The organism is Collinsella sp. 4_8_47FAA (assembly GCF_000763055.1).
Classification (GTDB): Bacteria; Actinomycetota; Coriobacteriia; order Coriobacteriales; family Coriobacteriaceae; genus Collinsella.
On record NZ_KN214136.1, the window covers coordinates 147,315 to 200,033 of the forward strand.

The window sequence follows — 52,719 nt, forward strand, 5'->3', positions numbered from 1 at the left end:
CGATGTCGCCGCCAAGCGCGACCACGTGCTTGACAAGGAGCAGTTCGAGAACGTCTGGCGCGACAAGTCGCCGCTTGCGGGCGAGGGCACCATGGCCGCTCCGCTCGATGAGGAGGCGCTCTAATATGCTGAAGCTTTGGAAGGTTAACGCCAAGGCCGGCGACGCGACGGTCAAGTACCCGTTTGCGCCGTTCCCCACCAACAAGGACATGCGCGGCAAGCCCGAGCACAATGCCGAGCTCTGCATCGCCTGTGGAGCCTGCGGCGTGGCGTGCCCGGCCGATGCCATTCGCATGGACACCGACCTTGCGGCTGATACCATCACCTGGTCGATCGACTACGGTCGCTGCATCTTTTGCGGCCGCTGTGAGGAAGCCTGCCCCATGGAGGCCATCAAGCTCACCGATGAGTTTGAGCTGGCCGTCATGAGCAAGGACGACCTCACCAGCAAGAGCGTCTACACGCTCGAGCACTGCTCGCGCTGCGGCAAGCCGTTCGCCCCGCACAAGGAGATCGACTACGCCAAGCGCCTGCTGCAAAAGGCCGGCGGCATGGAGGCCGAGCAGGCCGCCCGTACCGTCGGTATGTGCCAGGAGTGCAAGCGCGAGCTCGACGCCCTGCGCGCCGCCTCGGCCGTAAAGACCGGCAACGCGCACGGCATGGCTGCCAACGAGACGCTTGCGTCCGGTGAGCCCCAGGGCCCCGGCATGGAGTATCTGGGCGGCCACGGTGTGAACCCGGAGTATATCGACCGCGAGCTCAACCCCGATGCGCCCGAGATTCCCGCCGGTCCGGCGCCGGTCGAGGGCATCATCATGGATTTTGAAACGAAGGAGGAGTAACCATGGCCGAACCCACGCTTTTGCCCGAGCGGCTTCAGTACCGCCCGACCAAGATCGAGCTCGACGAGAGCATCGAGAAGGCCAAGGCGACCCTTCTTAAGAAGATCAAGCGCTCGGTGTACGTCTACCGTGTCGACTGCGGCGGCTGCAACGGCTGCGAGATCGAGATCTTCGGTTCCATCACGCCCGTCTTCGACGTCGAGCGCTTTGGCATCAAGGTCGTGCCCTCGCCCCGTCACGCCGATGTGCTGCTGTACACCGGTGCCGTGACGCGTGCCATGCGCATGCCGGCCCTGCGCGCCTTTGAAGCCGCACCCGATCCCAAGATCGTGGTGTCCTATGGCGCGTGTGGCTGCACCGGCGGCATCTTCTACGACAACTACTGCGTCTGGGGCGGCACGGACAAGATTCTGCCGGTCGATGTCTACATCCCCGGCTGCCCGCCCAGCCCCGCGCAGACCGTCTACGGCTTTGCTATGGCACTCGGTCTGCTGGACCAAAAGCTGCATGCCGAGACCACGGTGGAGGCCGCCGGCGAGCAGGCCGATATCCTGCACCCCGGCGTGCCGTACAAGCTGCGCGTTGCCATCGAGCGCGAGGCTCGTGCCATGAGCGGCTACCGTTACGGTCGCGACCTGGCCAACGAGTTCATGGATACGCTCGAGGGCGCGCCCAAGGGCGATATCCGCGGTGCCATGGCGCTGCTCATCGACAAGCAGGACGATCCGCGCCGCGTCGAGGTGTACTCGGCGCTGCAGGATCTGGTGCTGGCCGGAGGTCGCTAGATGGAGCTCACGGACCGCTCTGGTTACTTTGCGGGCCCCGGCATGCTCGGCGGTTCTTTTGGCGATGCCTCGCGCGCAAGCGACGAGGCCGCCGAGGGCGTCGCCGACCCCTGCCTGGGCCATGCGCCCGACCAGGTGGTCTTCTATGAGCTCACGCGTAAGTTTGTGGAGACCGAGGAAGACGTTCCCCAGGAGGCCTGCGACGTGCTGTACTACACGCTCGCCGTGGGCCACCACACCGGCGTGCTCGATTGCTTTGAGCCGCGCCTGTCGGTGCCGGTGAACGTGTTCTATTCGCTCGTCGACGCGCTGCCGGAGGGGGAGGCCAAAACCAAGTTTGAGGCCATCCGTTCCTTTGGTGAGTGCCAGCTCGACAAGGCTGCTGTGCCGTCGCTCCTCGAGGCCTGCGATACGCTGCTCGACGAGCGCGGTTTTCGCGGTTCGGCCAAGGCTGGCATCTCGGTGTTCGATGCCGACTTTGGCCTGCATGCCCAGCAGGTCGCGTTCTTAATGAAGTTTCGCGATCTGATTGAGCGCGTGCGCGATGTGTCGGGCGTGTATCTGACGGGAAGGTTGCAGTAATGGGTCGCGTTGTGGATGGTCGTGTGAACGGCGCCCCGTTTGCGGGTATCGTGCTCACGGCGGGAAGCGTGCTGCGTGCCGACGATGCCGCCGGCCCCGTGCTCTCCAAAAAGATGGAGGACGCGCCCATTGCCGGTTGGTACACCATCGACGGCGGCCAAACGCCCGAGGACGACATCATCGAGGTCAAGCGCGAGCGTCCGCCGCGTTTGGTTTTGGTCGATGCCGCCGACATGGCGCTGCCCGTCGGTGCCATCCGCCTGCTCGACAAACGTGACGTGGCCCGCAAGTCGATGTTCACCACGCATTCGCTCCCTTTGTCGATTCTGATCGAGGAAATCGAGCAATCGTGCGAAGATATCGTCTTCATAGGGATTCAGCCGGGCGATACGGAGTTTTACAACCCTATGTCCCCGGAGGTCTTTGACGCCGTCGACGCCGTGTACGACGCCGTGGCCGCCAACGACTTTTCCCACTTTGTCCGCTTGGGGCAAGAGCAATAGGAGCGCTTGTCCCTGCTGATTAGGAAAGAAGTGATTGACATGGCAGATTCCAAGGTGGAGTACCCCGCTCCTGATTGCCTGGCACCCGCCGCGATCGAGGCCAAGACCGAGGCCGCCGGCGTGACCAAGGCTAACCTGCCGGTCGCAAAGGCCTTTGTTTTGGCGATGTTCGCCGGCGCGTTCATTGCCTTCGGCGGCCTGTTCTTTACCGTGTTCTTGAGCGATAGCACGCTGGGCTGGGGCGCCCAGCGCGTCGTGGGCGGCCTGTGCTTTTGCCTGGGCCTGGTGCTGGTGCTGGTGTGCGGCGCCGAGCTGTTTACTGGCAATTCGCTTATGGTCTGCGCACTCAAGAGCAAAAAGATCACCCTGGTCCAGACGCTCAAGGCTTGGGTCGTCGTATGGGTCGGTAACTTTGTCGGTGCCCTGTTCATCGTCTTTTTGGTGTACATGGCCGGCATTTACAAGCTCAACGGCGAGGCGGTCGCCAACTCCATGGTGAGCGTCGCCGCCGGCAAGGTGACGGTCGACTGGGTGACGATCTTCTTCCGCGGCATCCTGTGCAACATCTTTGTGTGCCTGGCCGTGTGGATTGGCACTGCGGGCAAGACCGTAGTCGATAAGGTTGTGGGCATTTTGCTGCCCATCGCCGCCTTTGTGGCCTGCGGTTTTGAGCACTGCGTTGCCAACATGTACTTTTTGCCCATGGGTGCCGTGATGCACGCGTGCGGCTATGGTGCCAAGGTTGCCGGGGCCGATGCGCTCAACGTCGCGGGTATTGCGTTTAACCTATCCGCCGCCACGCTGGGCAACATCGTGGGCGGCGCGGTTCTGATCGCGCTCGGCTACTGGTTTGTCTACGCCAAGAAGTCCGAGGCGTAAGGTACCGTCTGTTTGACGTTGGCCTCCCGCGGGGCGTTGCCGTGCGGGAGGCTTTTTGGGTCTGGGCTCGTTGCCGGGCTGTTGGCCTGTTGTGTTTGGCTGATGAAAGGGGTAATCGAGATGGCATCTGCTGTGGAGCGTGACGGTCGCGCCGTGGTGACCACATGCGGGGGATGCTATGCCGATTGCGCCTTTGCGGCCCATGTTGAGGATGGGCGTGTGGTGGCCGAGTTGCCGGTGCCGGGGCATCCGTGCACGGCACGAGCCCTGTGCGCCCGCGGACGGCATCGCCTGGCAATGCCGTTTGACGAGCGCGACCGCATCATGCACCCCATGCGACGCCGCCAGGATGGCTCGGGGTTCGATGCGATTTCCTGGGACGAGGCGTTTGCCCAGATTGCCGAGCGCCTTTTGGGGATTGTTGACGAGCACGGGCCTCGTGCGCTGGGCATGACGCTCGGCGTGCCCTCGTTCGACCGCTACTGGGCGTATCGCTTTATGCATGCGCTGGGCTCGCCCAACGTGTACGGTGCCGATGGCGCCTGCGAGGTAAGCCGTCTCACTGGCTGGGAGCATAGTTTGGGCTATAGTCCCGCCTCCGACCTGGCGCACACCGATTGCATCATGTATTTGGGGCGTTCCATTGTCGATTCGTCGACGATGGGGGCCGTTGATGCGCTCAACGATGCGCGCCGGCGCGGGGCGAAGATCATCGTGGTCGACCCCCGGCGCAGCGGCTCGGCTGCGCTTGCCGACCGCTGGCTGCGCGTACGCCCGGGCTGCGACCTGGCCTTGCTGCTGGGCATTGTGCATGTGCTCATTGCCGAGGGCCTGTACGACCACGAGTTCGTTGCCCGCTATACCACGGGTTTTGACGAGCTGGCGCAGACTGCTGCTGTTTGGACGCCCGAGTGGGCTGAGTCGATGTGCGATGTGCCGGCCGCAGAGATTGTCGCCACGGCGCGCGATCTGGCTGCCGCCGCGCCTGCCGCCGTGGTGGATGCGGGCTTTCACGGTGGCATCGGTATCGCGTATGCCAATAGCACCCAGACCGCGCGCGCTATCTGCTTGGTCGATGCGCTGCTGGGCTGTATCGGGCATGCGGGCGGTGCGCTCAACCCGCCCACGCCGCTTTTGTTGGGCGACCTCGATCCCGCACGTTTTGCGACGCCGCCGGTGCCGCGCGGGCCCAAGCTGGGGTCCGCGCGCTATCCACTGGTCGATCCGGTGCGCGGCCTGTGCACGACCATCGGTCAGTCGATTCTCGCCGGCGATTTGCGTGGGCTCATCGTCTATGCCAGTAACCCTGGTGCGGGCTATGGCAATGCTGAGGCGTGGCTATCGATTCTGGAACAGCTTGACCTGCTCGTGACCGTTGATATTCGATGGTCCGAGACGGCACGCGTGTCAGATTTCGTGCTGCCCGATGTGACGTATCTGGAGGCCGACCGCGGCGTGGGTACGGTCGTGGGCGCCAACGATGCGCGCGTGTTCTACCGCAACGCCGTGCTGCCTGTGCAGCATGACGACACACGTCCCGGTCGGGAGATTTTTGCCGGTCTGGCGCAGGCGTGTGGTGTGGGCGAGTACTTCCAGTTTGCGTCTGACGATCTGACGGCTGCCCAGGTGGCGCCTTTTGGGATCGATCTGGACGAGCTCAAGGAGCGCGGCTGGGCCGACACGGGCGTTGCGCTGCCGTCGCGTACGGGCGAGCCGGTGATTCCGCTTGCCGGCGGCAAGATTGCGCTGGCAAGCGACATATGGGAGCGAGCCGGCATGGGTCGTGTGCCCGACTGGATCGCGCCCATGGTGGAGCCTGGCCCAGGGATGTTTCGCCTCATTAGCGGTAACCGGCCCTTTGAGTCGCATACCTCGCGCAGACTCGCGGCGGCCGGTGCCGCCGAGGTGGGGTCGGACTTGGACGCCGTGCAGATGAACGCCGATGTCGCCGCTCGCATGGGTATCGTCGATGGCGAGGCCGCCGAGCTTGTGAGCGACATGGGCCGCGACCGCGTGCGCGTGGAGACGACGCCCTATCTGCATCCGGCGTGCATCTTTACGTCGGCCGCCCCCGGTGGCCGTTCGTTTGGCGCCGATGCCGGTGGCGCTCAGGCCTTGGGCGTAGGCCCGCTCGACCATACGCCGTTGCGTTGGGACCCGTTGACGGGCGCCGCGCTCACTCAGGAAAACGCCGTTCGCGTGGAAAAGATCACGGAGCACGTGGATAATAACGAGTAATTGACTCAGCTGATGTATTCGACTGATCCACGTTTCTTTTGAAAGGCCGCACATGAGCGATAGCCAGAACATGTCCGATGAGGTGCGCGCCCGCCTGCGCGCCATTCCCTCCGTCAACGAGCTGCTTGCCGAGTGGCCGGTGGTGAAGGCGGCGGGGGAGACCTGCGACGCGGTGGTGCATGCCGCCGTCACGGCCGAGCTCGACGAGGAGCGCGCAGCCATTCGCGCCGGTGCCGCCCCACGCTCTAAGCGTGACTTGGCCTCGGCGATCGAGTGGCGTGCGCATCGCTCCGCACTGCCGAGCCTGCGCCCTGCCGTCAACGCTACGGGCGTGGTCATCCATACCAACTTGGGCCGCGCCCCGCTTGCGGAGTCGGCCGCCAAGGCCGTGGCCGAGGTCGCGCGCGGCTACAGCACGCTCGAGTACAGCGTGGACACCTGCTCGCGCGGATCGCGCAAAGAGCATGCCGCGCAGCTCATCCGCTCGCTTACCGGAGCCGAGGATGCGCTGGTCGTTAATAATAACGCGGCCGCCGTGCTGTTGGTGCTGGCGACCCATGCCGCAGGCAAGGAGGTCATCGTCAGCCGCGGCGAGCTTGTCGAGATCGGCGGCAGCTTCCGTATCCCCGATGTTATGGAGGCCTCGGGTGCCAAGCTCGTTGAGGTCGGGGCCACCAACCGCACGCATTTGAGCGACTACGAGCGCGCCATTACGCCCGATACGGCAATGATCCTCAAGGTCCATCCTTCCAACTATCGCATCGAGGGTTTTCACGAGGAAGTGGGCTCTCGGGAGCTTGCGGCGCTTGCTCACAAGCATGGCCTGCTGTTCTACGAGGACCAGGGCTCGGGCGCGCTGTTGCCCGACGATATCTTGGTGCGCGGCGGCGAAGAAACCACGCCGGCTTCGGTTTCGGCGGGGCTCGATCTGGTGTCGTGCTCGGGCGATAAACTGCTCGGTGCAGCACAGGCGGGCATCATCATGGGCCGTCGTGACCTGGTCCAGGCCTGTGGGTCACATCCGCTTATGCGCGCCCTGCGCCCGGGCAAACTGGCTCTGTCGGCGCTCGAGGCCACGCTGCGTATCTACATGGACGGCGCTGATGTTGCCCATCGCGATATTCCGGTGCTCAGCATGCTTACGCTGCCGCAGGCCCATTTGGAGCGACGTGCCCGTAAGCTGCGCGATCGTATGGTCGCCGGGCTCGATAAGGCTGGTTGCCCGCGCGCCATTCAGGTGGAGATCGTCGAGGAGTCGTCGACTCCTGGCGGCGGCTCGCTGCCTACCGTCGAGCTGCCCACGATGTGCGTGGCCGTCTGCCCGGTCGACGGGCGCCTGTCCCTCGACGCGCTCAAGCGCTCTCTCGTCCAAGACTTCGATACGCCGGTCGTCACGCGCGCCTCGCACGACCGCATTCTGTTTGATGTACGCACGCTCGTGGGCGACCGCGATATCGAGACGGCGGCATCGACGCTCGTCGCGTGCGTTGAGAAGGCGATTGCTCGATGAGTGAGGTTCAAGTGCTGGCGGAGTGTCCCGTTATCGTGGGTACGGCGGGCCATGTCGACCACGGTAAGTCGGCGCTCATCGAGGCGCTGACGGGTAAAAACCCCGACCGTCTGGAGGTTGAGCGCCGCCGCGGCATGACCGTTGAGCTTGGCTTTGGCGAGCTGGCGCTGCCGAGTGGCAAGATCGTTGGCCTGGTCGACGTGCCGGGCCATGCGCATTACCTGCGCGCCATGGTGCAGGGTACCACGGGTATCGACGTGGCCGTGCTGGTGGTCTCTGCCGTTGAGGGCGTAATGCCGCAGACCCGCGAGCACGTGCATGTGCTGGAGCTGCTGGGCGTTACGCATATGGTGGTCGCGCTGACGATGTGCGACCTGGCCGATAGCGAAATGATTGAGCTGGCCGAGCTCGATGTCGATGACTTTTTGTCGGGTACTGTGTTTGCGGGCGCGCCAATTGTGCCCGTGTCGTCTAAGACGGGCGAGGGGATTGACGGGCTGCTTGCGGTGCTCGACGAGCAGGTGGGTGTCTGCTGGGATACCTGTCGCGAGCGTGCCGAGCGAAGCGATGCCGCGCCGCGCCTGCCGATTGACCGCTGCTTTACGATCAAGGGCGCCGGCACCGTCGTGACGGGAACGCTGCACGATGCGCCGGTTGCGGTGGGCGACGAGCTGATGGCTTTGCCGTCGCGTACGGTCTGCCGTGTCCGCGGGATTCAGGTGCATGGCGATACGCCGCGCGCGCTGCCTGGGCAACGCGTGGCGCTCAACCTGGTTGGTGACGGTGTCGCGGCGCTTGACCGTGGCGAGATGCTGGGCGTGGCGGACCGCTTTGGTCAGACGTTGCGCTTTATGATGACGTTCACCTACCTGGGTCGCGAGGGTGCCAAGCCGCGCGTGCTCGAGTCGGGCGCGCGTGTGCACGTGATGGCGGGTACAGCCGAGGTTGTCGGCCGCATCATGCTTTTGGAGGGTGAGGCCCCCATTGCGGTGGGCGAGACCCGTACAGTGCAGGTGCGCTTGGAGGAGCCACTGCCGCTGCGAGCCGGAGACCATGCTGTGGTGCTGTCGTATTCGCCCGTCATGCTCATTGGCGGCGGGCGTGTGCTGCTTTCGCGTTGCCGTCGTTCGCGCGAGCTTACCGAAGGAGAGCGTGCGCTGTATGTTGCGCTTGAGGCCGGCGATACCGCCGCTGGTGTTGAGGCGTGGCTGGCGCTGCAGACGTTGCCGGTCGTGGCTGCCGACGTTGCCGCGGCGCTGGATCTTGTTTCCGGTGGAGTCGATGCCGCGCTGAACGAGTTGGTGGCGCGAGGTGCTGTGTGCGAGCTTGCCGGCTCGGATGGCTCGCTGTATGCAGATTCTTCCGCGCTCGACGCAGCGATGGATGCCCTTGCGGCGACCCTGTCAGCCATGCACGCGGCGGCTCCCAAGGAGACGGGCTTTACGCCCGGCGCCGTTGCCCATGCTGCGTGGCCTGCCGCTGATGAAGGCGTTGCCTCGGCTCTGATTGCCGAGGGCTGCTCGCGCGGCGTGTGCGCCGCCGTGGGCGCCGAGGTATTCGATCCGCATTCGGCCGCCGCGGCGGCACGCGTGGTGCGAGAGGCTTGCGAGCGGATCGTCGCGCTACTTGACGAGGCCGGCCTGGATGCACCGGCGCTTCCCGAGGTGGGCGAACAGCTGCAGCTCGGCCGCGACACCATGACGCGTGCCCTGCGCGAGCTTTCGCTCAACCGCTCGATCGTTAAGGTCGAGCGCGACGTTGCCCTGTCCGCTGCCGCCGAGGCCCATGCGCGCGAGCTTGTTGCCGCTGCCATTGAGACAGCCGGTGGCGCTGCGACCACGAGCGTGCTGCGCGAGGCCCTGGGTGTGTCGCGCAAACGTGCCATCAGCATCTTGGAGCACCTAGATGCCGTGCGCTTTACGGTGCTCGACAAGGATGCCGGTGGCCTGAGGTCCCTACGCTAGCCTACCCTTATCAGTTGCGGTGAAATAGTTCCTGTTTTCCGGTTTAGATGCCTCTTCCCGGAACTATTCCACCGCAACTTCTTGCTTGTCTTTTTGGGATGGGGCCTGCTCGGTTTGGTAAAATACCTCCGCACTTGGGAACGGATGGGCTCCGGTGGGCTCCGCGGTCCTCAAAACCGTTGCGAGGCGTGCAAAACGTCTTGGATGTGTTCGATTCACATACGTTCCCGCCATACGCTACCAGCGCTTTTGTGCTCGCGGTCTTGCTGCGTGCCGCAAAGGCGCTGTTTTGTTTTTGCACGAGCTTTTCGTAGCGCCGCTATTTCGGCGGCTGTATTTAGCTTCGTGCATCGGGTTTCGAGCATGCCGATGGAGGTGTTTTGCCGTATGACTACCGTAAGACGGGTCGATCTTTCTTGCGTCGTCCAAGCGGGCGGGCTGTCCTCACGCATGGGCCGCGATAAGGCGCGCATGACGTTTTGCGGCGAACCGCTCATCGAGCGCGTGCTGGGTCGGCTGGCGACAGTTGCCGGCGAGTTGGTCGTGACGACTTCGCGCCCCAGCGAGCTTGCCTATCTTGAGGAGCGCACGTTTGGCGGTCTGGTGCCGCGAATAGTGTCGGACCTTGAGGGGCCGGCGGGTGCCATGCGCGGCATCGCGAGCTCGTTGGCCGCGGCGCGATTGCCGTTCGTGGCGATCGTCGCCTGCGATATGCCGTTTGTCTCGCCGGAACTCATCGGCGCGCTCGCCGATCGTGTTGAGGCCGAGGCGCTCGACGTGTGCGTGCCGTGCGAGGAGCGGGGGATTGAGCCGCTTTGCGCCGTCTGGCGTCGTGACGCGTGTGCGCCGGCCGCCCATGAGCTGCTCGCCTGCGACCGCCAGCGCATTCGCTGCCTGATCAATCGCGTTCAGGCTGGTTATATGGATGAACCGCAGATCGTTAAGGTCGCGGGCTCGACGCTCTGCTTCGAGAACGTCAATACGCCCGAGGAGTTTTCGGCGGCCGAGTTACTCGCCTAGACGATTGGAGTTGCCATGTCTCACGATATTTGTCCCGACACGGGAGAGCCTTGCACTTGCGACGGGTCCGAACACTGTACCTGCGGTTGCGGTGGCTGTGGACATACCACGGAAGAGGAGGCGGCCGCCGCGGCGTATCGCGAGGCACACCTCGAAGGCCCGTCCGGTGATGCCCTCGACCACGAGCGCAAGATTATCGTGTCGTTTGACAGCACCTTCGATGTGATGGAATGCGAGCAGCTGTGCCTTGCCGCCGGTGTGCCCGGGCGCATCATGCCGCTGCCCGGCTCCATCACCGCCGGCTGCGGGCTGTGCTGGGCCATGCCGTTCTCGGGCGATGCACTCGCCGCCTTCCGCGCTGCCACCGAAGGCCGCATAACCCCCGCCGACTACCATCAGCTCGTCCTCTAACCGCCAACATCACCACAAAGGTGCCTGTCCCCAATGTGGTGGTTTGGAACACGTGGACGAAACAGGTTTGAAACACGGGTTTTGCACGTCAGGCTCTCAAAAACGCTTCTACCTGCATCGTAATCAAAACGAAACATCTGCCCGTCGGCTTATGCGAAACTTTGCTGCAACAGTGCGATATTATCCATACTCGATAAAGTTCACGGCGCATAGGGTGCCGCGACCAACATTTTTCGTTTCCCATCATTGGAGGAAGCATGAGCTACACGCAGAAAGTTCTCGAAGAGCTCAAGGCCCGCTATCCCGAGCAGCCTGAGTTCATCCAGGCCGCGACCGAGATCCTCGGCACCATCCAGCCGGCGCTCGACGCCCACCCCGAGTACGAGGAGGCCGCCCTGCTGGAGCGCCTCGTCGAGCCCGAGCGTATCGTCATGTTCCGTGTTCCCTGGGTCGACGACCAGGGCAAGGTTCAGGTCAATCGCGGTTACCGTGTCGAGTTCAACTCTGCCATTGGACCCTACAAGGGCGGCCTGCGCTTTAACCCGACGGTCACCCTGGGCATGCTCAAGTTCCTGGGCCTGGAGCAGATCCTCAAGAACAGCCTGACCACCCTTCCCATGGGCGGCGGCAAGGGCGGTTCCGACTTTGACCCCAAGGGCAAGTCCAACAACGAGATCATGCACTTCTGCCAGTCCTTCATGACCGAGCTCTATCGCCACATTGGCCCCAACACCGACGTTCCCGCCGGCGACCTGGGCGTTGGCGGCCGCGAGGTTGCCTACCTGTTCGGTCAGTACAAGCGCCTGACCAACGAGTGGACCGGCGTCCTCACTGGCAAGGGCCTCTCCTTTGGCGGTTCGCTCGCCCGTACCGAGGCCACCGGCTACGGCCTGGTCTACTTTGTGGACGAGTACCTCAAGAGCCGCGGTGACTCCTTCGAGGGCAAGAACGTCGTCGTTCACGGTTCCGGTAACGTCGCCATCTACGCCGTCCAGAAGGTCGCCCAGCTCGGCGGCAAGGTGCTCGCCTGCTCCGATACCCACGGCTGGGTCGAGGATCCCGACGGCATCGACTACACCGTGCTCGAGCATGTCTACAACAAGAAGCGCTCCGGCCACGACAAGGGCGTCACGCTCGCTATGTACGTCGACGAGAAACCCAATGCCACGTGGCACGAGGGTGACGGCCGTGGCGTGTGGCGGCTGCCTTGCGACATCGCGCTGCCCTGTGCTCGTGAGAACACGCTGCTGCTCGAGGACGCCCAGGCACTCGTCGCCAACGGCTGCAAGGTGGTCGGCGAGGGCGCAAACATGCCCACGACCATCGAGGCCACGACCTACTTCCAGGAGAACGGCGTCGCCTTTATGCCCGGTAAGGCTGCCAACGCCGGCGGTGTTCTCGTGTCCGGCCTGGAGATGAGCCAGAACGCCGAGCACCTGTCCTGGACCTTCGAGGAGGTCGACGGCAAGCTCGAGCAGCTCATGCGTGGCATGTTCCACAACGTGGACGACACCGCCAAGGAGTACGGCCAGGAGGGCAACTTCGTCATGGGCGCCAACATCGCCGGCTTCCTGAAGGTCGCCGACGCTATGCTCGCCCAGGGCGTCTGCTAAATCTTCGCTCGACATAGCATGTGATGAGGCTCCCAGCCATTCCGGCTGGGAGCCTTTTCTATCCCGGAGGACTCCTCATAACTTGCGGTGAAATACGGACTGTTTTGCGTTCCAGAACGGCTAATCAGTCTGTATATCACCGCAAGTTATGGATGGGTGGGTGGATTTTGTCCTAAAACGGTGTGCGGCCCCTCGTTTGGTACACTTAAAGGTACTGGACAAGTGAAGAGATGGGGGAGAACGTGCTCAAGTTCGGTACCTACGTCCGTGTTGGAAACGCGGCCGAAGCCTATGAGCTCTTACAGAAGAACCGCAACAACAAGATTGTGGGCGGCGGCATCTGGATGCGCCTGGGTTCGCGTCGTGTGGCGACGGCGATTGACCTTTCGGCCTGCGGACTCGATCAGATCGAGGAGACCGAGACCGAGTTTCGCATCGGTGCCATGTGTACCCTGCGCCAGCTCGAGCGTCATGCCGGGCTCAACGCGCTTGTCAACCATGTCTTTGAGTTTGCCGTCCACGATATCGTGGGCGTGCAGCTGCGCAATACCGCCACGGTTGGCGGAAGCATCTACGGCCGCTTTGGCTTCTCGGACGTTCTCTCCGCCTTTCTCGCGCTCGATTCCTATGTTGAGCTGACGGGCGCCGGCCGCGTGCCGCTCGCGGAGTTCGTGGACATGGGCTATGTGCGCGACGTGATCGAGCATGTCGTGGTCGTCAAGCACGATTACCGCGCGAGCTACGAGGCCGTGCGCAAGGCCGCGACCGATTTCCCCTCCTTAAACGTCACCGCTGCCTGGTGGGACAACAGCTGGCATGTCACCGTGGGTGCCCGTCCGCTGCGCGCGACCTTGCTGCAGGGCGAGGCGTGTGGCCTTTCCGGCGAGCAGCCTTCCGAGGACGAGCTGCGCGCCCTGGCCGCATCAGTGCGCGCGCTGAGCTACGGCACCAACCTGTGGGGCTCGGCCGACTACCGCCGCCGCATCTCGGCCCCGCTGGCGATTCAGGCCGTGCGTCGCGCTGCCGGCATCGAGCTTTCGGCCGCGCTTGCCCGCGAGCTCGAGACCGTGCAGATCCCTAAGTTCGCCACGGACGAGTATTCCTGCCGCCGCGTGCCCGGCGTCGATTCTAGCGAGGTGCGCTAATGGCTGCCAAACTCATCGATCTTTCCTTTACGCTCAACGGTCGCAAGGTCAAGGTTCAGATTGCCCCCGATACCATGCTCTTTTCGCTTTTGCGTGAGCAGGGTTGCGCGTCGGTGCGCTGTGCCTGCGAAACCACCAACTGCGGTCTGTGCACGGTGTGGCTCGATGGCGACCCGGTGCTGAGCTGCTCGGTTCCCGCCGCCCGTGTTGAGGGCCGCTCCATCACCACGCTCGAGGGCCTCAAGGCCGAGTCCGAGGCACTGGCCCGTGCGATGGCTGCCGAAGGCGCCGAGCAGTGCGGTTTTTGCGCCCCCGGCCTTATCATGAACGTGCTGGCGCTTGCCCGCGCCGCCAAGGAGGACCCGAGCCTCGTCGCCACTCGCGAGGAGCTCTCGCGCCAGCTCGCCGGCAACCTCTGCCGTTGCAGCGGCTACGAGAGCCAGCTGCGCGCCATCGTCCGCTTCCTTAACGAGTCCGGCGTGCGGGTGGGCTTTGAGATGCCCGAACTGCCGGTCAACGATACCAGCTGCGACGGCGTCACCTACAAGCAGATTACCCACAAGCTGCCCAAGAAGGACTCGAAGGCGCTGCTCGAGGGGCGTCCCGTCTACACGGGCGACCTGGTGCCCGCCGGCGCCCTGATCGTCAAGCTCAAGCGCAGCCCGTATGCCCGCGCCAAGATCCGCTCCATCGATACGTCGCGCGCCCTGAAGGTGCCCGGCGTGGTGGGCGTCTACACTTACGAGGACGTGCCCAAGCGCCGCTTTACCATCGCCGGCCAGAGCTACCCACAGCCTTCGCCCTACGACCGCCTGATCCTCGAGAACCTCGTGCGCTACCAAAACGAGGAGGTGGCGATCGTCGCCGCCGAGACCGAGGAGGCCGCCGACAGGGCGCTCAAGCTCATCAAGGTCGACTACGAGGTGCTCGAGCCGCTGCTCGACTTTACCCAGGCACTCGATAACGACATCGTGGTTCACCCCGAGGGCGACGTGACCTTTATGTTCCCGCAGGGCGGGGATGTCTCGCGCAACCTGGTGTGCAGCGGTACCAGCGACTTTGGCGATTTGGACGAGGCCTTCGCCCAGAGCGACATCGTCTTCACCCGCACCTACACCAGCCAGGCCACCCAGACCGCGCCCATGGAGACCTTCCGTGCCTTCGCGACGACCGACGCCTTCGGCCGCATCTCGGTGACCACCTCGACGCAGGTGCCCTTCCACGTGCGCCGCATGGTCGCGCAGTCGCTCGATATTCCGCAGTCGCAGGTGCAGGTCATTAAGCCGCGCATCGGCGGCGGCTTTGGCTCCAAGCAGACGGGCTGCTGCGAGATCTTCGTGGCGTTCGTTACCCAGCAGACCGGCCGTCCGAGCTACTGCTGCTACACCCGCGAGGAGACCATCACCGCGGGCAATTCGCGCCATCAGATGCAGATGACCGTTAAGCTGGGCGCCATGAACGACGGCACCATCACGGCCATCGATCTGCACACGCTGTCCAACGCCGGCGCGTACGGCGAGCACGCTACCACGACGATCGGCCTTTCGGGCCACAAGAGCCTGCCTATCTACAACCATGTGAAGGCGAGCCGCTTTAGCTGGGACGCCGTCTACACCAATACCAACCGCGGCGGCGCGTATCGTGGCTACGGTGCCACCCAGGGCCAGTTTGCCGTGGAGAGTGCCGTCAACGAGCTCGCCGACATGCTGCACATGGACCCCGCCGACCTGCGCCTTAAGAACATTGTGCGCGAGGGCGAAATCATGCCGCAGTACTACAACGAGAAGCTCAACGCCTGCGCGCTCGACCGCTGCCTGCTGCGTGCGATGGACATGATCGGTTGGCGCGACAAGCCGCTGGCTGTGGACCTGGGCGACCGCGTGCGCGCTCTGGGCTGCGCGCTCACCATGCAGGGCTCGGGCATCTCCAACGTGGACATTGCCGGCATCGACATGCGTCTGGAGGAGGACGGCTTCATTACCATCGGCACCGGCGCCACCGATAACGGCATGGGCGTCGACACGATCCTGGCGCAGATTGCCGCCGAGGAGCTGGGCGTGGAGAGTTCGATGATCGTGGTGCGCGGCGTGGACACCGATGTGTCGCCGTTTGACGCCGGCTCGTACGCGAGCTCGGGTACGTACGTGACGGGCCTGGCCGCCAAGAACGCCGCGACCGAGCTGCGCGAGAAGATCTGCGCCAAGGCCGCCCAGATGTGGGACGTGGACGCCGCCGATGTGGTCTTCGATGGCCAGTACGTGCGTCTGTCCGACGAGCGTGCCGCCCGCGAGCAGAACCGCTACCTCACGCTGCGCGACTTTGCCAACCTGTGCGTCAAGAACATCGCGGGCGGCGACGCGCTCACCTCGCATGCCTCTGCCTGCCTGCCCGTTTCGCCTCCGCCGTTTATGGCCGGTATTGCCGAGGTCGAGGTCGACAAGGCCACCGGCAAGGTGACTGTGGTGGACTACGCGGCGGCTGTGGACTGCGGCACCGTGATCAACGAGGCGCTCGCACGCGTCCAGGCCGAGGGCGGCATTGCCCAGGGCATCGGTCACGCGCTCTACGAGATCGTCGAGCACGATGACCGCGGCCGCCTGCGTACCGGCAACTTTATGAGCTACAAGCTGCCCACACGTCTGGATATCGGCAGCATTCGCGTGGCCTTTGAGCCGAGCTACGAGCCGACGGGTCCGTTTGGCGCCAAGTCGATCGGCGAGGTCGTCATCAACACGCCGCTCGCCGCCGTGGCCTCGGCCGTGGCACACGCCACCGGACATCAGGTTCGCTCGCTGCCCATCACGCCCGAGAAAGCCCTGCTGGGGGAGTAGCGGGGCAGCGAACAGTCGTAATGGGCGGGGCGGGGCAACTCGCCCCGCCTTTTGCACTCGTGGTGAGGTCGTGAGCCTGTAAAACGTGTGCGTGCGCTTGACGTTCGTATCTGCTATCATTCCTAGTCTGTGCGCTCATGCGGGCGTGGCGGAATTGGTAGACGCGCCAGATTTAGGTTCTGGTGGGATTCCCGTGAAGGTTCGAGTCCTTTCGCCCGCACCATCGCACCTGCGTCGGCCCTGGCCGTCGCGACACTTTGTTGCATAAAGGTACCAGCACCTCAGATAAGCTGGGCAGTATGAGGAGGAACTGTTGAACATCACCGCTTCTGACGTCAAGGACGCCAAGCTCACCGCTACGGTCACCATCCCGGCCGCCGACGTCGACGCCGCGATCAAGAAGGCCTACAAGGACACCGCCAAGAAGTACCGCTTCCCGGGCTTCCGCGCCGGTAAGGCTCCCCGTCCGGTCATCGACTCTGCTCTTGGCGCCGAGGCTACCCTCGCTCAGGCCACCAACGACCTGATCGCCGCCAACGAGCCCGCCGTCCTCAACGAGCTGGACATCGTCCCCACCAAGAATGGTGACTACAAGGACCTCGACCTCGCCAAGGATCACGAGGACTACACCTACACGGTCGAGTTCTCCCTGCGTCCCGCCGCTGAGCTCTCCTCCTTCGACGCCGTCGAGATCGAGATGCCCCCTGCGGAGGTCACCGAGTCCGAGATCAACAACCAGGTCGAGATGCTCCTCAACTACCGCGCCACCTTCGAGGACGTCGAGGGTCGCGCCGTTGAGGCAGACGACTATGTGACCGTCGACCTCAAGGCCGTTGAGAACGCCGACAACTTCGCCGCCGAGGGCCGCATGCTCATCGCCGGTAGCGACAGCAACCCCAAGGAGTTCAACGAGGCCCTGATCGGCGCTAACGTTGACGATGTCAAGACCGTCACCTGGACCGACGAGGTCGAGGAGGGCGAGGAGGCCGAGACCCACACCGTCGAGGTCACCGTCAAGGGCATCAAGGTCCGCAACACCCCCGAGCTCACCGACGAGCTCGTCAAGTCCGACTTTGGCTTCGACAGCATCGAGGCCATGCGCGACGCCATCAAGATCGAGATCGAGCAGGACAAGGCTTCCCGCCTCCCGGCCGAGAAGGAGAACCGTTGCGTCTCCGCTCTCGCCGAGCGCCTGCAGCTCGACGAGATGGATGCCGACTACGAGCAGTCCGTCTTTGAGGAGCTTGGCCAGAACTTCCTGTCCAACCTCGCTGCCCGCGGCATGACCCTGGACACCTGGCTGCCCGCTTCCGGTCTGACCATGGAGCAGTTCATCGGCGACCTGCACAAGCAGGCCAACGACGTTGCCCGTGAGTCCCTGGCTCTGGACGCCCTCGCCCGCGAGCTCAAGATCGAGGTCACCGAGGACGACATCAACGCCGAGTTCGAGAAGGCCGGCGTCAAGGACGTCGAGGCTTCCAAGGCCGAGTTCATCGCCGATGGCCGCATGCCTGCCGTCCGCGAGTCCATCCGTCGCTCCAAGGCCGTCGACCACCTGGTCGAGAACGCCAAGGTGACCGAGGTCGACGAGACCGCCAAGGACGCCGAGTAATTCTCGCCACCTTGCCCGCGAGCGCATGCGTGCGCCCGTGATGGGGTAAAGTTATACACCGGTTATCCGGTTGCTTCGTACGGTGCCAGCCAATGCATAGCATGCGGGCACCGTACGTTTATCTAGAACCAATTTGGTCCGCAAGAGAGAAATGGAGATGCGTATGATCGCCAAGTTCGATTCCGCCCTCGTGCCATACGTTATCGAGCAGACGCCGCGCGGCGAGCGCAGCTACGATATCTATTCGCGCCTGCTCAACGACCGTATCATCTTCTTGGGCGAGGAGATCAACTCCGTCAGCGCCAACCTGGTCGTTGCCCAGCTGCTGCATCTTGAGAGCCAGGATGCCGAGAAGGATATTTCGCTCTACATCAATTCGCCCGGCGGCGAGGTCTACTCCGGCCTGGCGATTCTGGACACCATGAACTTTATTAAGCCGCAGGTCTCCACCATCTGCGTCGGCATGGCCGCGTCCATGGCCGCCGTGCTGCTTTCGGCCGGCGCCAAGGGCAAGCGCTTCTGCCTGCCGCACTCCAAGGTCATGATTCACCAGCCCAGCGGCGGTGCCCAGGGCCAGCAGACCGAGATTGAGATTGTGGCCGAGGAGATCAAGAAGACCCGTCGCGAGCTCAACCAGATCCTGTCCGACGCCTCGGGCCAGCCTATCGAGAAGGTCCAGGCCGACACCGAGCGCGACAACTACCTGACCGCTGCCGAGGCCCTCGACTACGGCCTGATCGACCGTATCGTCACCTCGCGCGACCTCGCCGCGAAGGACGCCTAGGATGGCAGGTAACATGCAGGACAACTTTGACGAGAACGGCAACCCCATTCGCTGCTCCTTCTGCGGTAAAGAGCAGGGCCAGGTCCGTCGTCTCGTAAAGGGCCCGACCAACATCTTTATCTGCGACGAGTGCGTCGCCGCCTGCTCCGAGATCCTTGAGGAGTCGCTGGCTTCGGACTTTATGGACGCTGCCCGCAACGGCAATCTCCCGGGTTTCCTCAACGACCACGGCCAGGCTGCGTCCCAGCCCGCCGTTGACCCCGAGGCCGAGGGCTTTGAGCTTGAGGACGACCGTCAGGTCATCACGCACGTGCCGACGCCGCACGAGATCTATGACGAGCTTTCGGCCTATGTTATGGGGCAGGAGGACGCCAAGCGCGCCATGTCGGTTGCCGTGTACAACCACTACCGTCGCGTGATCGAGGGCGGTGCCGCGGTGTCCGCCTTTGATGACGACATGGGCTCGCAGTTCGACGACGATATGGACGAGGTAGAGCTCGCCAAGTCCAACATCTTGCTGCTCGGTCCCACCGGTACCGGTAAGACCCTGCTCGCCCAGACGCTCGCGCGCATCCTCGAGGTGCCGTTTGCCATCGCCGACGCTACCGCGCTTACCGAGGCCGGCTACGTGGGCGAGGATGTGGAGAACATCCTGCTCAAGCTCATCAACGCCGCCGATGGCGATATCGAGCGCGCGCAGGTCGGCATTATCTACGTGGATGAGATCGACAAGATCGCCCGCAAGGCTGAGAACCTCTCCATTACCCGCGATGTTTCGGGCGAGGGCGTTCAGCAGGCGCTGCTTAAGATTCTTGAGGGCACGGTGGCCAGCGTTCCGCCCACCGGCGGCCGCAAGCATCCCCAGCAGGAGCTGCTGCAGATCGATACGACCAACATCCTGTTCATCTGCGGCGGTGCCTTTGTGGGTCTGGATAAGATCATCGCCGATCGCGTGGGCAACAAGGGCGTGGGCTTTAACTCCGAGATCGCCGGCCCCACCTCGGTCGACGAGAACGACCTGCTGCGTCAGGTGCTCCCGCAGGACCTCAACGCCTTTGGCATGATTCCCGAGTTCGTGGGACGTACGCCCGTCGTCACCCAGACGCAGGCGCTCGACGAGGACGACCTGGTGTCGATCCTGACCGAGCCCAAGAACGCTGTGGTGCGTCAGTACCGCAAGATGTTCCAGCTCGAGGACGTTGAGCTTGAGTTTGAGGACGCCGCCCTGCACGAGATCGCCCGCATGGCGCTTGCCCGCAAGACCGGCGCCCGCGGCCTGCGTTCCATCTGCGAGGACGTGCTTCAGCAGACGATGTTCGACCTCCCCAGCGAGGAGGGCGTTTCCAAGGTCATCGTGACCGAAGCCTCCGTAAAGGGCGAAGAACAGCCCCAACGCATCTACGGGTAAACCAGCCAAAAACGTGTTTGCTAATAGCCTCCGACCACCCGCGGTCGGAGGCTATTTTATATATGCGCAATAACCCCAACTACCTGTGCTATTCTGTGTGTTTGTTTAAGCCTCGGCGAAGTCATATCAGACTGAAGTAATCGATACCTAAGGGGAGGAATGCAGGCCCTGGCGGGCCTACATTCCTCCCCGGCGGGACAGGGAGAGATATATGGAAGAAATGCCCAAGAACTACGATCCGTCGACAAACGAGCCGGCGATCCTGCAGAAGTGGCTCGACGGCGGCTACTACAAGCGCCGCGAGGGCGTGGGCGACTGCACCGTCACCATTCCGCCTCCCAACGTGACCGGCAAGCTCCACATGGGTCACGCCACCGACGACTCCATCCAGGACGCCATCATCCGTATGGCTCGCATGCGCGGCAAGTCTACGCGCTGGGTGCTCGGTACCGATCACGCCGGTATCGCCACGCAGACCAAGGTCGACAAGAAGCTGAAGAGCGAGGGCATCAGCCGCCTGGAGATCGGTCGCGACAAGTTTGTCGACGCCTGCTGGGACTGGACCCACGAGTATGGCGGCATCATCGTCGAGCAGATCAAGCGCATGGGCTGCTCCGTCGACTTCGACAACGAGCGCTTTACCATGGACGAGGACTACGCGCAGGCCGTGCGCAAGGTCTTCTGCGATTGGTACCACGACGGCCTGATCTACCGTGGCAAGCGTATCGTTAACTGGTGCCCCAACTGCACCACCGCCATCTCGGACGACGAGGCCGAATATAAGGACGAGAAGGGCCACCTGTGGCACCTGCGCTACCCGCTGACCGAGCCGGTCAACGGCCAGGACTACATCGTCGTCGCCACCACGCGCCCCGAGACCATGCTCGGCGACACGGGCGTCGCCGTCTCCCCGAAGGATCCCGAGAAGGCCGCCTTCGTGGGTAAGACCGTCAAGCTTCCCATCGTTGACCGCGAGATCCCCATCTTTGAGGATTGGCACGTCGATGCCAACTTTGGTTCCGGCTTCGTTAAGGTCACCCCGGCCCACGACCCCAACGACTACGCCATGGGCCAGGCCCACGACCTGCCGCAGATCAACATCTTCGACGAGCACGCGGTGGTCGTCGAGGGCTACGGCGAGTTCACCGGCTTGAATCGCGACGAGTGCCGCGAGGCCGTCATCAAGTGGTTTGAGGAGCATGACCTGCTCGACCACGTCGAGGACCTCGATCACTCCGTCATGCACTGCTACCGTTGCGACGCCGCGCTGGAGCCGTGGCTGTCCGAGCAGTGGTTCGTCGCCGTCGATAAGCTCAAGGGGCCGGCGCTCGACGCCGTCAACTCTGGCAAGGTCACCTTCCACCCCGCGCGCTGGACGCAGACCTACACCACCTGGATGGAGAACCTCAAGGACTGGTGCATCTCGCGCCAGCTTTGGTGGGGCCACCGTATCCCCGTGTTCTACTGCGAGGATTGCGGCTGGGAGGACGCCCTTACCGAGGACACCGACGTGTGCCCCAAGTGCGGCGGTCATCACGTGCATCAGGACGAGAACGTGTTGGACACCTGGTTCAGCTCTCAGCTGTGGACTTTCGCCACGCAGGGCTGGCCGCAAAAGCCGGAGCTGCTCGAGGGACATCACCCCACGACGGCGCTCGTCACCGCGCGCGACATCATCGCGCTGTGGGTTGCTCGCATGGTCATGAGCTCGCTGTACTTCCTGGACGAGGTGCCGTTTAAGGACGTCGTCATCTACCCGACGATCCTGGCCAAGGACGGCAGCCGCATGTCCAAGTCCAAGGGCAACGGCGTTGACCCCATGGACCTCATCGGTATGTACGGCGCCGACGCCATGCGCTTCAACCTGCTCACGCTGTGCACCAACAACCAGGATGTTAAGTTCGATGCGAACATCGATAAGAAGACTAAGAAGCTTATCAACAGCCCGCGTACCGACCAGGCTAAGTCGTTTGTGACCAAGATCTGGAACGCAAGTCGCTTCCTGCTTATGAACATGGAGGGCTACACGCCCGGCGAGCCCGTCGTGGAGACGCCGGCCGACGCCTGGATGTTCAGCCGCCTGGCAAAGGCCGTGAAGATGGTCACCGAGGGTATTGAGAACTACACCTTTGGCGATATGGCCCGCGGCGTGCAGCAGTTCTTCTGGAACGAGGTCTGCGACTGGTACGTCGAGGTCACTAAGGCTCGTCTGAAGGGCGAGGGCCGTCTGCAGGCTCAGCGCAACCTGATCTTTGTGCTCGACACCTCTATTCGCCTGATGCACCCGCTCATGCCGTTCGTCACCGAGGAGATCTGGGACAACATGCCGGCGAGCGTGCTCGACCTGGACGCCGAGGGCAACGTGGATCGCGCCGAGGCGCTCATGATCGCCAAGTGGCCCGAGCCCGCCGACTACGCCAAGTATGTCGATGAGCCTGCCGAGCGCGCGTTTGAGCTGTGCCGCGCCGTCGTTTCCGTCGCCCGCGCCACGCGTTCGCGTTATCGCTTGAGCCCCAAGGCCGAGCTCGACGTGGTCGTGCGCGCCGGTGCCGAGGACATCGAGAAGCTCGAGAGCCTGCGTTCGACCATTGAGCCGCTGGCGAACACCGCTTCGCTGGTCATGGGTACCGATGTCGAGAAGCCGGCCGCGAGCATCGCCGTGGTCGACAGCGGCGTCGAGGCCTTTGTGGTGCTCGAGGGCAAGGTTGACCTTTCGGCCGAGAAGGCACGTCTTGAGAAGGAGATCGCCGCGGCTCAGAAGGAGCTTGCCGGCTGCGAGAAGACGCTCGCGAACGAGGGCTTTGTGGCCAAGGCCGCGCCCGCGGTGGTGCAGAAGAAGAGGGACCGTGCAGCTGAGCTCAAGGAGATCCTGGCGGCGCTGACTGCTCAGGTTGCTGACTTCTCGTAGTTCTTACTGAGGGGCGCGTCCCGACGCTTTACTCGCTACTGCGGACAGTCCTGCGCAAGACGGACAGCACATTAAGTGCTGTCCTTTGCGTGCGGAACTTGTATCGAGCAAAGCGTCGGGCCGCTCCTAGTGCGGTTACGTGGTTGTTTGCAACTGGTAGGTTAGGGCCACTGGGTTGTGGCCTTGATTTCGCTGCAATCGGGTAAAGGCTGATATTGTCAACGCGAGGGGCTCATTCTTTTTGGTGGGCCTCTTTTTCTGTTATGGGGGACTTTGGGTTATGGCTAAGCGTTCTGGGTCGTATGTCGTTCCTTTCTCGTTTGAGTTGCTTTCGTTTGATGAGGCTGTTACTTTGGCTGCTGATACGGGGCGGATTTCTGGGGATGCTGGGCCTCTGCTCGAGACGGTTGTCGATATGCTCGATGAGCTGGGGCGTCCGGACGAGTATTTCGATTGCATTCAGGTCGCCGGCACCAATGGCAAGACTTCGACTACGCGTTTTTCGGCCGCCATCCTTCGCGGCGAGGGGTTCAAGACCGCGCTGTATACGTCGCCGCAGCTGGTGCGTTATCCCGAGCGCATGGAGGTTGACGGGCGCGTTGTGAGCGACGAGGCCTTTGCCCGTGGCGTTTCGGCGGCTGTCGAGGCGGGGCGTCGCGTGAATGCGCACCGTGTGGCGGCGGGGGAGCGCGCCTATTCCATCACGCCGTTTGACCTGCTGACGGCTGCTGCGCTTGTAGTGTTTGCCGAGGCTGCGGTGGATGTTGCCGTGCTCGAGGTTGGCATGGGCGGTCGTTGGGACGCCACGAGTGCGACCGATCCCGTCGCCGTGGCCATTACGGGCATTGGGCTCGATCACACACGTATTTTGGGCGATACGCTCGAGGCCATTGCGGGGGAGAAGGCTGCGGTCATTAAGCCCGGACGCCTGGTTGTGCTGGGCGAGGGCACGCATGAGGCGAGCGTTCAGCGCGTGATGGATGCCCGTTGTCGAGAGTGCGGCATTGTGCCGCTCGTGGTGAGTCATGCCACGACTAAGGTGCCGGTGCATGTGGGCGACACGGTTGAGTTTAGCTGCACCACGCCACGTGCGATCTATACGTCGAGCATGGTCAAGCCGGCCTATCAGCCGCAGAATGCCGCGTGCGCGATTATGCTTTGCGAGGGGTATCTGGGTCGCGAACTCGACCACGATGCGCTGGATGCATCGCTTATGGGTTGCCCCACACCGGGTCGCTTTGATGTGCTGGGAACCGATCCGCTCAAGCTGATCGACGCCTGCCATAACCCCCAGAGCTGCGAGAACTTTGTGAGCGCACTGGACGAGATCGATCCGTGTGTTGAAAATCGCCCCACGCTGCTGTGCGCCGCGCTGGCAGACAAGGACGTGGCGGGTATCGTTGACGTGCTGATCCCGGCTTTCCCGCGCGTGGTCGTGACGCAGACCGATTCCGATCGCGCCCTGCCGGCAGAGGAGCTCGCCGCCCTTGTTGATGCCGATAAGCTCGCGGGTGTATACCCCAGCGTTTCCGAGGCCCTCGCAGCTTTCAAGGCTGCGGGCGAGCCCTTCGTAGCAGCCGGCACCATCACCCTAGCCGGCGAAGTAGCCGGCCTGCTCCGCTAACCCATCCCCTCAGCAGTTGCGGTGAAATACGGACTGTTTTACAAGCCTGAAGCCTCAAACAGTCCGTATATCACCGCAACTCAAAAGCAGTCTATTTGAGACGGGGCTTTTTTAGCTGCCCTGTGCCCAGAGTTGACTCGCTTGCCACGAAATGGGGCTATCTACTACGTTTTGGCGACTACCCTCGACCACACGGAAAATCGTGAAATCAAAACCGCAGGTAGACGGCTTGCTGATTTTCAAAAAAGACCCGCATGGTCGACCCATGCGGGTTAAACGTAGTAGATAGGCCGTTTTCGTGGCGTAGTGTAATCGGAATGCGACAAAGGGACCGCCCCGTTGTCACATAGATACGTTGCCTGATTTCTCCCGTTTACGAAACCATTTATGCCGCTTAACCTGTGGCATATTGCAAACCTCCATTGGCGAAGGATACGCTCAAATTAACTTGCCAATCGGACCAGTGCTGTTTGGTCCGTTGAGCGTGTCGGGAGGAAACATGAACAGAAGGCATGTCAACGCGGCCATTACCGCGGGTCTGGCTCTGACGATGACGGTCGGCTCGGTGCCGCCGCAGGCATTCGCCGAGATGATGCAGGGTGATACCACCCAAGTCGTTGCCGAGCAAAGCGATGCGATGGGTGCGTCTGCCGCGTCTGCGGACACCGGCCAGGCAACCTCGGAAGACCAGAGTGAAGATAAGATTGCCTCTTTTGCCAGCCTGAACGAGCTGCATGTTGCCGAGGGATCCGACGCCACGCTGCCCCAAACTGTAACGGCAACCTACGAGAGCGGTACCACCAAGCAGGAAAACGTCACCTGGAAGCTGAACGGCGCCGATGCTCCGGCAACCTTGGCGCAGCTGCCTGCCGGTTCGTATGAGTTTGAGGGCGTTGTCGCTGGCACCACGCAGATAGTCAAGCAGCGCGTGGTCGTCGAAGCTGCTGCGGCAGACCCGGCAGTGGTAGATCCGGCGGCAGTAAACGCCCCCGATGCCACAGAGACGAGCAATGAAAGCGGCATTACCGTTGAGTCGATCGACGCTAACCCAATTCTAGAAAAATACGTCGGCTCCGATTACTACAGCCAATCTTCGAGCGTTAAGGTAAAGCTGTCGGATGGCACCGAGACCTCGGCGTATGTTGATTGGGACGAAAAGTCGCAGACGGCATTTGATACGGCGACGGAGGAATCCGAAATCCCCATCACCGGACAGATTACCGGCGTTAGCGTGAACAACAACTGGATCACGCTCGCGGAGCCGTACGAAGTGAGCGGTGTACTTAAGGTGTACGTTCCCCGTTCAACCAGTAATGGCTCATGGGTATGGACTGCAGCTGGTATTGCTCCCGCGCTTCCGTCCAGCATTTCGGTCAATTATTCAAATGGTCAATCTTATACATGCCCTGTTGAGTGAAATGAGATCTCGGCTGATCAGTACCAAAAGGAAGGAACCTTTGTTGTCGAGGGACATTTGAAGAGCTATCCCTCTATGCTCGCACAGTGCACGGTCGCAGTCCGCTCTGTTAAGAGCGTCCAGACCGAGTTGACGTGTACGACCCTAACTGGTGAGGTCCCGTCTCTGCCGTATTCTGCTTCGGTTGTCTTTGATAGCGGGGCCACCGAGCAGATCCCGGTGTCTTGGGATTCTTTCGATGCGTCGCTTTACTCTAAGGTGGGCTCGTTTACGGTTAAAGGTAAGCTAAACGGTTTTGATTACCGTGAGGTTACCTGCACCGTTACCGTCAAAGATCCTAAGGACGTACTCGATCTTAATTCTCTGAGGTTCGAGCGCGTGGTCGGCGACATTTCTCCTCTTAGCACGTATGTCTATTTCCCGTTTACGCAGTCAAATAACACTACATACACCCAAGGTTATCAGGTTAACTGGGACAACGCCGACGTGTCTCAATTCCAAAAGGCAGGCACCTATACGGTCACGGGCACGCTTGTGACATATAACGAATCTTCAGCCGCTAATGGCCTAAAGGTAACTGCTCAGGTCGAGGTCAAAGAAGTTGCCTCAATCGACGCTCTTGCTCCCGTTAACACGCCCGTCGGCGTACGTCCTACAACGGGCGGCGGTCTTCCCTACAGCGTTGAGGTTGCATTCACCGACGGTACAAAGAAGCAGTGCAACATTGCGTGGGACCCTATTTTGGACACGCAGGTGGCAAGTGAGGGGTCGTTTAAGCTTTCCGGTTCGCTGTCGTATTGGACCAATACCTCATCTTCATCGTCTACTCAGGTGGAGCTGGGTGACAGCAACCGAGTCACGGCGACCATCTCCGTCCGCGCCCTGCAGATGCCTTCCTCGACATCGACAAGCACGCTTATCGGTTGCCAGCCCAATATGCCGGGTTCAATCGAGGCCACGATGTGGAATGGCTCGCGAGGCAATTTCCCCGTTCAGTGGTCGACGATTAGTCAGGACGCCCTAAAGAACCTTGGCCAGATTACGGTTAGCGGATACTTTACCGGCTCTAACATTCCGGCTACGGCGACGGTCAACGTCTGCGATCTCGAGGACAGCAACATCGGCAAGATTGCTTATGTTCCCGGCGCCGGACTTCTGGCTCCGCGCTACACATCCACGCTGTATTTGTCGGATGGCAGCTCGTTCTATCCCCAGTATTCGTCGGGGCAGCCTTATAGCTGGGATGAGTTTCCTCAAGAACTGCTGGACGGCAAGCCTGGCGAGTACGAAATTACCGGTACTATCACTGGCTCGTTGGCAAAGATCCATGCGACAGCGGCGTGCGGCGAGGTCAAGGGCGTTAACAACTATAGCGATAACGGTGTGACGCTTGGGCAGTCGTACGAGGACTGGCGCGTTATCTACCCCGGTGAGGAAGTCAATCTGGACTACTTCTACGTGTCCGGCGTATTGCAGGATGGAACGACTTTTGACAGTCTCGGCGTCAACTGGGATACCTACGATAGGTGCCCCCAGAAGGACTGCACGATTACCGGAACGGTAGCCGGAACGAATATCCCCGTGAAGGTCCACGTCATCGTGACTAAAAACTGGGAGGCTCAGCCGCAAACCCTTACGGTGCTCAAGGGCAGCGACGGTACCGCTATGCTTCCCAGCTATGTCGATCTTGTCAGTCCTGATGCGGCAGAACATCCGGACTATTCGCACAAATACGCCGAGATCAAGTGGAACACGAAGGGTTTTGATTGGACTCAGGGCGGCGTGGTCCGCGGCACTGCAACAATTAGCTTTAGCACGGGGAACGGTATGCAGACGGTCGACGTTCCGATTACTGCCACCGTTAAGATCGCGAGCAAGGCGACCTCGGTTCAGGGCGGAACCATATGGACCATTCCCGGCACCAAGCCGATGCTGCCGGAATACCTTGAGGTTCGATACGATAACAATGTATCCTCTGAGCCCCAGCGCGAAAAGGTCACATGGGATCGTGTCGCCGCCGACGCTTATGACAAGGACGGTTCGTTCAAGGTGAAGGGCAAGCTCCAAGGTGGTGCCGAGGCGACGATCACTGTGGACGTATGCTCTGTCACCTCTATTGCCGTTCCTGAGCGCATTACCACGGCCAATGGCGTCGTTCCCGAGCTGCCGTGGAACGTCTCAGTTGTCACGAGTGACGGCAAAACTCATAATGCCCAGGTTCAATGGGATTACGTTCGTCCCTCGGTTTATACCGGAGAGCCGGGTCAGGTTACGACAGTGTCTGGCACGCTGTTTGCAAGCGGCCTCGACGGATACGGCGACGGCACCAACACCGGCCTCACTGTTCAGACCAAGATCGTTATCCAGGGCGTGGAGAAGGCGATCGATAATGGCGAGACCGCAGTGACCACCAAGGCGGGCACTGCGCCTGCTATGCCTTCCAAGATGGCGGTCGAGTTGAGTGACGGCTCCGTTTCGACGGCGGCTATTGATTGGGATCCGATCGCGCCTGAGAAGTACGAGCAGCCCGGCACGTTCTATGCGACGGGTCATGTGGTCGGCTTCGATGCCGCTGCCGTTATGGCGCTTGTGGACGACGAGGGCCAGAAGGTCGGCGTGGATGAGAACGGCAACGTGACCGCCAAGGTGACGGTTGCCGACAAGAAGGCGAAGAAGGTCGCGTTGCAGCCCGAGGCCGTCGTGGTCAACACCACGGTCGGATCGATGCTGGAGCTGCCAGATGCCGTGTCTGTATATTTCTCGGATGGCTCAGCGCGGGATACTCGGGGCAGTTTAGGCGGCATCGAGATCGAAAAGTGGACTGACACCGATGGCCTCGATTTTTCCAAGCCAGTCGCCAAGAAGGGTACGTACAGGCTCGTTGGCAAGCTCAAGGATGTCGACAACGTCAACGCCATCGTGTACGTCAACGTCTCCGAGGCGCCGCGAACCATCACCAAGCTGGAGGCCAAGTCGTTTAGCGTTGCCAAGGGCACGTCCAAGCAGGATCTGTACGCCCAGATGCCCAAGCAGGTTGTGGCGACTTACTCCGATGGGTCGACCGATTTGCTCGACATTGACGTGTGGGATCTTTCTAACGTCACGGACGAGCTGCTCAACGGAACCGGCACCGTGAAGATCACGGGTACGGTTAAGCTCAACGGCGCCAAGGTGACCTGCAATGTGACCGTGGTGGATCAGGATGCCCAGACGCCCGACCACGTCGAGCCGATCGATGTAATTGAGATTGCGGACAATGCCAAGGTCAGCGACCTTATGGAAAAACTGCCGTCCAAGGTGACGGTTGTCATGAAGGACGGCAAGACCAAGAACGAGACGCTCGTTAAGTGGTCTCAGGTCGACAGCCTGGGCCGTGCCGGTACCGAGTTTGAGGTCACGGGTCTAACGGACAACGGCATGACCGTAAAGGCTCAGGTCAAGGTAACCGCGCATATTGTCGACATCGATGTCGCTGAAGACATTGTGGTCGTGCGCGGCACCAAGGCGGACGACGTTTTGGCCAAGCTGCCCGCCACGGTCACGGCGATTTACTCGGATGATACCGAGTCCGATGTCGACGTGAAGTGGGACACCAAGGGTCTCTCCGACAAGGACTTTGCCAAGGAGGGCGAGGTCACGGTCAAGGGCAAGGTTGCCGGTACCGATCAAAGGGCAGAGTGCACGATTACGGTCGTGAAGAGCGATGCCGAGATTCCGGCGTCTGTTGAGCCTGTCGCGGGCGTTAGCGTTCCCGAGGGCGCATCGGCCGACGCCGTGCGTGATGCGCTCAAGGGCGTGAAGGCGACCGTTCGCATGAAGGACGGCAAGACGACGGCGGAGTCCGAGATCACATGGACTGAGGTTCCTGCCGCGGCCGACACGTACGGCAACAGCGTCGTTGCCAAGGGCGTGACGGTGAACGGCAACCTGCCCGTCGAGGTCATTGTTACCTCCACGACGACGATCAACAAGGTTGCCGAGGTGCCGCAGATCAAAGTTGAGCGCGATGCCAAGGCCGACACTGTGACGGGGCAGCTGCCCAAGAAGGTTGCCGTGACGTACTCCGATGGCCACACGGACGAGGCCGCGGTCACGTGGAATACGGATGGCCTGGACAAGCATCTTGCCACCGTTGGCGAGTACACGATCGAGGGCTCCGTCGAGGGCACGACGCTCAAAGCGACCTGCAAGCTTGTCGTCGAGACGCCGGCAAGCGAGATTCCCGTGAGGCCTGCGACGTTCGCTCCCGTTGAGGTGTTCGAGGCAAGCTCTGCCGCCGATGTGCTGAAGGCGCTGCCCAAGAAGGTCTCCGTGATGATGAAAGACGACAGCCAGGAAGACTACGATGTCGATTGGGAGAATGTCCCCGCACTGGATTGGGGTGCCGATGATGTGACCGTGGACGGTAAGGTTCGCGGTACGGATCTGACGGTCAGCTGCATGGTACGCGTTAAGCCGCGCCCGGCAGCCAAGGGGCTCGTTATCGTTGACCAAAACGGTAGGGCAACGACTTCCGAGACCGTGCTCAAGGTCGAGCGCGGCAAGGAAATTGACCTTGCTGCCGCGGCGAGCAATGCGGCCGATGGCGCGCTGCTGCGTGGTAACGTGACGTGGACCTCGTCCGACCCGACGATCGCTACGGTCGAGAACGGTAAGGTCAAGGCCCTAAAGAACGGTACCGTCGTCGTTACCGCGACGATGCCCGTTGACGGTGACGCCGCGGCGATTGCGACGCTTGCCGAGGATGACGCTGCGGAGACGCCGGCGCCTCAGCAGCTCACTGCTTTGGTGACCGTCGAGGTTGTTGAGCCTGTTGTTGTACAGGAACCGACAGGCGGCAAGGATAACGGTGCCAAGCCCGATGCCAAGGATCCTTCGGGCAAGAAGAATGGCAAGAAGGCCGCTAAGGGAAGCCTGGCCGAGACGGGCGATAACACTGCCGTGACCGTCGCAGCGCTTGGCGGAACCGGCCTGCTGGCGCTGATTGCCGCAGCGATTGAAAAGCTGCGCCATCGCGCGGAGTAAGGCTGCGAGCTTAGAGCCTTAGGGCTCTAGGACATAAGAAGGCCTCCCGGTTCTCGTCGGGGAATCGGGAGGCCTTTCGTTTGACTGCAGGGCAGCTAATTTGGGACGGGGCTTTTTGACTACCCTGGTCCCCTTGGCAGTTGCGGTGAAATAGGGACTATTTTATGGGCTAGAAGCCTTAAGCAGTCCGTATTTCACCGCAACTTAGTTTGGGGGGTTGGGGAACAGGCTAGTTTAGGCGGAGCGGATCGTGGGGGTAGGCGTTGAGAATCTCGACGCCGTTCTCGGTCACCAGGGCCAGGTCCTCGATGCGGACACCGGTGCGGCCGGGGAGGTAGATGCCCGGCTCGATGGAGAACGTCATGCCAGGCTCTACGACTTGCTCGTTGACAAGCGAGACGTCGCCCGGCTCGTGGTCCTGCAGACCGATCGAGTGTCCCAGGCGGTGCGTAAAGTACTGCCCATAGCCCGCATCCTCAATCACGTCGCGCGCGGCGCGGTCCAGGTCGCACATGCGCACACCCGGTGCGATGAGTGCCTCGGCGGCCTCGTTGGCACGGCGCACGATGTCGTAGATACGCGCCGTCCCCTCGTCCGGCTCGCCCCAAAAGAACGTGCGCGTCATGTCCGAGCAGTAGTTGCGACGACGCCCGCCAATGTCGAACAGCACCACGTCGCCGCGCTTGAGCAGGGTGTCGTCGGGCTCGTGGTGCGGGTCGCCGGCATTAGCGCCAAAGCTCACGATGGGCGGAAAGCTAAAGCCCTCGCAGCCGTGCTTGCGATACAGGCCGAGCGTCTGGTCGGCAATCTCGCGCTCCGTCACGCCTTCGTGGACGAGCTTGATAACATCGGCCATCACGGCATCGTTAGCGGTCGAGGACGCGCGCATAAGCTCCTGCTCGGCGGCATCCTTGTAGGTGCGTGCGGCGGTGACGGCAAAGTCACCCAGGAAAAACTCGCTGGCTGCGTGGCGCTCCATGAGCGGCATCAAAAAGCCAGAGCGCATGACGGTGTCGATGCCGAGTGGTTTGGTCGGATCGACTTCGCGAGCGATGGCATCGGCCACGACATCGTTGTCGGTGTGATAGGCGATGCGGGCATTGTCATACTCGGGCAGCTGATGCAGCGCGTTGACCAAGATCACGGGCTCGCTGCCGCGTGCGAGCAGCACGCCACAAAAACGCTCGAACATATCGGCATAAAAGCCGGTCAGGTAATAAATCGACCACGGGTCGTTTACGAGCAGCTGTGCGCCGGGGTGCTGAGCCTCGAGCGCATCGAGCACGCGCGCCACACGCTGTTCATCGACATGTGCCATACATCGTCCTTTCGTTAGGGTGCCACCATGGTATCCCAAGCCCGGCACATAGGGACGCTCCTTTTATGTCGGCACTTCGGGACACTCCTTGGCATGGCCAGCCTGGCAAGTGTGCAGGAAAAAGGAGTCATAAGAGGCCCGTTCCAAATGGGCTGGTTTCAAAAGTATGGCGGATTACGGGGCTGGACCTGTATTACTTGACCATGGGAAAAATCGCGAAATTAAAACTGCAGGTAGATGGCTTGTCAAAAATTGAAAATGGCCGGTATGGATGGGGGGTCTCCGAATCAGCCCCGTAATCCGGCATAGTTTTGAAATGGCACTAAAGTAGGCACAAGCTAAATACCGATTCCAAGGATAGTTGCGGTGGAATAGTTCCTGGATGCTGGGGTTTTGGCGGAAATCAGGAACTATTTCACCGCAACTGAGGAGGGCGGGGTGGATGGTGGAGTAGCTAAAAGTGCCCCGTCCCAAATTAGCTAGGCTGGGTCGATGTCCATGCTGGCGATTAGGTTGATGTTGGTGTTTAGGAGGTTCTCTAGCACGGCGTCGCCCATGCGGATGGGGGCTTTGACCACTAGTCCGCGGATGAGGGCCATGGCTTGGGCGTGGAGCGCCAGCGGGATGGCTTCGGCCGTGCGCACGGGCAGCAACGCCTCGTCGCCGCCGGAGACGGCAACGGTGGTGGTGAGCACGCGCATGGAGCAGGTGAGTTCCTGATGTGCGAACCTATTACCGCGCGGGCAACTGTTGCCGGTCACGGAGCGCACCTCTGCCACGGCGCCGTCTGCGTCGCGCTCCACCTCCACTGTCAAGAGGCACTCGGATGGGCAGGTGGTGCAGTTGAACTGCAGCGTCTCGGTTGCATTCGTGCTCATGAGCTATTCCTCTTCAACGGGATCGACGGACAGGACAATTTCGCTAGCACCTAGGTCGAGTGCGCGCTGAATCACCTTTGGCGGCAGCGGGAAGCTCTCCATGACGCTCGGTTTAAACGGGCGGACCTTGCCTGTAAGCAGTTCCTCGTCGCCCGCCAGAATGCGCACGCGGGCGGCGTTGACCGGTCGGCGGACGCGGAAGTTGAGTTTGGTGAGTGCCACAGCTGTAATGCGTCCCGGCAGCGCGTAGCCCGCGATGCCGGCAGGGGAGACCGAGAGCTCGCAGTCCGGAACGGCGCCCGCGCCGGTCCCCAGCGCGTACGCCGCCGCAGCCGCGCCGGCGCGCTCAGACTCGGCCGTCACGTTGTCGGCCAGGTCGTGCACGTGCAGTACGTTGCCGCAGGCAAAGATGCCCGGTACGCCCGTCTGCAGGCACTGGTCCACTACGGCGCCGCGCGTGCGCGGGTCAAGCTCCACGCCTGCGGCAACCGAAAGCTCGTTCTCGGGAATCAAGCCCACCGAAAGCAGTAGCGTGTCGCACGGAACAATGCGCTCGGTCCCCGGAATGGGCGCCAGGCGCTCGTCGACTTGACTCACCTCGACGGCCTCCACGCGATCGTGCCCAATCACGCGCGTAACCGTGGTGGACAGATGCAGCGGAATGCCAAAATCGTCCAGGCAATTCTTCACATTGCGGCGCAGGCCGTTGGCGTACGGCATGAGTTCGTACACGCCCTCGACCGAAATCCCCTCGAGCGTGCAGCGACGTGCCATGATCAGCCCGATATCGCCCGAACCCAAAATGACGGCGCGCGAGCCGGGTTTGAGGTTCTCGATATTGATGTATCGCTGCGCCAGACCCGCCGTAAACACGCCGGCGGGTCGGCTGCCGGGGATCTTGATCTCGCTGCGCGTGCGCTCGCGGCAACCCATGGCAAGGACGACCGCGCGCCCGGTGAGCTGCAGCATACCGGAGGGATTCATAAGCGTGACGGTATGGACTGCGGCGGTTCCCGCACCTTCGTCCACGCTCGACGCGCCCGTGTCCTCGCCCGAATCAATCCCAATCACCATGCTGTCCAGGAACAGCGCAATGTCGGTCGCGCGCACCTGGTCGATAAAGCGCTGTGCGTACTCGGGGCCGGTGAGCTCCTGCTTAAAGTGCGATAGGCCAAAGCCGGGGTGGATGCACTGGCGGAGGATTCCGCCCAGGTGCTGCTCGCGCTCCACGATGGCCACGCGCGCTCCGGCCTTATGAGCGGCCAGCGCGGCCGCCATGCCGGCAGGTCCGCCGCCGATAACGACCACGTCGAAGGCTTGCGTTTGAACGGCTTCGACGACGTTGCAATCAATCGCGCTCGATTTGAATTCCGCCATTCTAGCGCACCCCCTTCAGCGGTCCCTCAACCAACCAAGATCCGGCATCTTCCAGCAGCACCTCGCTGGGGTCGCAGCCCAGCTCGCGCGCCAGGATCGCAACCACGCGGCTCTGGCAAAAGCCGCTTTGGCACCGACCCATGCCGGCGCGGCAGCGTCGCTTGACGCCCTCGACCGAAACTGCGCCCGGCTGGCGCCGAATCGCGGCCACAATCTCGGCCTCGGGCACCGTCTCGCAGCGGCAGACGATCTGCCCCCATGCAGGGTCGGACTCGATGAGCTCTTCTTTGCGCGTAAGCGGCGCGCGGTCAAAGTCGTCCGGCGCGCGGCGAATTGGGTTCCAGTCCGCCCGCTCGTGCAGCTCCACGCCCGTCTCGCGCATCACAAGCTCCATGCGCTCGGCAATTGCCGGCGCGCTCGCCACGCCCGGCGACTGAATGCCCGCTGCCTGGAACAGCCCTGGCACCACGGCCGACTGTCCAATAAAGAAGTCGTTCGTTCCCTGAATGACCGGGCGCCCGCCGGCAAATGCGCGCACCACGTGGCGCGTGTCCAGATCGGGCACCAGTTTGCGCGCGCCGGTCAGCAGCGCGTTCACATCGCTCGCATAGGTCTGCGTGTCGCCCGGCTCGCGCACGGCAGCCGTGGCGGTGATCACGGTGTTGCCATGCACGGTGCCCGTGACGATAACGCCTTTCGACACCGGCGTCGGCACGGGGTAGAGCGGCATGAGCGTGCGCGGCTCCTTGTCCAGCACCACGATGTTGCCCTGACGCCAGACCATCTGGAACTCCTCGGCGCCCGCCATATGCGAGATGTCCGCGGCGCCGTTGCCCGCGGCATTGATCAGGTAGCGGCAGCGCACATCGCCGACGGGCGTCGCCAGCGTAAAGCGCGCGTCGTCGCCCGAGCCCGCGACTTCAATCGCTTCCACCGGCGCGGACCGCATGAACCTCACCCCGTTGTCCACGGCGTTCTCCAGCGCGGCGATGGCAACCTCAAACGGGTCAACGTAACCGGTCGAAGGGCACCATAGCGCGCACGCGGCCTGGGCGCTTGCGCGCGGTTCCAGCTCGTGGATGCGCTCGGGGCCAATGATCGCCAGCTGGGGAACGCCGTTCGCCAGGCCATTCTGGCGCAGCTTCTCCAGGTGTGCGCGGTCCTCGTCGTTAAACCCCAGCACCATCGACCCGGTTCGGCAGAACAGAAAGCCCAGCTCTTGGGCCCAGGTACCATACAGCTCACAGCCACGGGCATTGACCTGTGCCTTTACGGTTCCCGGCGCCGGATCGTAACCGGCATGCACTAGGCCGCCGTTGGCCTTCGACGCGCCCAGCGCGATGTCGTTGGCCGCCTCGACCACGCAAATGGACAGGTCAAACCGCGCGAGCTGCCGCGCGATGGCGCATCCGGTGATGCCCGCGCCGACAATCGCGATATCAAACGTTTCTGTCACAGTGCCTCCCAGACGAGTTGACAGGCCGTCAATAAGACTATCCTACGGTCCGCACACCCCCAGTGCGGCGGCAATGCGGCGAACAGCCCCGCAACACCCGCCAACGGCAGACGAGGGGAGACCCGGCAACGTCGACAACCTCGTCTGCCGGCTACTACGGCAACCGTTCGTCTCGATCTGTAACAGTTAGACGAGGATTTGGGTCCCAGATGTTACAGATTGAGACATTTGCCATGCGGGTCCTCCGTTTGTCTCGTTCTGTAACATCTAGACCCGTATTCCGCTCCCACCTGTTACAGATTGAGATGTTTGTGTCCGCGCCAGCCCCGTACCCAGCCGTAGTCCCATATAAACAAACCCCGTGGTAAACTTGACCATACTGTAAATATTCCGAAAGGTACCCGTAATGTCCAAGTACATCTCCGAGCTCATGTCGCCGCAGCTTATGGGCGTCGTCTATGCCTTCGTTGGCTTTATTATCGCCCTGTATGTGCTGTCGGTCGTCTATGTGTTCATCGACGCTCGCCGCCGCGGCGCCAGCGCCTACGTGGCATGGGGCATCATCGCCCTCATCCCGTTTGTGGGCCTCATCGCCTACCTGGTCCTGCGCCCGCATTCCTACGCGGCCGACCGCGAGGAGCAGGAGCTGGACATGGCCCTGCGCGAGCGCCAGCTTGCCCAGTACGGCACCTGCCCGCAGTGCGGCGCTCCCATCGAGAAGGACTTCGTTGTCTGCCCGGTGTGCGATACCCAGGTTCGCAACGTGTGCCCCAGCTGCCATCGCCCGCTCGATGCGCACTGGAAGGTCTGTCCCTACTGCCGAACTCGCATCCAGTAACGCATCCATCGCCGGGCCGGCCGCAAGCCGCGGGCGCCGCGCGTCCCGCGCAAGCCACACGTGCAACCCGCCCCACACGATGAAGCATGCGTAGAAAATCGCCCGCCGTGCCATTAAGGTGCGGCGGGCGCTTGTATACCAAGGCAACCTGCCTATAATGATGCAAGTCAAAAACGCCGAGCGCATCGCACGCACTTGCATCAGGCATCCGAGAGGAGAAAACATACCCATGAAGGCACTCTACAATGACGGTTCGGTGGCCGAGCTCCCGCAGGACGAGGTCACGCACGTCATCCGCCACTCTGCCGCGCACATCATGGCGCAGGCCATCAAGCGCCTGTACCCCCAGGCCGACTTTGCCTACGGCCCCGCGACCGACAACGGCTTCTACTACGACGTCGACCTGCCCGAGGGCGTCAAGATCAGCGAGGACGACTTCCCCGCGATCGAGGCCGAGATGAAAAAGATCGTCAAGGAGAATCTCAAGTTCACCGTGTACGAGAAGCCCCGCGCCGAGGCCATCGCCCTTATGGAGGAGCGTGGCGAGAAGTACAAGGTCGAGCACATCGGCGACTTGGACGACGACGCCCGCATCACCTTCTACCAGCAGGGCGACTACATCGACATGTGTGTCGGCCCCCACATCTGCTACACCAAGGCCCTCAAGGCCTTTAAGCTCACTGGCGTCTCGGGCGCTTACTGGAAGGGCGACAAGGACAACAAGATGCTCACCCGCATCAACGGCGTCGCCTTTGCCACCAAGGAAGAGCTCGACGAGCACATGCACATGCTGGAGGAGGCCAAGAAGCGCGACCACCGCAAGATCGGCCGCGAGATGGACCTCTTTATGATGCGCGACGAAGCCCCCGGCTTCCCGTTCTTCCTGCCCAACGGCATGATCCTTAAGAACACGCTACTGGACTACTGGCGTGAGATCCATCACAAAGCCGGCTACGTGGAGATCTCCACGCCGCTCATCATGAACAAGCAGCTGTGGAAGACCTCGGGCCACTGGGACCACTACAAGGACAACATGTACTCCACCGTCATCGACGACGAAGAGTACTGCATTAAGCCCATGAACTGCCCGGGCGGCGTGCTGGTGTACGCCTCCAAGCCGCACTCCTATCGCGAGCTGCCCATTCGCGCCGGCGAGATTGGCCTGGTGCACCGCCACGAGCTGCGCGGCGCCCTGCACGGTCTGTTCCGCGTGCGCTGCTTTAACCAGGACGACGCCCACCTGTTTGTGCGTCCCGACCAGCTGACCGACGAGATCGTGGGCGTGGTCAACCTCATCGACTCCGTGTACCAGAAGTTTGGCTTTAAGTACCACGTTGAGCTTTCCACCCGCCCCGAGGACTCCATGGGTTCGGACGAGGACTGGGCTCGCGCCGAGGAGGGCCTGCGCACCGCTCTGGAGCAGCTGCACATGGACTACGAGGTCAACGAGGGCGACGGCGCCTTCTACGGCCCTAAGATCGACTTCCACCTGGAGGACTCGCTCGGCCGTACCTGGCAGTGCGGTACTGTCCAGCTCGATTTCCAGATGCCGCTCAACTTTGATCTGGAGTACGTGGACGCCGACGGCACCAAGAAGCGCCCCATCATGCTGCATCGCGTGTGCTTTGGCTCCATCGAGCGCTTCATCGGTATTCTGATTGAGCACTTTGCGGGCAAGTTCCCCACTTGGCTTGCCCCCGTGCAGGTCAAGGCGCTTCCCGTCTCTGAGAAGAGCCGCGACTACGCCCACGAGGTGTGCGCCAAGCTGGAGGAAGCTGGCATTCGCGTGGTCTGCGACGACCGCGACGAGAAGATCGGCTACAAGATCCGCGAGGCCCGCAGCATCGACCGCGTGCCCTACATGCTCATCCTGGGCGAGAAGGAGGTCGAGGCCGGCAACATCTCCGTCCGCGATCGCTCTAACGAGACCGTTCAGATGAGCGTTGACGAGTTTGTTGCCAAGGTGACCGAGGAGATCAAAACTCGCGCCTAGCACAAACAATACAAGAATTAACAAAGGCGATCGTCCTATAGGGCGGTCGCCTTTTTTGTTGTCTATAGAAGAAAAGCCGCTGGTTAGAGCGGCTTTTTTGTTGTGCAAAAAGGTACAGGTTTTTGTATCTTTCGACGAAGCTCATTATACGAGCAAACTGCTCGCGTTTTCCCAGATTGCACAAAATGCGCCGCGAATAGGCGCATCTCCATACGCCTCTACAAAAACCTGTACTTTTGCGACTGCGCCTAGCTGCGAGCGAGAAGCCTGTTCTTAACGCCCCTGCATCCGCGTGCGTCGCGGATTCAAGTTAAGGGGGCGAGAGATGGAACAGACAATGCGGCGCCAAGAGCAGCTGCCCGGTGCCTTTAGTGGCACTACTACCAACAGCCAGCACGGCCGCGTCCGCTGGTATCTGGTCCACACCCCCAATGGTAAAGAGCGCGAGACCTGCGAAAAGGTCCGCCGCATTATCCCGTACGAGCTGATGCAGGACGCTTTTGTGATGCAAAAGGAGTTCTGGTTTAAGCGGGACGGCGCCTGGTCACTCCAAACCAAACCCATGTACAAGGAATACTTCTTCGTCGCCACGCGCGATGCCGCCCTGCTAGATAAGGCTTTGGCCCAGTTGAGCTTTGGCTGCCGCATTGCCGGCAGCAGGGAGCGGGCCTATGCGCCCATGCCGGACGATGCGCAGGACTGGTACCGCAGCGTGCTCGACGACGACGGCGTGGTGCGCAACAGCGTAGCCCGCATAGAAGACGGCGTGCTGCACATAGAGCAGGGGCCCTTGGTGGGGCAAGAGGCCCGTGTAAAGAAGATCGACCGTCATAAGCGCTGGTGCCTGGTAGACGTGGGTGAAGGCGACTCCGCTTTTAGGGAGCTTCTTCCGTTGGACGTGCCCAGTAAGACGTAAGGGGACGTCGCACTGGCAATTCATTTGCAATTTGAATTCATCGATTGGGGGACCCCTGGGGACAGGGACGTGGATTTGAACTTGACTACCAAAGAAGTGACAGGGCAAAACGCGCCGGTAGGGGCCGCGCTTGTTGCCCAGGCCATGAGCGGCAGCGATGCGAGCATGCGCTGCAAGGCCATGCAGGCCGTGAAGGACTGGGACCGCACGCGCCTGGCCTACCGCACCGTCAAGCGCGCGTTCGACATCGTGTTCAGCGGCTGCGTGCTGGCCGTCATCGCCGTGCCCAGCCTGGTGCTGGCCGCGGCCATTCGCCTGGAGAGCGAGGGCAACCCGTTCTACAGCCAGATCCGCGTGGGCCAGACCCATCGCGACGGCAGCCTGTCCACCTTTCGCATGTGGAAGTTCCGCAGCATGTACAAAAACGCCGACGAGCGCCTCGCTGAGCTCAAAGAGCAGAACGAGATCGCCGGCGCCATGTTCAAGATGAGGGACGACCCCCGCGTCACCAAGATTGGCAAGTTCATCCGCAAGCACTCTATCGACGAGTTCCCGCAGTTCCTGAACGTGTTCCTGGGCCAGATGTCCGTCGTGGGGCCAAGGCCGCCGCTACCGAACGAGGTGGCGGAGTACACCGAGTACGACCTGCAGCGCCTGGCAGTGAAGCCTGGCATCACCGGCTGGTGGCAGGTGACGGATCGAAATTCAACGGGTTTCGACGGAATGGTCCAGCGCGACCTGGAGTACATCGCCAGGCGCGGCGTCATCACGGATCTCAAGATCGTTCTACTCACAGTCGTCGAGGTAATTACGGGAAGCGGGGCGTGCTAGTGTCAGCCGGCAATCGTTATCCAATTCTGAACACGTATGTAAACGCCATCTCGCTTGACGAGACGGTGGATGAAATCGAGAAGATCATCGCGAGTGGCGTACCGACCCAGCATGTCGTCATCAACGCGTCCAAGGTCAACCTGATGGAGGCGGATCCCGAACTCGCGTCCATCGTTAACGAGTGTCCGCTGATCAACGCCGACGGCGCCTCGATAGTCTGGGCGGCGAAGAAGCTGGGGGTTCCTCTCGGGGAACGCGTCACGGGTATCGACCTGTTCCAGAGGCTTGTCGGGCTGGCGTCCGAGAAGGGCTACCGCATCTACCTCTTCGGAGCGAAGGAGGAGGTGGTGACCAAGGTCAAGGCGATTTTCGAGGAGAGGTATCCGGGCATTCGGATCGTCGGCTACCGTAACGGCTACTTCAACGAGGCGGACGAGCCCCAGATCGTATCCGATATGGCCGCCTCGGGAGCCGACATGATGTTCGTCGCTTTCTCCTCTCCCAAGAAAGAGTACTGGGTCCACAAGTACATCGACCAGATCGGAATCCCCTTCGTCATGGGCGTCGGCGGCAGCTTCGATGTTGTTGCTGGCGTAACCGACCGAGCTCCGACGTGGATGCAGGAGCACGGCCTGGAGTGGTTCTACCGCTTCATCCAGGAGCCCGGAAGACTGTGGAAACGCTACATCATCGGCAACCTCAAATTCGTCGCCCTCACGTATAAATACAAGTTCGCTAAGAAAGGTGAATAGCAATGGTTAACGTTATCGGTCTCGGCTACATCGGCCTGCCCACCGCGCTCATGATGGCATCCCACGGCGTGGAGGTCGTGGGCACGGACTACAACGAGGAGCTCGTCGCCACGCTCAACGCCGGCAAGACTACCTTCAAGGAGGAGGGCCTGGACGAGCTGTTCGCCGACGCCCTGAAGTCCGGAATCAAGTTCTCCACCGACTACCAGGTCTGCGACACCTACATCGTCTCGGTCCCCACGCCCTACGACAAGCTAGACAAGAAGATCGACCCCTGCTACGTCGTGGCGGCCTGCAAGACCGTCCTCGAGGTCGCGCCCGAGGACGCCGTGCTCGTAGTCGAGTCCACCGTCTCGCCCAACACCATCGACCGTTTTGTGCGCCCGCTGCTCACAGAGGCCGGCCGCGAGGACGTCAGGCTCGTCCACGCCCCCGAGCGCATCATCCCGGGCAACATGGTCTACGAGCTGCTGCACAACAACCGCACCATCGGTGCCGACGATCCCGAGGTGGGCGAGGCCGTGGCGAAGGTCTACGCGAGCTTCTGCCAGGGAGAGATCTCCGTCACCGACATCCGCACCGCCGAGATGACCAAGGTCGTCGAGAACACCTTCCGCGCGGTGAACATCGCCTTTTCTAACGAGCTCGCCAAGATCTGCCGCATCGGCGGCATGGACGTCGCCGAGGTCATCCGCATCGCCAACAAGCACCCGCGCGTGAACATCCTCAACCCCGGCCCGGGTGTCGGCGGCCACTGCATCCCGGTCGACCCGTGGTTCCTGGTCGGCGACTACCCCGAGACGGCCAACTTCATCCGCCTCGCCCTTCAGACCAACGCCTCCATGCCCGAGTACGTCATGTACCGGGCCCACGAGGTCATGGCGGAGCGCGGCATCACCGATGCCTCGAAGGTTGGCATCTACGGACTCACCTACAAGGAGAACGTAGACGATATTCGCGAGTCCCCGACGCTGCAGATGCTCGAGTCCATGTCCGAGCACCTCTGCGCCGGCTCCGTCAAGGTCTACGACCCGTGGGTCGAGCGTGACGAGGTCCCCGGCCAGGTCCACTCCATGGAGGAGTTCCTGGACGGTCTGGAGATGGTGATCGTGATGGTCGGTCACTCCCAGGTCAAGGATAACCCCGGCATCTTCGGCGACCGCGTCCTGATCGACCCGCGTAACGTCTGCGGCGACGGCGAGAACGTCTATAAGCTGTAAGACCATGTGACTCTTCAGGGGGAATCCGTTTTGAAGAAGGTAATGCTCGTCTTCGGCACCCGCCCGGAGGCCATCAAGATGTGCCCGCTCGCCAACGAGCTGAAGTCGCGAAAGGATGAGTTCGAGACCGTCGTGACCGTGACGGGCCAGCACCGCGAGATGCTCGACCAGGTGCTGCGCGTCTTCGACGTGGCTCCCGACCACGACCTGGCCATTATGAAGCCGGGCCAGACGCTGTTCGACGTGACGTGCGACGTGCTGCTCAAGCTCAAGGCGGTCCTCGAGGACGAGAGGCCCGACGTTGTCCTGGTCCATGGCGACACCACGACCAGCTTCGCTGCTGCGCTCGCGTGCTTCTACCTGCAGATCCCGGTGGGCCACGTCGAGGCCGGCCTGCGCACGCACGACATCTACAGCCCCTGGCCGGAGGAGTTCAACCGCCAGGCCGTGGACATCGTCAGCGAGTACTACTTCGCCCCGACGGAGGCCAGCAAGGAGAACCTGCTCGGCGAGGGCAAGCCCGAGTCCAAGATCTGGGTCACCGGAAACACCGGCATCGACGCCCTGCGCACAACCGTGCGCGAGGGCTACTCCCACCCCGAGCTCGAGTGGGCGGAGGGCTCCCGCCTCATCCTCATCACGGCGCACCGCCGCGAGAACCTGGGCGAGCCCATGCACCGCATGTTCCGCGCCATCCGCCGCGTGATGGAGGAGCATCCCGACACCAAGGCGATCTACCCCATCCACATGAACCCGCTCGTCCGCAAGGCCGCCCACGAGGAGCTCGACGGCTTCGACCGCCTGCACATCATCGACCCGCTCGAGGTGCTCGACTTCCACAACTTCATGGCCGCGAGCCACCTCATCCTCACCGACTCGGGCGGCATCCAGGAGGAGGCCCCGAGCCTGGGCAAGCCGGTACTCGTCATGCGCGACACCACCGAGCGCCCCGAGGGAGTCGCCGCCGGCACGCTGAAGCTCGTCGGCACCGAGGAGGACGTCATCTATTGCGAGTTCAGCCGACTGCTCTCCGATCAGGCCGAGTACGAGGCCATGAGCCATGCGTCGAATCCTTACGGTGACGGACATGCGAGTGAGCGAATTGCGGACGTTATTGGAGGTAAATAGTGAAGCTAAAAAAGAGGTTCACTCTTTCTCTTAAAAACAACTTGCGCTTCATTCCTGATGAGGCATATATGCGTCTCTACTTCAAAGCTAAACTTCATTACGAGCCTGACTTCGAGTGTCCTAAGACATTCAATGAGAAGTTGCAGTGGTACAAGCTTAACTACCATAATCCAGTTTTGACTCAGCTTGCAGATAAATATGGCGTGCGCTCTTTCGTCGAACAACGTATTGGGTCCGAGTATCTTGTGCCGCTTTTCGGTGTTTTCAATGCAGCTGAAGAGATCGATCTCGATAAATTGCCGGAGAAGTTTGTGCTTAAATGTACTCACGACTCGCAGAGCACATTTGTTTGCACGGATAAGTCGAATTTTGATTTCGTTGAGGCCAAGAAACGTCTGAATGTTGCCTTGCATAGAAACTGGTATTGGCAGGGCAGGGAGTGGGCTTATCTCGGTATCACGCCTCGCATTGTGGCGGAAGCATTTCTTGATGAACCGGGAAGAGCGACTCCGACTGATTATAAATTCTATTGTTTTGACGGTAAGGCAGCTCTTGTTCAGACGGACGCCGATCGTTTCACCAATCATGAAATGCAGTATTTTTCTACTGAATGGGAGCAGCGTGGCGATATCGACCATGAGGTATCTGAGCATAAGCCTACTGTAAAGCCCGAGAACTACGAACTTATGCTTGAGCTTTCCGAGAAACTCTCTGATGGTTTCCCCCACGTGCGAGTTGACTGGTACAACATTAGCGGTAAACCTTACTTTGGCGAGATGACTTTCTATACCGGAGGCGGATACGATCCCTTCTATGCACAAGAGGAACAACCCGATAGACTTGACCGAGAGCTTGGCGATTTGTTTGTTTTGCCAACTGTTTCCGATTTAGAAAAGTACTGCGATTGGTCTTGCACTTCTTCTAAAAGATCTTTAGGTGCTGATAATGCCTAAAGTGTTGATGATTGGCCCGAGTCTTGATGCTATGGGTGGCATCTCCACGGTTGAAAACAACATTATGAAGTGGTCGAATCGTAACGAAGGTTCAATAGAATTCATTTCGACAACTGCTGAGGGCGGGAAGTTCAAGAAGCTCTCCATTGCCCTCGTGGCTTATATGAAATATATAAGTAGGCTCAACGCGTGCGATCTCGTACATGTGCATATGGCCTCTCGTGGCAGCTATCGCCGAAAAAAGATCTTCATGAGGGCGGCCTTCTTTCGAAACAAACCTGTTCTTCTCCATCTGCATGGTAGCGAGTTCGGTGTTTGGTTTGACGAAGAATGTGGCGAGGCTGAGAGACGCGATATCTCGCATTCCTTTGAATGTTGCTCAAAAGTGGTCGTTCTGTCGGAGGAGTGGAAGGAATTCCTTCTAAAAAGGCATATCTGTTCTTTGGATCGTATCGTGGTGGTGCATAATGCCGTTGACGTTCCTGAGGTTAACGCTATTGATTATTCGTGCAATACGGTTTTGTTTATGGGGCGTCTTGATGCGCGCAAGAGTCCGGATTTACTTTTGCGTGCCGCTAAGCACGTTCTTAAGACTCATCCCGATGCGCGTTTTGTCTTTGGCGGAGATGGGGATGTGCCAGCATATGAACAACTGGCGGATGAACTTGGAATTGGTGACCGGTGCAGCTTTATAGGCTGGGCTAAAGGTGAGAAAAAAGATGAAGCCTTTCGCAACAGTAGCATGTTCTGCCTTCCTTCAAAGAATGAGGGCATGCCTATGAGTGTGCTTGAGGCAATGTCGTACGGACTTGCTACCATTGCGACTCCTGTCGGGGGTATTCCACAGGTCATTACCGACGGCGTAGACGGAATTATTTTTCCAGTTGATGATGTTGATGCGTTGGCCACTAAGCTCGAGAATCTCATGAGCGATACCTCTTTCAAGGAAATGATTGGAATTCAGGGACGAGCTCGCATAAAAGATGCCTTTTCCCTTACGGCGTTTATGAACCGGCTTGGCATGGTTTACGAAGATATTTGCCGGTGAGACTCGCTTTCTTGGGCGCTATTGGAGACCCGTCAGACTCCGTTTCTTATTTTCAAGTTGCACATTTAGGAGCGTGACGATGGATAAGACTATTCATTACTGCTGGTTCGGAGGCAATCCGCTCTCTGAGACTGCTGTGAGGTCCTTGGCTTCGTGGGAGAAGTTTGCGCTTGGGTTTGAGGTCAAGCAGTGGAATGAGGATAACTTCGACTTCGCATCGTGCTCTTGGTCAAGGGATGCGTATGCGGCGGGCCTCTGGGCATTTGTGTCGGACTACGCTCGCTTTAAGGTCTTGTATGAGTACGGCGGCATCTATATGGATGTTGGTAGCGAACTCATACGAGACATATCGCCTCTCATGGAAAGCGTTCCTTTCACTGCAATCGAAGAATCATCGTTAACTGCCACTACTGGTTTGATTGTTGCTGTTGAGCCTCATGACCCTGTAATTCGCGCATGTGTAGAACGATATGAGTCGATGAAGTTCTCTAGCGACCCTGATTTTCTTGATAAGACCACTGTGAATGAAGTGTTTACCGCTGAGCTTCAGAAAATTGGCTTTGAACGCGTGAACAAAGAGCAGCATTTTAGTGGCTGGCTTGCCTTGGACTCCAAAGCGTTCAACCCCGTTTACGGTTTCGGCGGTTATCACATCAAGCGTGAAACCTACAGCATTCATCGCTCTTCGGGAAGCTGGGTTGAGCCGAAATATCTCATCAAGAGGAAGGTCGTGCGTAAGTATTCCCCGTTCATTGGGCGAAGGCTTTCGCAGATTTTGGGTCGAATTCTCATGGAGCTTAGTGACGGCGGCTTGGTTGTAGGAACTAAGAGAATCTTTGACTTTGTTCGCGAAAAGATTGCTAAAGGAGAGAAAAGTTAGAGTGGGCGTATTCGCTAAAGATTCTTTTCACTATTTCGGTTCGGAAGGTGTAAAGCTCGGTCGGCTATTAGGTGATTTTGGCTACCGCTATGTTTTCTATCTAAGGATGTGTCAAGCAGGGGGATTGCGAAAACTCCTCTTCACGCTTCCGAGGAAACATCTTTCCAGGAAGTGTGGACTCGAGATTTCGCCATCAACTCAAATTGGTGAAGGCTTCTACATTGGTCACCCTTACAGCATTACTGTTAACGCCGGCGCGAAGTTGGGCCGTAACGTGAACATCCATAAGGGATGCACCATCGGCCAAGAAAACCGTGGCCATAGAAAGGGCGTCCCTACGATTGGCGACCGTGTTTATCTTGGAATTAACTCGACGGTCGCAGGTAAGGTGAGCATTGGAAACGATGTCTTTATTGCTTCCAATACCTTTGTTAACCAAGATATTCCCGACCATTCGATAGTCATAGGTAACCCGTGCAAGGTTATCAAAACCGTTAACGCTACTGAAGGTTACATCATTAATTTGGTTTAACAAGCTCTCGATTAGATAGGCGGAAAGATATTGAAACGCATAGGTATCCTCACATTTTCGAATACCGTAAACTTTGGTGCCTCGCTACAGGCATGTGCGCTGCGCAAGACCGTGATGTCGTTGGGTTGTGACTGCGAAGTGCTCAATTACAGCAATAAGGAACTCGATGATCGAGAGTTGGGTACGCGCTTTTCATTCAATCCTTCAGATGCTATTCGTTTTATCCTTCGTAGGGGTTTTGAACGCCAAAGACTAAAAGCGTTCGCTCACTTTGCCAAGTGCAATCTAAGCCTAACGGACAAGCTTGATAGACAAGCTCTTATTGATAGGGCCAAGAGTCTCGACTGCGTTTTCATTGGCAGCGACCAGGTTTTTAATCCTCGAGTTAATGGCCATGATCCGGTCTTTTTGGGTGAAGGCATCGCTGAAGTTACAAAGGTCGCCTCTTATGCTGCCAGCTTGGGAGATGCGACAGTGGAATCTATTGAGACGTGTGATGGGGGTGCGGCCAGTAGGCTGATGGGTTTCACTGGTCTTTCCGTTAGGGAGCCGAGCTCTATGGAAGTCCTTGGCGATATGGGACTCAAATCTGTTTTTATGCCTGATCCGACCCTGCTTCTTACAGGGGACGACTGGTCCGAATTTGCCTCCGATGACGAATTGGGTGCGATGCCTCAATCCTACGTACTGCTATATACGCTTAACTCTGAGCAAAAACTCGTGGATCGAGCTAAGGGGATTGCCGATGAACTCGGTGTTCCTGTCGTTTGCATTCATTACAACACTAAGAAATTCCCCGGCATGATCAACTTGAGGGGTATCGGCCCAGCTGCTTTCTTGAAGCTCTTGAGCGGGGCGACATTTGTTTGCACAGACTCCTTCCACGGTGCCTGCTTTTCCATGAATTTCAATAAGCCGTTTATCGTTAAAACGTCGGATTCCGCCGTTCAGAGTAACGTTAGGATTACCGACCTTCTCGCACGTTATGAAATAGAGGACTGCCTGTATCGCGATGAGGTCGTTACTTCGACTGTCGACTTTGGTCATGCCAACCAGACCCTCTCGCATGACCGAGAGGCGGCGCGCGCCTTTATCGCTCATTGCATTGGATTGTAGGTGTCGTTTCTAGCTTATGTTTGCAAAGAACACTTTCTGGAACTTGGTCTACCAGCTGACCGCTATCGTTGCCGGCTTTCTCGTCCCAAGGGCGATTATCGGCGTGTACGGATCCGAGGTTAACGGTCTGGTGACCTCTCTAACTCAGTTCATTGGCTATTTCGCGCTTGTTGAGGCGGGCATTTCTGGTGCAGCAACCTTCGCTCTATATAAGCCCATTGCCAAGGGCGACTGGGACGGTATTAACGTTGTGGCTTCGGCTTCAAAGGTCTTTTATCAGAAGTCGGGTATGTTGTTTCTCGTCTTGCTGGTTGGCCTTTCGGTTGTTTACCCGGTGTTTGTCTCGGTAGGCTCGCTTGCGCCTTGGGAGATCATGGTGCTCACCTTCCTGTTGGGCGCGAAAATCGTAGTGGACTTCTTTTCTCTTGCTAAGTACCAGGTCTTCTTAACAGCCGACCAAAAGAACTGGCTTATTCAGCTTGCATCGACGGTCTTTACGCTGGTTAACACGGCTGTCATTTTCTTGTTTGCCTATCTTCATGCTCCTGTTGTTGCTGTCTACGCGCTGGCTCTGACTGCGGTTTTTGCACGTAGCTTGATTCTTGCTCTGTACACACGCCGTCATTATCCGAAGCTTAACTGCAAGGTTGATTACGGTGACTATCGGCTACCCCAAAGGTGGGACGCGCTGTTTCTTCAGATCTTGAGAGCCGTTCAGTCGGGCGCGCCTGTTATTTTGGCGACCTTCCTCTGCGGAAGCATGAGCGAAGTCAGCGTTCTTGCTGTTTACATGCTCGTATCTACGGGCCTACAGATGATTCCGAATGTGCTCGGCACAGGACTTCAGGCGCTCTTTGGCCGGCAAATTGCAGAAGGAGACTATGTAGGTCTTCGATCTTCGTATAAGCCATATCGAGCACTTGTGTACGCAGTCTCTGCTGTGGCGTGCGGATGTGCTTTTTCACTGATTTTGCCGTTTGTGGATCTGTATGCGGGTGAGTTTCATGATGCAAATTACCACAATGCCCTCCTGGGTTTTCTCGTTGTTCTAAACGTGTTTCTCTATCATGGTAAGTCGTCTCAGGGTCTCCTTGTAATCGCCGCTGGTATGTACCGCGAAACTAGGGCGCAGACCTGCCTGCAAGCTGCAATCATCATTGTCTTGGGTATCCCTCTCACGATTCGCTTTGGGGTTGTAGGTACAATTGCCGCTTCCTGCGTGTCCAATCTTTACCGCGTGATCGATCTTTTGTTTTATGAGCCCCTTAAAATCTCGAAGGACTCTCTCTCAAGCTCATTTCGGTCGTTTGGCATCTATGTTTTGCAGACCGCTCTTGTTGTCTTGCCCGGTTATTTACTTTCTTGTTTCGCAGACAGTTGGACTGGATGGATAGCGGTTGCCATTTGCCTTGTCGTTTGGGGTGCTGTTGCTGCATGTGCATCGCTCTATTTCTTTGATAAGCCTAGCTATTGTTCGATAATTGGTCGTTTTATAAGGATTAAATAGCATGAATCATTTCTGCGTGTCTAAGCTTGGTGTAAAGTCCAGCCCCGAGTTAGACCGACGGTTTTCCCTAAGCGATGGCTCGATGGTATTCATCCCACTGCTCTTTTATGCCTTTTTCTGCCAATCGCTCGCTGCTTCTGCGCTTGCACTTGATGTCTGTCTCCTGCTATCTGCTGCGGCGCTTCTCCTACATTTTGTGACTAACAGAAGATTTGCTTGCAAGAGATTTGGCCTTGAGCTGGCTTGGGTGCCTTTCTTTGTGCTGTTCTTTATTCATAGTTTTATATACGGTGTGGCTAATTTGACCCTGCTCTTAGTCTATACGCTTTTATTTCTGTGCATGTATGTTGCGACAGGCGAGCGATCCTGGGTCACTTCATGTCTTAGGGTTCTTGTCGCCTTTGCAGCATTTCATGCGTTCTGCACTATCGTCTTCTGGCTAGTCCCCGCACTTTATCCGCCGGTTAAATCTGTCTTCTTTTCAGGTAGCTATATGGCTAGGGACTATCGCTCTGGCTTCACGGCGCACTACAGCACTAATTCGATTTATTTGAGTTTGGGTCTCGTCTCTTGGGCTTGTGGTCTTGCTGGTGGCAGGGAAAAGGTTCGGATTAAAGATTTGATGCTGAGCCTGATGCTCTTGCTTGCGCTTTTCCTGACTACTAAGCGGGGTCCTTTGGTTGCATCCGTTGCTGCTATCGTCATCTCGTATCTGTTCGTAAACAGAAAGAAGCTTACCGGGACGATGCTCAAGACCTTGGTTGTTGCTGCAATCGCTGTAATAGCTGTCGGCGTTCTTGCTACGTTTGTTCCTGCTGTTCAGGCGACTCTTGAGAGGTTTATTGAACTGTCAGAGGATGACACTGGCAACGGTAGAAGCTATTTGTACGATTGCGCTTGGAGGATGTTTTATGCAAAACCCTTATTTGGTTGTGGTTGGGGGACTTATTCCAAGTATGTTGCCACTACCTCCCTTGGTGCAATGTACAGCAATCTTGGCTATTCGTCGATGAGTGCTCACAACGTATATCTACAGTTGCTTGCCGAGACGGGTGTGATTGGCCTTGCGGCTTTTGTTTTGCCTGCGTTTCTCTCCATCTTTGCAGCTGTGCATCAATCTGAGTCTCATTTAGAGGAGGGTCCTTATGGGGACTCCTTTTGCTTGTGGGCCTGTTTGGGTGTGCAGATTTTCTTTCTACTTTATTGCTTTTCAGGCAACCCTTTATACGATCCGCAGTGCTACATACCGTATTTCATTTCATGTGTGGCGGTGTTTGCTATTTGCGGCTCAGGCAAGATGATTCTTAACGATTGGGAGGGATTCCATGGATATCTGCAAAGATAGCCAACGCTGCACCGGGTGCTCTGCGTGTCTGTCTGTGTGTCCTCGATCGGCGATTCAGATAGTAGAAGACTCTCATGGGTTTTACCGTCCGAAGATTGACGAATCAAAATGTGTTGAGTGCGGTTTGTGCCAGAGGGTATGTCCGGCTAATGGTTTGACGAGCAACGATCTGAAGATGAGCCCTCGTCGGGTATTGGCTTATCAGGCTGATGACGCCGAACGCGCAAAAAGTTCCTCGGGTGCCGCGTTTTGGACCTTGGCTACTCATGTTCTAAATAATGGCGGCGTCGTTTACGGCGCTTGCTTCGATGAGGATTTTCGGGTCGTTCAGAGGCGTTGTGCTTCTGTGGAGGACGCGCTAGCTTGTCGAGGCTCTAAATACTCACAGGGTTTCGTTGGCTTTTCATTTGGTGAGGCATATAACGACTTGAAACAAGGTCTTGACGTGCTCTACACCGGTACTCCGTGTCAAATTGCGGGCCTTAGGAGTTATCTATCTAAAAAAAGCTATTCCGGTAAGCTGGTTACTTGTGATCTAATCTGCCACGGCACACCTAGTAACCGCATGTTCCGCGATTATATTTCCTTTTTGGAAGAAAAGTCTGGAAAGAAGGTCATCAAATATTTTCATCGCCCCAAGGACAGAGGTTGGGGAGTCCATGTCGAGAAGGCTCTCTTGGACGACGGCACTGCTCTCTATGACACGATTGAATCTAATACTTGGCGAGATGTGTTCTATAGCAATAACGCTTTAAATTCCAGCTGTTATAACTGCGCCTATACCGACGTCAACAGGGTGTCCGACTTCACTCTTGCTGATTTTCTTGGCGTCGATCGAGTTCGCAAAGGTTTTAATGATCATAAGGGACTTTCTGTTGTTATGGTTAATAGTGAGCTAGCCGAGCGTATTGTCGCATCTGGTGTATTTGAGCCCGGCGTAACAGATATATCTCTTGAAGAGGTGCTGCCCGGTAATCCGATGCTGGAGAGGTCGTCCTCTCCGCAGGGTGACGTTGATGGTTTCTGGAAGGCTTATGAGCATAAGGGGTTCGAGGGCACTGCTCGGTTTGTTGGTGTTAGCGCCGGAATAATTTAGCCAAATATAGTCGGCCGAGATTGACCAATCCCGGCCGACCCATTTTAGCCAACACGCCCGCATCTATGACTTTCCTATCGCATTCCTACATCCCCTCGGGCTGGATCCCCCTCACCTTCACCGCCTGGGGGACGGCCTCCACCGAGTAGGTGTCAAGCTCCCTGCCGCGGTAGCTCGGGCCCCGCATCACGAACACCGACGCCTTGTCGAACAGCCTGTCGAGGGCGCAGAGGAGCGTGTCGTCGCCCGTGAAGAACTCATCCCACCCGCTCGGGGCGATGTTGCTCGTGAGGACCATCGCGTTCGGCCCCTCCTTCTCGTAGCGCCTGTCGACGACATCGAAGAACAGGTCGGTGCACGGCCTGTCGTAGACGCATCTCCCCACCTCGTCAATGATGAGGCACGACGGCTTGACGAGCGAGGAGACGACCCGC

41 protein-coding genes and 2 tRNA genes (1 of these 43 cut by a window edge) are annotated in these 52,719 nt (G+C 59.8%); 38 read left to right on the forward strand and 5 right to left on the reverse strand.

Features of this window, described 5'->3' with window-relative positions; genetic code table 11:
• The 23 genes from HMPREF9463_RS07025 to HMPREF9463_RS07130 form a co-directional block, all read left to right on the forward strand.
• Nucleotides 1–124, forward strand: partial view of a hydrogenase large subunit gene (locus HMPREF9463_RS07025; RefSeq protein ID WP_035138048.1) — the final stretch only. The gene continues 1,649 nt to the left of window position 1, outside the view; 124 of the gene's 1,773 nt are visible here — the last part of the coding sequence; the start codon falls outside the window, past its left edge; the stop codon is at nucleotides 122–124.
• A gap of 1 nt (nucleotide 125) precedes the next feature.
• Nucleotides 126–842, forward strand: a complete 717-nt coding sequence (locus HMPREF9463_RS07030; protein WP_084591825.1) for a formate hydrogenlyase complex iron-sulfur subunit — start codon at nucleotides 126–128, stop codon at nucleotides 840–842.
• A gap of 2 nt (nucleotides 843–844) precedes the next feature.
• On the forward strand, nucleotides 845–1,627 hold the full coding sequence (locus tag HMPREF9463_RS07035) for an NADH-quinone oxidoreductase subunit B family protein (RefSeq protein WP_006234107.1): 783 nt from the start codon (nucleotides 845–847) through the stop codon (nucleotides 1,625–1,627).
• Entirely contained in the window at nucleotides 1,628–2,209 is a 582-nt protein-coding gene (locus HMPREF9463_RS10480) for a formate hydrogenlyase maturation HycH family protein (RefSeq protein ID WP_052044133.1), read from the forward strand.
• On the forward strand, nucleotides 2,209–2,712 hold the full coding sequence (hycI, locus tag HMPREF9463_RS07045; RefSeq protein WP_052044134.1) for a hydrogenase maturation peptidase HycI: 504 nt from the start codon (nucleotides 2,209–2,211) through the stop codon (nucleotides 2,710–2,712). The genes HMPREF9463_RS10480 and hycI overlap by 1 nt, the downstream gene beginning before the upstream one ends.
• Nucleotides 2,713–2,751: 39 nt before the next feature.
• Nucleotides 2,752–3,591 (forward strand): formate/nitrite transporter family protein, encoded by an 840-nt coding sequence (locus tag HMPREF9463_RS07050; protein WP_035138049.1) that lies wholly within the window; start codon nucleotides 2,752–2,754, stop codon nucleotides 3,589–3,591.
• A gap of 120 nt (nucleotides 3,592–3,711) precedes the next feature.
• Nucleotides 3,712–5,829, forward strand: coding sequence for a molybdopterin-containing oxidoreductase family protein (locus tag HMPREF9463_RS07055; protein WP_052044135.1), 2,118 nt, complete (start codon nucleotides 3,712–3,714; stop codon nucleotides 5,827–5,829).
• A 52-nt stretch (nucleotides 5,830–5,881) separates the two neighbouring features.
• A complete protein-coding gene (selA, locus tag HMPREF9463_RS07060) occupies nucleotides 5,882–7,339 on the forward strand; it encodes an L-seryl-tRNA(Sec) selenium transferase (protein ID WP_052044136.1) in 1,458 nt (485 codons plus the stop codon).
• The gene (gene selB / locus HMPREF9463_RS07065) at nucleotides 7,336–9,303 is read left to right on the forward strand and encodes a selenocysteine-specific translation elongation factor (protein WP_052044137.1); all 1,968 of its coding nucleotides are present in this window, start codon (nucleotides 7,336–7,338) and stop codon (nucleotides 9,301–9,303) included. Before selA ends, selB begins: the two co-directional genes overlap by 4 nt.
• Before the next feature lie 136 nt (nucleotides 9,304–9,439).
• Nucleotides 9,440–9,536, forward strand: a tRNA-Sec gene (locus tag HMPREF9463_RS10930).
• Between the two features lie 154 nt (nucleotides 9,537–9,690).
• A complete protein-coding gene (locus HMPREF9463_RS07070; protein WP_198019951.1) occupies nucleotides 9,691–10,323 on the forward strand; it encodes a molybdenum cofactor guanylyltransferase in 633 nt (210 codons plus the stop codon).
• 15 nt (nucleotides 10,324–10,338) lie between these two features.
• Nucleotides 10,339–10,734 carry a putative Se/S carrier protein gene (locus HMPREF9463_RS10485; RefSeq protein ID WP_052044139.1) on the forward strand — a complete coding sequence of 132 codons (396 nt, stop codon included), beginning with the start codon at nucleotides 10,339–10,341 and terminating at the stop codon, nucleotides 10,732–10,734.
• 257 nt (nucleotides 10,735–10,991) lie between these two features.
• Nucleotides 10,992–12,347, forward strand: coding sequence for an NADP-specific glutamate dehydrogenase (gdhA, locus tag HMPREF9463_RS07080; protein WP_035138052.1), 1,356 nt, complete (start codon nucleotides 10,992–10,994; stop codon nucleotides 12,345–12,347).
• 242 nt (nucleotides 12,348–12,589) lie between these two features.
• Entirely contained in the window at nucleotides 12,590–13,492 is a 903-nt protein-coding gene (locus tag HMPREF9463_RS07085; RefSeq protein ID WP_198019952.1) for an FAD binding domain-containing protein, read from the forward strand.
• Complete coding sequence (locus HMPREF9463_RS07090; protein WP_084591828.1) at nucleotides 13,492–16,323, forward strand: molybdopterin-dependent oxidoreductase; 2,832 nt, start codon at nucleotides 13,492–13,494, stop codon at nucleotides 16,321–16,323. Before HMPREF9463_RS07085 ends, HMPREF9463_RS07090 begins: the two co-directional genes overlap by 1 nt.
• A gap of 139 nt (nucleotides 16,324–16,462) precedes the next feature.
• Nucleotides 16,463–16,546 (forward strand) — tRNA-Leu (locus HMPREF9463_RS07095).
• 90 nt (nucleotides 16,547–16,636) lie between these two features.
• Nucleotides 16,637–17,935, forward strand: a complete 1,299-nt coding sequence (gene tig, locus HMPREF9463_RS07100; protein ID WP_035138054.1) for a trigger factor — start codon at nucleotides 16,637–16,639, stop codon at nucleotides 17,933–17,935.
• Nucleotides 17,936–18,098: 163 nt separating this feature from the next.
• Complete coding sequence (locus tag HMPREF9463_RS07105) at nucleotides 18,099–18,719, forward strand: ATP-dependent Clp protease proteolytic subunit (RefSeq protein ID WP_022095182.1); 621 nt, start codon at nucleotides 18,099–18,101, stop codon at nucleotides 18,717–18,719.
• Nucleotide 18,720: 1 nt separating this feature from the next.
• On the forward strand, nucleotides 18,721–20,127 hold the full coding sequence (gene clpX, locus HMPREF9463_RS07110) for an ATP-dependent Clp protease ATP-binding subunit ClpX (RefSeq protein ID WP_052044141.1): 1,407 nt from the start codon (nucleotides 18,721–18,723) through the stop codon (nucleotides 20,125–20,127).
• 211 nt (nucleotides 20,128–20,338) lie between these two features.
• Nucleotides 20,339–23,035 carry a valine--tRNA ligase gene (locus tag HMPREF9463_RS07115; protein WP_035138056.1) on the forward strand — a complete coding sequence of 899 codons (2,697 nt, stop codon included), beginning with the start codon at nucleotides 20,339–20,341 and terminating at the stop codon, nucleotides 23,033–23,035.
• Nucleotides 23,036–23,315: 280 nt separating this feature from the next.
• The gene (locus HMPREF9463_RS07120; protein WP_035138057.1) at nucleotides 23,316–24,659 is read left to right on the forward strand and encodes a bifunctional folylpolyglutamate synthase/dihydrofolate synthase; all 1,344 of its coding nucleotides are present in this window, start codon (nucleotides 23,316–23,318) and stop codon (nucleotides 24,657–24,659) included.
• A 499-nt stretch (nucleotides 24,660–25,158) separates the two neighbouring features.
• Nucleotides 25,159–26,076: an Ig-like domain-containing protein gene (locus HMPREF9463_RS07125; RefSeq protein ID WP_035138059.1), complete on the forward strand. Its 918-nt coding sequence runs from the start codon at nucleotides 25,159–25,161 to the stop codon at nucleotides 26,074–26,076.
• Nucleotides 26,077–26,151: 75 nt separating this feature from the next.
• Nucleotides 26,152–31,101, forward strand: a complete 4,950-nt coding sequence (locus HMPREF9463_RS07130; RefSeq protein WP_035138062.1) for an Ig-like domain-containing protein — start codon at nucleotides 26,152–26,154, stop codon at nucleotides 31,099–31,101.
• Between the two features lie 229 nt (nucleotides 31,102–31,330).
• Here the strand turns inward: HMPREF9463_RS07130 and HMPREF9463_RS07135 are convergent, their stop codons facing one another.
• The 4 genes from HMPREF9463_RS07135 to HMPREF9463_RS07150 form a co-directional block, all read right to left on the reverse strand.
• Nucleotides 31,331–32,419 (reverse strand): M24 family metallopeptidase, encoded by a 1,089-nt coding sequence (locus tag HMPREF9463_RS07135; protein WP_035138064.1) that lies wholly within the window; start codon nucleotides 32,417–32,419, stop codon nucleotides 31,331–31,333.
• A gap of 479 nt (nucleotides 32,420–32,898) precedes the next feature.
• A complete protein-coding gene (locus HMPREF9463_RS07140; RefSeq protein ID WP_035138066.1) occupies nucleotides 32,899–33,297 on the reverse strand; it encodes a DUF1667 domain-containing protein in 399 nt (132 codons plus the stop codon).
• A gap of 3 nt (nucleotides 33,298–33,300) precedes the next feature.
• Nucleotides 33,301–34,674 carry an NAD(P)/FAD-dependent oxidoreductase gene (locus tag HMPREF9463_RS07145; protein WP_052044142.1) on the reverse strand — a complete coding sequence of 458 codons (1,374 nt, stop codon included), beginning with the start codon at nucleotides 34,672–34,674 and terminating at the stop codon, nucleotides 33,301–33,303.
• Nucleotide 34,675: 1 nt separating this feature from the next.
• Entirely contained in the window at nucleotides 34,676–36,130 is a 1,455-nt protein-coding gene (locus tag HMPREF9463_RS07150) for an NAD(P)/FAD-dependent oxidoreductase (RefSeq protein ID WP_035138068.1), read from the reverse strand.
• Between the two features lie 406 nt (nucleotides 36,131–36,536).
• On the opposite strand from HMPREF9463_RS07150, the gene HMPREF9463_RS07155 reads away from it, so the two are divergent.
• From HMPREF9463_RS07155 to HMPREF9463_RS07225, 15 genes are all read left to right on the forward strand, one after another.
• Nucleotides 36,537–36,968 (forward strand): double zinc ribbon domain-containing protein, encoded by a 432-nt coding sequence (locus HMPREF9463_RS07155; protein ID WP_035138069.1) that lies wholly within the window; start codon nucleotides 36,537–36,539, stop codon nucleotides 36,966–36,968.
• Between the two features lie 229 nt (nucleotides 36,969–37,197).
• Nucleotides 37,198–38,961, forward strand: a complete 1,764-nt coding sequence (gene thrS / locus HMPREF9463_RS07160) for a threonine--tRNA ligase (protein WP_035138071.1) — start codon at nucleotides 37,198–37,200, stop codon at nucleotides 38,959–38,961.
• Nucleotides 38,962–39,286: 325 nt separating this feature from the next.
• On the forward strand, nucleotides 39,287–39,877 hold the full coding sequence (locus HMPREF9463_RS10490; protein WP_052044143.1) for a hypothetical protein: 591 nt from the start codon (nucleotides 39,287–39,289) through the stop codon (nucleotides 39,875–39,877).
• Nucleotides 39,878–39,958: 81 nt separating this feature from the next.
• Nucleotides 39,959–40,708, forward strand: coding sequence for a sugar transferase (locus HMPREF9463_RS07170; RefSeq protein ID WP_232219772.1), 750 nt, complete (start codon nucleotides 39,959–39,961; stop codon nucleotides 40,706–40,708).
• Entirely contained in the window at nucleotides 40,708–41,460 is a 753-nt protein-coding gene (locus HMPREF9463_RS07175; protein ID WP_052044144.1) for a WecB/TagA/CpsF family glycosyltransferase, read from the forward strand. The genes HMPREF9463_RS07170 and HMPREF9463_RS07175 overlap by 1 nt, the downstream gene beginning before the upstream one ends.
• A 2-nt stretch (nucleotides 41,461–41,462) precedes the next feature.
• A complete protein-coding gene (locus HMPREF9463_RS07180) occupies nucleotides 41,463–42,680 on the forward strand; it encodes a nucleotide sugar dehydrogenase (RefSeq protein ID WP_035138077.1) in 1,218 nt (405 codons plus the stop codon).
• A 30-nt stretch (nucleotides 42,681–42,710) separates the two neighbouring features.
• Nucleotides 42,711–43,808, forward strand: coding sequence for a non-hydrolyzing UDP-N-acetylglucosamine 2-epimerase (gene wecB / locus HMPREF9463_RS07185; RefSeq protein ID WP_084591829.1), 1,098 nt, complete (start codon nucleotides 42,711–42,713; stop codon nucleotides 43,806–43,808).
• The gene (locus tag HMPREF9463_RS07190) at nucleotides 43,808–44,761 is read left to right on the forward strand and encodes an ATP-grasp fold amidoligase family protein (protein WP_052044145.1); all 954 of its coding nucleotides are present in this window, start codon (nucleotides 43,808–43,810) and stop codon (nucleotides 44,759–44,761) included. The genes wecB and HMPREF9463_RS07190 overlap by 1 nt, the downstream gene beginning before the upstream one ends.
• Complete coding sequence (locus tag HMPREF9463_RS07195; RefSeq protein WP_148334202.1) at nucleotides 44,754–45,809, forward strand: glycosyltransferase family 4 protein; 1,056 nt, start codon at nucleotides 44,754–44,756, stop codon at nucleotides 45,807–45,809. The genes HMPREF9463_RS07190 and HMPREF9463_RS07195 overlap by 8 nt, the downstream gene beginning before the upstream one ends.
• Nucleotides 45,810–45,888: 79 nt before the next feature.
• Entirely contained in the window at nucleotides 45,889–46,689 is an 801-nt protein-coding gene (locus HMPREF9463_RS07200) for a glycosyltransferase family 32 protein (protein ID WP_052044146.1), read from the forward strand.
• A gap of 1 nt (nucleotide 46,690) precedes the next feature.
• Nucleotides 46,691–47,221: a serine acetyltransferase gene (locus HMPREF9463_RS07205; RefSeq protein WP_198019953.1), complete on the forward strand. Its 531-nt coding sequence runs from the start codon at nucleotides 46,691–46,693 to the stop codon at nucleotides 47,219–47,221.
• Nucleotides 47,222–47,251: 30 nt separating this feature from the next.
• Entirely contained in the window at nucleotides 47,252–48,337 is a 1,086-nt protein-coding gene (locus HMPREF9463_RS07210; RefSeq protein ID WP_148334203.1) for a polysaccharide pyruvyl transferase family protein, read from the forward strand.
• Between the two features lie 16 nt (nucleotides 48,338–48,353).
• The gene (locus HMPREF9463_RS07215) at nucleotides 48,354–49,844 is read left to right on the forward strand and encodes a lipopolysaccharide biosynthesis protein (protein ID WP_052044147.1); all 1,491 of its coding nucleotides are present in this window, start codon (nucleotides 48,354–48,356) and stop codon (nucleotides 49,842–49,844) included.
• 1 nt (nucleotide 49,845) lies between these two features.
• Complete coding sequence (locus HMPREF9463_RS07220) at nucleotides 49,846–51,189, forward strand: O-antigen ligase family protein (protein WP_035138083.1); 1,344 nt, start codon at nucleotides 49,846–49,848, stop codon at nucleotides 51,187–51,189.
• Nucleotides 51,170–52,285: a Coenzyme F420 hydrogenase/dehydrogenase, beta subunit C-terminal domain gene (locus tag HMPREF9463_RS07225; protein ID WP_084591830.1), complete on the forward strand. Its 1,116-nt coding sequence runs from the start codon at nucleotides 51,170–51,172 to the stop codon at nucleotides 52,283–52,285. Before HMPREF9463_RS07220 ends, HMPREF9463_RS07225 begins: the two co-directional genes overlap by 20 nt.
• A gap of 85 nt (nucleotides 52,286–52,370) precedes the next feature.
• On the opposite strand, the gene HMPREF9463_RS07230 is transcribed toward HMPREF9463_RS07225, so the two are convergent.
• Nucleotides 52,371–52,719 (reverse strand): ATP-binding protein (locus HMPREF9463_RS07230; RefSeq protein WP_198019954.1); only part of this gene is annotated, 349 nt, incomplete at its 5' end.

Excerpts from the sequence above, each read along its gene's own strand:
- HMPREF9463_RS07030 (WP_084591825.1), top strand. The coding sequence starts at position 126 with ATGCTGAAGCTTTGGAAGGTTAACGCCAAGGCCGGCGACGCGACGGTC.
- HMPREF9463_RS07035 (WP_006234107.1), top strand. The coding sequence starts at position 845 with ATGGCCGAACCCACGCTTTTGCCCGAGCGGCTTCAGTACCGCCCGACC.
- HMPREF9463_RS10480 (WP_052044133.1), top strand. The coding sequence starts at position 1,628 with ATGGAGCTCACGGACCGCTCTGGTTACTTTGCGGGCCCCGGCATGCTC.
- hycI (WP_052044134.1), top strand. The coding sequence starts at position 2,209 with ATGGGTCGCGTTGTGGATGGTCGTGTGAACGGCGCCCCGTTTGCGGGT.
- HMPREF9463_RS07050 (WP_035138049.1), top strand. The coding sequence starts at position 2,752 with ATGGCAGATTCCAAGGTGGAGTACCCCGCTCCTGATTGCCTGGCACCC.
- HMPREF9463_RS07055 (WP_052044135.1), top strand. The coding sequence starts at position 3,712 with ATGGCATCTGCTGTGGAGCGTGACGGTCGCGCCGTGGTGACCACATGC.
- selA (WP_052044136.1), top strand. The coding sequence starts at position 5,882 with ATGAGCGATAGCCAGAACATGTCCGATGAGGTGCGCGCCCGCCTGCGC.
- selB (WP_052044137.1), top strand. The coding sequence starts at position 7,336 with ATGAGTGAGGTTCAAGTGCTGGCGGAGTGTCCCGTTATCGTGGGTACG.
- HMPREF9463_RS07070 (WP_198019951.1), top strand. The coding sequence starts at position 9,691 with ATGACTACCGTAAGACGGGTCGATCTTTCTTGCGTCGTCCAAGCGGGC.
- HMPREF9463_RS10485 (WP_052044139.1), top strand. The coding sequence starts at position 10,339 with ATGTCTCACGATATTTGTCCCGACACGGGAGAGCCTTGCACTTGCGAC.
- gdhA (WP_035138052.1), top strand. The coding sequence starts at position 10,992 with ATGAGCTACACGCAGAAAGTTCTCGAAGAGCTCAAGGCCCGCTATCCC.
- HMPREF9463_RS07090 (WP_084591828.1), top strand. The coding sequence starts at position 13,492 with ATGGCTGCCAAACTCATCGATCTTTCCTTTACGCTCAACGGTCGCAAG.
- HMPREF9463_RS07105 (WP_022095182.1), top strand. The coding sequence starts at position 18,099 with ATGATCGCCAAGTTCGATTCCGCCCTCGTGCCATACGTTATCGAGCAG.
- clpX (WP_052044141.1), top strand. The coding sequence starts at position 18,721 with ATGGCAGGTAACATGCAGGACAACTTTGACGAGAACGGCAACCCCATT.
- HMPREF9463_RS07115 (WP_035138056.1), top strand. The coding sequence starts at position 20,339 with ATGGAAGAAATGCCCAAGAACTACGATCCGTCGACAAACGAGCCGGCG.
- HMPREF9463_RS07120 (WP_035138057.1), top strand. The coding sequence starts at position 23,316 with ATGGCTAAGCGTTCTGGGTCGTATGTCGTTCCTTTCTCGTTTGAGTTG.
- HMPREF9463_RS07125 (WP_035138059.1), top strand. The coding sequence starts at position 25,159 with ATGAACAGAAGGCATGTCAACGCGGCCATTACCGCGGGTCTGGCTCTG.
- HMPREF9463_RS07130 (WP_035138062.1), top strand. The coding sequence starts at position 26,152 with ATGCTCGCACAGTGCACGGTCGCAGTCCGCTCTGTTAAGAGCGTCCAG.
- HMPREF9463_RS07135 (WP_035138064.1), bottom strand. The coding sequence starts at position 32,419 with ATGGCACATGTCGATGAACAGCGTGTGGCGCGCGTGCTCGATGCGCTC.
- HMPREF9463_RS07140 (WP_035138066.1), bottom strand. The coding sequence starts at position 33,297 with ATGAGCACGAATGCAACCGAGACGCTGCAGTTCAACTGCACCACCTGC.
- HMPREF9463_RS07145 (WP_052044142.1), bottom strand. The coding sequence starts at position 34,674 with ATGGCGGAATTCAAATCGAGCGCGATTGATTGCAACGTCGTCGAAGCC.
- HMPREF9463_RS07155 (WP_035138069.1), top strand. The coding sequence starts at position 36,537 with ATGTCCAAGTACATCTCCGAGCTCATGTCGCCGCAGCTTATGGGCGTC.
- thrS (WP_035138071.1), top strand. The coding sequence starts at position 37,198 with ATGAAGGCACTCTACAATGACGGTTCGGTGGCCGAGCTCCCGCAGGAC.
- HMPREF9463_RS10490 (WP_052044143.1), top strand. The coding sequence starts at position 39,287 with ATGGAACAGACAATGCGGCGCCAAGAGCAGCTGCCCGGTGCCTTTAGT.
- HMPREF9463_RS07180 (WP_035138077.1), top strand. The coding sequence starts at position 41,463 with ATGGTTAACGTTATCGGTCTCGGCTACATCGGCCTGCCCACCGCGCTC.
- HMPREF9463_RS07195 (WP_148334202.1), top strand. The coding sequence starts at position 44,754 with ATGCCTAAAGTGTTGATGATTGGCCCGAGTCTTGATGCTATGGGTGGC.
- HMPREF9463_RS07200 (WP_052044146.1), top strand. The coding sequence starts at position 45,889 with ATGGATAAGACTATTCATTACTGCTGGTTCGGAGGCAATCCGCTCTCT.
- HMPREF9463_RS07215 (WP_052044147.1), top strand. The coding sequence starts at position 48,354 with ATGTTTGCAAAGAACACTTTCTGGAACTTGGTCTACCAGCTGACCGCT.
- HMPREF9463_RS07220 (WP_035138083.1), top strand. The coding sequence starts at position 49,846 with ATGAATCATTTCTGCGTGTCTAAGCTTGGTGTAAAGTCCAGCCCCGAG.
- HMPREF9463_RS07225 (WP_084591830.1), top strand. The coding sequence starts at position 51,170 with ATGGATATCTGCAAAGATAGCCAACGCTGCACCGGGTGCTCTGCGTGT.